The organism is Arthrobacter sp. ok362, from assembly GCF_900102785.1.
GTDB lineage: Bacteria > Actinomycetota > Actinomycetes > Actinomycetales > Micrococcaceae > Arthrobacter.
This window is the reverse complement of sequence record NZ_FNGC01000002.1, coordinates 55,642-111,420: the sequence shown is the minus strand read 5'-3', so window position 1 is coordinate 111,420 and position 55,779 is coordinate 55,642. Positions and strand designations below refer to the sequence as shown.

Below are 55,779 nucleotides of genomic sequence, written 5' to 3'. Positions count from 1 at the left end.
GCGTAGAACACCTCTTTGCGGTACTCCGCGCCGTGCATCCAGGCCTCGCCCTGCAGCGCGTTGGAGTACAGGTTGAAATGGGTCAGCATGGCGCCCTTGGGCCGGCCGGTGGTGCCCGAGGTGTATTGGATCGCCGCGAGGTCGCCCACGGAGGGCCGCGGGTGCGCGGGGTCGATCCGGCCATGGCCCAGCAGATCCTTCCACGGCGTGGTGCCCGGTGCCGGTGCGGTGAGCGAGGCACGAGTTTCGCGCAGCTTCTTCACTGGCAGGTGCAGCGCCAGGCGCTTGACGGCGGGAAACGCCTCGAGCAGGTTGACGGAGACGACGTGGTCGATCTCGACGTCGTCCGGGAACTCCCGCACTGCCGCCGCCGCTTTGTCCCACGCGATCACTATCCGCGCCTGGTGGTCCTCGAACTGGTGGCGCAGTTCCCGGGAGGTGTACAGCGGGTTGTGTTCGACGACGACGGCGCCCAGGCGCAGCACCGCGTAGAACGCGACGACGTGCTGCGGGCAGTTGGGCAGGATCAGGGCAACCCGGTCCCCGGCGCGGACACCGAGCCGGCGCAGTCCCTCGGCGGCCCGGTCCACCTGTTCGCCGAGGTCGGCGTAGCTGGTGCGCCGGCCGAAGAACTCCAGCGCCGGAGCGCCCCCGGCCTCGGCTACGGACCGCTCCAGCATGTCCACGAGCGAGTCCGTGGGCAGGTCGATCTCCGCCGGGACACCCGGCTGGTAGTTCTGCACCCAGGGCTGCGCGTCAGTATTCTCCATGGCCCCATCATTTCTTGAAAGTTGAGGCCGGGGCCAATACGGATGCAATTCACGGCGTCGTGTAACGGCGCGTCCCGCCGAGCGCCTTGGTCCGCAGACCTAAAACGGGCCGCGTAATTTAGGAGCTTTTCCATACTTTCGGCGATGGCCGCTGGATAGCATGAGATGTCCGGACAGAGCAGTCCGGGCGGGTGCCAATGTCAGAAGGAAACCCATGGCCGCAGCTACAGTGGACGACATCCTCGCGGATCTCCCCCTCGGTTTCGCCAGCCTGATGCTTCGGCCGTCCCGCACGGATGCGGCAATCGAACGCTTTGTGATCGTTGACGCCGACGACGAGACCTCCGACGGCGGGACTGCGTTCGTCCTGCTGATCGGCGTTCGTGGACGCTCCGCGTTGCCGGCGGTGCGGCGCCTCTTGAAAAGCCCTCCCCTGGTCCTGGCCGTCAAGGGCAGCCCGGAGGAGCTGGCGGAAGCGGAAGAGCTGCTGCGCGCCGCCGGCACCGGCCTGCTGCTGGTGGACCCGGCGGCGGATTGGGACCGCCTGCTGTCCATCGCCAAGGACCGGATCCAGCCGCGCAGCTATCAGAGCGAAGTCCTGACCCTGCTCGAAGAAGACCTCTTCGCGATCGCCCAGACCACGGCCCGCCTGACCTCCAGCCACGTGGTGATCGAGGACGCCGCCAACAAGGTCCTGGCGTACTCCACGGTCACCAATGCCATTGACGAGCTGCGCAAGGCCTCGATCCTGGCCCGGCGCGGCCCGCGCAAGTACGAACTTCTCCTTAAGGACCTCGGAGCCTACCGTGAGCTGCACCGGACGCGCCTGCCGGTCCGGGTTCCCGCCCGGCCCCAGGACGGTCTGCGGGAGCGGGTCGCCATCAGCCTGTTCGCCGGCGACCGCATCATGGGCTACATCTGGCTCCAGGAGACCGGTGGCGGCTTCGGCGACGACGTCGACTACGTGCTGACCGGCTCGGCCGCGCGGGCTTCCGCCGAGCTGATCCGGTACCGCAACCAGCAGTCCGTGCACATGCGCGAGGACCGGATCGTGCGCCTCCTTTCGGGGCCGGCGGAGGCTGCTGCGAGCGCGCACAGCGAGAAGATTCCTGCGGACCGTCCCTCCGCCCTGATCCTGCTGGGCCTGTCGGCGTCCCAAGCCCAGGAGGACGACGCCGCGCTCAAACACGGGGAGCTGGCCAACCTCGCGTCAATCCATGCGGCCGCCTACAAGCCCTCAGCGATCGTGGGACAGTTTCACGGCGACACCGCCGTGATCCTTCCCGGACTCCAGTCTGCCAACGCCGGGGCCGGGCTGCGGAGCCTGGCCGAGGCAATCGTCAGGGACGCCACCAAGCACCTCGGCATCAGCCCCTTTGCCGCCGTCGGGCCCACTGTCCCCGATCTGCTCTCGATCCATTCCGTGACCGGAATATGCGAAGCACTGCTGGGCTGCATGCGCCGGTCCGGCGACGTCTCGGTGGCCACGGTGGACGACTTCGAAGCCGAGATCCTCCTCCACGACGCCGTAGAGAACTTTACGACGGCGACCTTCCGGCACCGCAGCCTCTGGGCCATGCTCCGCGAGGACGCGGAACTGGCCGAAACCCTGCGGGCCTTCTTCGACGCGTCTCTGGACGTGGCCGAGTGTGCGAAGCGGATGCGGCTGCATAAGAACACCGTCTACTACCGGATCGGCAAGGTCGGCCGGATCACCGGTCTGGATCTCGGCAATCCCCGCCATTCACTGGTCGCGCTGCTGCATGTGCAGGAATGGGCCGGCACGCAGAAGGAGCTCCTGGGCAAGAAATGATGACAGTACTTAATTCGCCCCCGCTTGGTCTGGTACTGGATGACATTGTCCGCGGCCACCGGCCCCGGACGGAAGTGGGGTCAGTTCCCGCAAATATTCCGCATCTGCAGTCCCCGCCTTTCGACCGTTTCGGCATCGCGGTTGCCACGACGTCCGGGGAAGTATTCTGTTCCGGCGACGCCGATCTGCCGTTCTCAATCCAGAGCATATCCAAGGTCTTCACCTTGGCGATGGCGCTCAGCGCCGATGACTCCGGCTCGTTGTGGACCAGGGTCCTTCGCGAGCCGGCAGGGACGTCCTTCAACTCCTTGGTCCAGCTCGAAGTCGAGCACGGGATCCCACGGAACCCCTTCATCAACTCGGGCGCCCTGGTGGTCACCGACCATCTGATGGATAGATCTCCGGACGCCGCCGCCCAGGTCCTGCGCTTCCTCACTGGGCAGGTGGGTCAACCGGGTCCTTTCATCGACGAGATGGCCGCAAGGAGTGAACTCTCCAGCAGCAGCCGCAACCTGGCCCTCGCCCACTTCCTGAAGGAATTCGGCAACCTGCGACGGCCCGCACAGGCAGTGGTCGAGAACTACGTCAGGCAGTGCTCAATCATGATGACCTGCGTGGAGGTGGCCAAGGCGGGGCTTTTCCTCGCGCAGGACGGTCGGGGAGTACAAGGCGCGGTGATCTCCAGGAGCCAGGCCAAACGCATCGGCTCCATCATGCTGACCTGCGGCATGTATGACGCAGCCGGCGAGTTCGCCTATCGCGTGGGACTTCCGGGGAAAAGCGGTGTGGGCGGCGGCATCCTGGCGATCGTCCCCCGCGAGTGCGCCATCTGCGTCTGGAGCCCGCGGCTGGATTCCAAAGGAAATTCCTTGGCAGGCACGGCGGCTCTCGCCGACCTGTCCGACCGCACCGGGTGGTCGATCTTCTGATCTGACGGCCGGCTGTCCCCACAATCTCCCCCCAAAACCCATTTAGATCTCTGACAGATCGAAAGGAACACCCATGTCAAACAACCCCAATGACGAGGTTGACTTGCACCAGGCCGATGGTGGCCACGCCCACGCTTCGGATGCCTTGATCCACGCGGAGGACTCGGGCTACCACAAGAGCCTGTTGCCCCGACAGATCCAGATGATCGCGATCGGCGGTGCCATCGGAACCGGCCTGTTCCTGGGCGCCGGCGGTCGGCTCAACGCGGCCGGCCCGTCACTGGTCATCGCCTACGCCGTCTGCGGCTTCTTCGCCTTCCTGATCCTGCGCGCCCTGGGAGAACTGGTCCTGCACCGCCCCTCGTCCGGATCGTTCGTGTCCTACGCCCGCGAATTCTTCGGAGAGAAAGCCGCGTTCGTCTCCGGCTGGTTCTATTGGATCAACTGGGCCACCACCACGATCGTGGACATCACCGCAGCGGCCCTCTACATGAACTTCTTCGGCAAATACATCCCCTGGATGGCGGCCATACCGCAGTGGACCTGGGCGCTGATCGCCCTTGTCGTGGTCCTCTGCCTAAATCTCGCCTCCGTCAAGGTGTTCGGCGAACTGGAGTTCTGGTTCGCCCTGATCAAGGTCGCAGCCCTCGTCGCGTTCCTGCTGGTCGGCACCTACTTCGTCGTGTTCGGCACCCCCGTGGAAGGCCAGGAAGTCGGCTTCAGCCTCATCACCGACAACGGCGGCATCTTCCCCAACGGCCTGCTGCCCATGATCATCCTCATGCAGGGCGTGCTGTTCGCCTACGCCTCGATTGAACTGATCGGCACCGCCGCCGGCGAAACCGAAAACCCCGAAAAGATCATGCCCAAGGCCATCAACTCCGTGGTCCTCCGCATCGCCGTCTTCTACGTCGGCTCCGTCATCCTGCTCGTCCTGCTGCTGCCCTGCACCTCTTACGAAGAGGGCGTCAGCCCGTTTGTGACGTTCTTCGGATCCATCGGCATCCAAGGTGTGGACGTCATCATGAACCTCGTGGTCCTCACGGCCGCACTGTCCTCGCTGAACGCCGGTCTGTACTCCACCGGCCGCATCCTGCGCTCCATGTCAGTGGCCGGATCGGCCCCGAAGTTCGCCCAGCGGATGAACAAGGCCGGCGTCCCCTACGGCGGCATCGCCATCACCGCCGGCGTCTCCCTCCTCGGCGTCCCGCTGAACTACCTGGTTCCTGGCCAGGCGTTCGAGATCGTCCTGAACGTCGCCTCTGTGGGCATCGTCGTCACCTGGGCCACCATCGTGCTCTGCCAGATCCAGCTCAAACGGTGGGCAGACAAAGGCTGGCTCGAGCGCCCCTCCTTCCGGATGTTCGGCGCCCCCTACACCGGGTATCTCTCCCTGGTATTCCTGCTCGGCGTGCTCGTCATGGTCTTCATCGACTCCCCGCTCACGCTGCTGGTGACCCTGGTCGCCTGCGCCCTGATGGTCGGCGGCTGGTACGCCTGCCGGAAACAGATCCACGACATCGCAGCAACCCGCGACGGCTTCACGGGCGCCGTGCCCGTGCTGGCCAACCGGACTCCAATCCGCTAATCGAACATTCTGATGCCGACCGGTCCACAACCCGACATACAACCTGAAAGCCTCCATGAAGCCACGAATCCCGCTGAGTCCCCGCCGCCCTAGCACTCTGCAGGAGCGCCACCAGCCAACCGCACACAAAGGCAAGCCGCCGGCGTCCAACGACAGCTGCGAAGACGGCTGCTTCTTCTGTACCGGACCGGAAACAGATTAGGCAGCGCCAACCGCTCCGCTGAATTCAGCGGACATCCCATGCCAGCCAACCCAGCCAAGAAGGCAAGTAGTGACGAATACGGAGTCTGCATCCACCATGACCGCAACCGACATGCACCCATTTGAAGGCGACACCATCAAACCCCTACAGACGGTCCCGGGGGTTATCCAGGGCAACCTCATCGGCAACAGGACCCTCAAGTCCGCAGGCCACGTGATTGTTGATTCTCTCGTGGCGCACGGGGTTGAACGCACCTTTGTTGTCCCGGGGGAAAGCTTCCTGGACGTCCTCGACGGGCTGCACGGCTCGGAGATCGAGACCGTGGTGTGCCGGCACGAGGGCGGCGCCGCTTACATGGCGGAGGCCGACGGCAAGATGAACCAGCGTCCCGGCGTCGCCATGGTCACCCGTGGACCCGGGGCGGCGAACGCCCACGTGGGCCTGCACACCGCCTGGCAGGATTCCACCCCGATGCTGCTCTTCGTGGGGCTGATTCCGTTCGCGCACCGGGACCGGGAGGCGTTCCAGGAGTTCGACATCAAGGCGTGGTTCGACACCGGAGCCAAACGCGTGATGGTCCTTGACCACCCCGAGCGGGCCTCTGAGATTGTCGCGGAGGCAATGTTCGCGGCCATGAGCGGCCGGCCCGGGCCAGTGGTGGTGGGCCTGCCGGAGGACATCATCCGCGCACAGATTGATCCGGCCCTGCACCCGCCCATCCCGGTGGCCGCGGGCGGGATGAGCAGCACGGATGCCGGCGCCCTCGCCGAAGCCCTGGCACAGGCTAAGAAGCCGCTTTTTGTCACCGGCGGGAACGACTGGACCCAGGAAGCAGCCGGGGAGCTCACCCGGTGGCTTGAGAAGCACCATATTCCGGCCGCGGCAGAATGGCGCACGCAGGGAACCGTCTCCTTCGACTCCCCCAGCTATGTGGGGCCGATCGGCTACGGGCGGCCACGTCCCACGTACGACCTCCTGGAGGAAACCGATCTGCTCGTTTTCGTCGGGACGGTCCCGGGAGACGTGATCACGGACGGCTTTGTCTGCGGGCAGGACTGGAACAAGCAGAACTTCCTGGTCACCATCGATCCCTCTCTGCGCGGCCGCTCCGGCCCGGTCTCCCGCCAGATCCTGGCCAAGCCGGAGGCGTTCGTCCGGGACTTGGCCAACATCGACTTGCCCGTCAAGGAGGAATGGAAGGCGTGGACGGCCCGGATGCGCGCCGAGCAGCAGTCATTCGCCAGCCTGCCGCCGTCGACCCCCGGCGATGGGCCCGCGAAGATGGACACCCTGATGGCGAACCTCGTCCCGCTGCTGGCGGAGGACGCCCTGGTGACGTTCGGGGCGGGCGAGCACACCAACTGGGCGCACCGGTACTTCCCCACCCGGCGCTATGCCTCGATGATCAGCGCCCGGAACGGCTCCATGGGCTACTCGGTGCCCTCGGCCATCGCCGCCTCGCTGGCCAGCCCGGAGCGGCGGGTAGTCACCATCGCCGGGGACGGGGAATTCCTCATGAACGGGCAGGAGCTGGCCACGGCCGCGCAGTACGGAGCCACGCCGCTGATCATCGTGATGGACAACCAGGAGTACGGCACCATCCGCACGCACCAGGAGCGGCACTACCCGTCCCGGGTGTCGGGCACGCAGCTGAAGAACCCCGATTTCGGCATGATGGCCCGGGCGTTCGGCGGTTTCGGCATCACGGTCACCGAGGACCAGGACGTCCCGGCGGCCCTGGAGGCTGCGTTGGCCGCCATCGACCAGGACGGCGTGTTCGCCTTGGTCCACCTCGTCGTCGAACAGCGGGTGAAGGCCTACTAGATTGCGCCCTGACGAGACTGCGCCCTAACTAGATGGCCCGGTGGACGACGACGACGGCGGGAGCCTACCCGTCGTCTTCCGCCGGGCAATCCCGCCGCGTCTACTCCCCGCCTACTCCCCCGTCTCGCCGTCCAAGGCCTCGCGGAGGAGGTCGGCGTGGCCGTTGTGCCGGGCATACTCCTCGATCATGTGGCACAGGATCCAGCGCAGGCTCGGTGCCGAACCGTCTGGCCACTGGCGCCGGGCCAATTGGTCCAGGCCGCCGACGGCCAGGGCTTCCGCGACGCGGATCCGGGACCGTTCCACGGCATCCTGCCACAGCGTGCGCAGCTGGTCCGGAGTGTCCCCGGCGGCGGAATGCCACTCCCAGTCGGGGTCGGACTTCCAATCCACGGTGTCGAACGGGGCCTCCCGGTCCTGCGCGTGCAGGGAATGGGCAAACCATGCGCTCTCCACGTAGGCCATGTGCTTGAGCAGCCCGCCCAGTGTCATCGACGAGGCGGCGGTGGTGGCCCCGAAACCGGCGGCGTCCAGTCCGGCGCACTTCCACGCCAGCGTGGCCCGCTGAAAGTCCAGGAAACCCAGGAGGGTCGCGGTTTCGTCGCCTGCAAGGGGAGGCTCGGGGCGGCCCCGATCGTCAACAATTGTCATGCGCGTGAGTCTAGCGGCGCGGCATCCGGCGGCTTCGTGCCGCGGCGCTGCAATCCGCCCGCCCGCTCAGCCTCGAACTCGCTGGAAACTCGCCGCTACGCCGGAAGCGTACGGCGAGCCGGCACGCTTCCGGCGACTTCGGCGGCGGTGGTGACCTCGACGACGGCGGCGCCGATCGCGTAGCCCTTAGCCGCTGTCTACTCGTCCAGGAACCGCAGCAAGTACGGGATGGTGGTCCGCATGGCCCTCAGGTCGCCGCCGCTCGCGGCCAGCTCACCGAGGTAGTCGCCGTGGGTGCCTGGAACGATCATCAGGCGCGCCCCGGGAATGACGCGGGACATCCGCACCGCGTGTTCGGGGCTCATGACGTCGCGGTCGGCGCTCAGCACCAGGGTGCGGGCCGTGATGCGGTGCAATTCCTCGTCCGTCCATCCGGGGAAGGTCAGGATTCGCTGGCGGTCCAGCTCGAACATCCGCTCGAGGTGTCCGGGCTCCGGATTGAGCCGGCTGTCCGCGTCTTTGTACGCCTCCGGCATGTCGCTGAGTGTCGCGTTCGCCATTCCGTCCCAGAATTCATCGCCGACCGCGTCCCGGCTGACGAAGCTGGAGGCAGTGATCAGGCACCGCACGGAGGCCGGATACCGCATGGCCAGCGCCAGCGCAGTGTGGCCGCCAGCGCTGAATCCGAGCACATCCACGGAGTCCACCTTGAGCTCGTCCATCACGGCCTTGACGTCGTCGGCCGAGTTTTCGGCGGTGAGCGGACGGCCGGTCGCCGCGGTCCGCCCGTGCCCTTCCTCGTCGACGGCGATCACCTGGAGGCTCTCGGCCAGCAAGGCCGGGATGAGGCCGGCGAAGTTGGTCTCGATGCTCGAGCCTCCGCCGGGAATCAGCAGCAGCGGGGGCTTGTCGGCCCGCGGGTGGCCGTGGACCTCGTAGTACATGCGGAGGTCGCCGCTGGCTGCGTATCCGTGGGTGAAAGTCACATGGCATCCTAACGCCGCACGCAGCGGGCTGAACAGGGCCAAAGGGGACGACGGCGGGAGGTTCCCGCCGTCGTCCGCTTGCGTTGCAGGTCAGGCGTTGACGGGCTCGGCGAGGATCGCGTCGACCTGGCCCACCGCTTCCCTCATGCCCTCCTCCATGCCCATGGCGACAATCTTCTCCATCTGCTCCTCCGCCTCGAACGTGGACAAGATGGTCATTCGGGTGCGGTCGCCGATTGGCTCCAGCGTCACCAGGCCGTGAATGGTGCCCATGTCGGCCACGGGGTCGCCGTTGTCGTCCGCGAATCCGTCATCAAACTCCAGGCGGTGCGGGGCGTCGATGGTCACGAACCGCCACCAGCCGCGGGCCTTCTCCCCCTCGGGTCCCGTCATGAAGTAGCTGGCGTCGCCGCCGGGGACAAACTCGTGCTTCTCGAAGGTGGCCGGCCATGTGGGAGGCCCCCACCAGCGCTCGAGCAGACGCGGGTCTTCCCAGATTTGCCAGACGCGGCCAACTTCGGCGTCGAACTCGGCGACCACGGTGAGGCTCAGCGCCTCAAGATTCTTGACTGAACTGATAACCGTCATGACGAACCCTTCCTATCCTTCAGTTTTCCTTCAGTTATGTTGCTTTGCGCGTTTTTGGTTTGCGTGTTGCCTGTCCCTGTCTTGTCAGGTTCTGTGATGGCTGTTTCGGCGAGAAGGTCCGCGATCCGATCGGCCCGCTGCCGCCAGATGACCTCGTATTCGTCGAGCAGCCGGCGGGCCCTCTGCAGTCCGTCATGATTGGCCCGCACAATCTGCTCCCTTCCCCGCTTCTCCTTGGAGACAAGGGAAGCGCGTTCCAGCACCGCCACATGCTTCTGGACGGCCGCGAAACTCATGGCGTAGAGGGCAGCGAGCCCGGAGACCGAGTACTCGCCCACCGTCACGCGCCGCACGATGTCCCGGCGGGTCGTGTCGGCGAACGCCTGGAACAGGCGGTCAAGTTCTTCTTCACTGAGCTGGGCTCGGAGCTGATCTACAACCATTTGGTTGTAGAATAGTCCGGCCGTTCGGGGGTGTCAAGGGGTCGCGAAACTGTCCCGAAAGGCCCTGACACTGCGCGGCATGGAGCCGATGTGCCGACTTTGCGGCGAGCGTAGAGTGAGCCCATGAAGCGTGTGGTTATCGACCGCTTCGGCGGCCCCGAGGTCTTGAACGTGGTGGAGGTCGACGATCCACGGCCAGGTCCGGGCGAAGTCCGCGTCAGGGTCCTGGCTTCGGGTGTCTCGTTCACCGACACACAGCTGCGCGCAGGCACATATCTCGGCGGACCCAAGCCACCTTTCACGCCCGGGTACGAGCTCGTCGGCATCGTTGATGAGATCGGGCCCGGTTGCTCGCGGGTACGGGTGGGGGACCGCATCGGCGCGCTGACGGTGTGGGGCGCCAACGCCGAGCGCGTCTGTGTGCCGGAGGTATACGCGGTGGAGGTGCCTGAGGACGTCGACCCGGCCGAGGTGGTGAGCCTCGTCTTCCCCTACATGACCGCGTACCAGCTGCTTCACCGCACGGCCAAGGCGAAGCCCGGGGAGAGCGTTCTGGTTCACGGCGCGGCCGGCCGGGTAGGCACCGCGGTCCTCGAGCTCGGAGCGCTAGCCGGCCTTCGTCTCTACGGGACCGCTTCCGGTCGGGACTGCGCCGCGGTGGAGCGGCTGGGCGCGGTGGCGATCGACTATCACAACGACGACTTCCTGGCCCGAGTGCACGGGCTCACGGGCGACGGCGTGGACATTGCCCTCGACGGGATCGGTGGGCCGTTGTCGCTGCGCTCCTTCCGCGCACTGCGGCCCGGCGGACGGCTCGTCGTGTTCGGCCGTTACGGCACCACCGCGCAGGGGCGCAAGAACTGGCCGGGGGTGATCGCGTGGTACGCGGCAACCGGGGGCGTCGCGCTCTGGGGTGTGCTGTCGCCCCGCCGAAAGGTGCTGTCCTACCGCATTCAGCAGTTGCGCATCCACCACCAGGACTGGTTCCAGGCGGACTTCCTCGCGCTGCTCGAGATGCTCCACCGCGGCGAGATTCACCCCGTGGTGGCCGAGCGTCTGGCGCTTTCCGAGGTTCGTCGCGCCCATGAGCTGCTGGGGAGCACCGCGGCGAAAGGGAAGATCGTGCTCGTACCCTAAGCCGGCATGGTCGCCGCCGCGGCACTACGTCCACGCACCCGGCCGAGTTCGCCGGAAACCCGCGAAGTCGCCGGAAGTGTTCGGCGAGCCCGCAGGCATCCGGCGACTTCGCGCGCCTATGTCCGCTCGGCGATGGCCTTCACGCTCTTCACGAGGCTGTCCCACATGCCCTTCGAGTGCTCGGCTTCCTCGGCACTTGCGTTGTTGTCCTGCGAGAGCGTGAATTCCGTCGTGCCGGACTGGTCCTCAAGCGTCCACGTGAGCGTGTGGTAGTTCTCGGGCGCATCCTCCTGGCCGCTCAGCGGGCTGAAATGCGTGACGACGAGCCGCCGTCCGGGTTCGAACTCCAGGACGGTGCCCGTGTCCTCGTACGCCTTGCCGTCCCAAACGCCGCGCCACACGATGGGTCCGCCGACCGTCCAGTCGGTCACGACATCAGTGCCGAACATGAACTCCTTGATGGCGCCGGGGTCGGTGAGCACGGACCATACGCGGCTTGCAGGCGCATCGATGGTGATGGTCGACGTCGACACATACTTTCCAGTCATAGCTTTCCCTTTTCTCCCAGAATCGGTCAGCGCCGGCAGCGCCCGGCACCGAGACTACTCCGCCGATCGGAACGTCCGTAAGCCCGTCCGGCCACCGCGACCCCTTTCGGGCCACAGCCCCGCTAACTGCCCTGGCCGCTACCTAGGCCGGGTAGATGGCGACGGCGGCGGCCTTGATGACGAAGTAGACGGTCATGCCGGGGGCGAGGCCGAGGTCGGCTGACGCGGCCGGGGTGATATCCGCGGAGAGGCCTCCGGCATGGACGCGGATCTGATCGCCGTGTGGCTCAAGGTCCGTGATTCTCACTGGGAATGAGTTGCGCGGGCTGCCGTGCTCTTCGGTGAGGAACACGGACACGGCCGAGGGCGGAAAGACCGCCACACCGTCCTGCCCGGGGCCCAGGGTGCCGTCGTGGTGGCCCGCGACGACCATGCCTTCGGCGGTGGTGACGCCGGCGTCGCTGACCGTGCCGGCCACTAGGTTCAGCCCGGCCAGGCCGGCGGCGAACCGGCTGCGCGGTTTTTCGAGGACGTCGCGGGTAGGCCCTGCCTCGCTGATCCGGCCGTCCTCGAGGACGATCACCCGGTCTGCCAGCATGAGGGCGTCCAGGATGTCGTGGGTGATGATGATGGCTCTGCGGCCGGCGAGGACACGCTTGAGTAGCCGGCGGAGCAGCGGGGCCGCATGGACGTCGAGGGCGGCCATGGGTTCGTCCAGCAGCAGCAGCTCGGGGTCGGCTGCGAGGGCGCGGGCCACGGCCACGCGCTGGGCCTGCCCGCCGGAGAGCTGCCCGGGACGCCGCGCGGCGAGGTCCCCGGCGTCGACTTCGGTGAGCCAGTGCATGGCCGTTTCCCGGGCCGCGGCGCCCGACGCGCCGGCGCTGCGGGGCCCGAACGCGACGTTGTCCAGGGCGCTGAGATGGGGAAAGAGGAGGGCCTCCTGGGCCAGGAGCGCCGTGCCCCTGGTATGCGGCGCCCTCCAAATATTCTTGTCGGCCGCCAGGTCGAACAGGACCCTGCCGCCGAGCACGGCCTTGCCCGAATCGGGGCGCAGCAGCCCGGAGATGATCGCGAGAAGGGTCGATTTCCCGGCACCGTTCGGGCCGAGGATGGCGATGGTCTCGGCCGGCCCAAGGCTGAGGGAGACCTCGAAGCCCCGTGCTGCGAGCGTTGCGTCCAGCTGAAAGGTCACCGGAATACCCCTTCCGGTGCTACGCCGACGCGCGGGCGCCGGTAGGAGAGCCCGACGACGGCCACCGCCACGGCGACCAGCAGGAGGGAGAGCGCGACGGCGGCGTCGGCGTCGGTTTCGCGTTGCAAATAAATCTCCAGCGGGAGGGTGCGGGTGACGCCTTGCAGGCTGCCGGCGAAGGTCAGGGTGGCACCGAATTCGCCCAGGCTGCGGGCGAAGGACAGGACGGCGCCGGAGGCCAGGCCGGGCAGCACGAGCGGGATGGTCACCCGGCGCAGCACGGTGCTCGGGCGTGCCCCGAGCGTGGCGGCGACCGCCTCGTATTTGTTGCCGGCGGTGCGCAGCGCGCCTTCGAGGCTGACCACCAGGAACGGCAGGGCGACGAAGGTCTGGGCGAGGACAACGGCGGTGGTGGAGAAGGCGATCTGGATGCCGGCCAGTTCAAGGCTTCTGCCCAGGAGTCCCTGGCGTCCGAAGGTGTAGAGCAGGGCGATGCCGCCCACCACGGGAGGCAGGACCAGGGGCAGCAGGACGAAGGCCCTAAGCAGCCGCTGGCCCGGGAACGGGCTCCGGGCAAGGACGAGGGCCAGGGGCACTCCGAGGACGATGCAGGCGGCGGTGCTCGCCGCCGACGTGCGCAGGCTCAGGCCGAGCGCAGTCAGTGAAGATTCGGAGGTGATCAGCGGGATGAACTGCGGCCAGTTGACCTTGGCCACCATGGCCACCAGCGGCAGCAGGACGAAGACTGCCCCTGCCGCCGCGATGGCGTAGATCCATGGCGGGATGCCGGTGTACCCGGTGCCGCTGCGTCGGTTCATGCTGTCCTTTACGGGGTGCCGAATCCGGCGGCGCTCAGGACTTTTTTGCCCTCGCTGCCGGTGACCGTCGCGATGAAGGCAGCGGCCAGCTCCTTGTTCTTGCCCGTGCCGACGGTGGCGATCGGGTAGGTGTTCACGGCCTGGTCCGACTCGGCGAAGGGGATGCCTTTGACCTTGTCGCCGGCGTTCTTGATGTCCGTGACATAGACCAGCCCGGCGTCGGCTTCACCGGCGCTGACCTTGCCCAGGACATCGGTGACGGACGATTCCTCGCTGACCGGAGCCAGGGTGGTGCCGGCGGCTTTTTCGACGGTGACGGTCGCGGCGCCGCAGGGAACCTGGGGTGCGCAGACCACCACCTTCACGCCCGGTCTGGCGAGGTCCGCGAAAGAACTGATCGACGCCGGGTTGGACGGCGGGACCGCGATCTCCAGAACGTTCGTGGCGAAGTTGGCCGGGGCGCCGTCGACAAGCTTCGCGTCGGTCAGCTTGGTCATGTTCTTGGTGTCGGCAGAGGCGAAGACATCTGCCGGGGCGCCCTGGGTGATCTGCGTGACCAGGTCCGAGGAGCCTGCAAAGTTCAGCGTGATTTTGGTGCCGGGGTTCTTCGCCTCGAAGTCGCTGGCCAGCCGGGTGAAGGTCGGCTTCAGCGAGGCCGCGGCGAAGACGGTGATCGTTCCGGACGGTTTGGGCGTCTCGCTGGCACCGGGGCTGGAGGCGGTTCCGGTTGCAACGGGCGGGCCGGAGGCGCAGCCGGCCAGGCCCGCGGTCAGGGCGCCGGCGACCAGCAGCGCGGCGAAGTGCTTGCGGGGGATGCTCATATGATGCTCTTCCCATGGGGCGTTTCGATGATGACGGTGGTGGCCTTGACGACGGCGGTGGCGACAGATCCGAGCTCCAGGCCCAGCTCCCGGACGGCTTCGCTGCTCATCAGGGACACGACGCGGAAGGGGCCGCACTGCAGTTCAACCTGGGCCATGACTTTGTCCGCGGTGATGCCCGTGACCAGGCCGACGAACCGGTTGCGGGCCGAGCTGCCCACCCGGGTGGGGTCCTCGGGAAGCTGGGCCTGGTCGCGGGCGAGGTGGGCAAGTTCCAGACCGTCCACGGCCAGCCGGCCGGAGTCATCCTTGACCGGGGTCAGCATCCCGTTCTCGGTCCAGCGCCGGACGGTGTCGTCACTGACCCCGAGAAAACGTGCTGCTTCTGATACGCGAATTTTCGGCATAGCTCCATAATCTCCTATTTGCGGAAAATATGGGCACTCTGAGCCGCAAATCAGTAACCACGCCCTCCTCTGGGTATCAGCCGCGGCCGGATGGAAGCCCCCCGGCTCTCGCTGAGGCGCTGCGTCTAGGCCAGAAGCTTGTCCAGCTTGGTGAACGAGGCGCCCCAACTCTCTCGCGCGTCATGTCCACCCATTCGGCGCTGCTGAACGGGCCTTGGGTGAGGTATGCACGCACTCTCTCGATTTCGGCGCCAGCCCGGATCATAATCGGGGTAACCAGACAACGTTCTGCCGAGAGGAGCCGGCCGTGGCAACAACCTTGGCGGCAGGGATACGATATGCGGCCGCCGCTCTCACGCTGGGGGTGGTCCTTCTGACCGGGACCGGGTGCTCCTACGACAATCCAGCGGAAACCGCGAAAATCACACCGGCGACCAACGGGATCAACACCGTGGTCGGCCCGATGAAGCTGGCGGACATGCTCGTCCTCTCCCACGGAGCGGACCAGCCCGGACGGATCATCGGAACCATATTCAACACCTCCTCAACGGACGCGATCGTCACCATTTCCGGCGCTTCGGGGTCGAAGGTATCCATTCCGGTCAAGGCCAACGGCCACACCTCCCTGGCCCAACCACCGGCCATGATGCTGGAGCCCACGGCGGGATCGCCCGGCTCCATGGTCACGGTCCGTGTGAACGAGGACTCCGCAGGCACGTCTGCCGATGTGCAACTCCCGGTCCTTGACTCCACGCTGAGCGAATATCAGTCCTACATGCCCCCGGCGCCCGCATCCGGCGCACCATCAACCACACAACCCGGGAGCACGGCCTCGCCGGGCACACCTGCGACCGGTCCATCCTCCTCCAGCCCCTCCCCCTCCCCCAGTCCCAGCCCCACTCCGTAATCCCGGTCCCGGCCCGCTGAATGCGCGCAAACGCCGGGAGTTACCGGGTGGGGCGCCTGGCCAAGGACTTTGATCTCGACCTGGACGACCCGCAGCAGCGGCTCTGGCTCTGGCTGCGCGAGACAACCATGGACCTGGCTCCTAAGTCGACACCGACGGTGCCGGAGTAGGGGCAGCCAGACACCTGATCCGCCCGCTGCCGTTCCCGGCCCCTAGGGACTTTGGACAGGGGCACCGACGGGCCCACCCCGCCTAAAATTGAGCATGGCCGGTTCCGACGCGCTGGACCGCGAATAATCGTCGTGTCCGATGCAGAGATCGAAGAACTGCGCGCATTGCTTGAAGAAGTCATCAGGCTCCGGCGCAACATCAAGCACGCCGAAACACTCAGCGCCGGCAGGATCGGGTCCGTCCGGCCCCGCCACCGCGAGAGCGCCCTCAACCTCGTTCACTACACCGAGCTGCGCCGGCATGACATCAGGGATCTCCAATCCCGGCTGTCGACGTACGGACTGTCTTCCTTGGGACGCGCAGAATCACATGTGCTGGCCAGTATCGAAGCGCTGATCTGGATCCTGACTCGGCTGGTCACCCCTGATGGGGAGCACACAGCAACGCCTCCTGGTTTCCCGGACGGCGGCGAGCTGCTCGCCCGGAATGCTGCCAACCTCCTCGGGCCTAAGCCGGAAGACCGCTCCACGCGCATCATGGTCACGCTGCCGGGCGAAGCGGCAACAGACGCGCCACTCGTCCGCGGCATGCTCGAGCGAGGGATGGACCTGGCCCGCATCAACTGCGCCCACGACGGACCCGAGGCCTGGCGGCACATGGTGGAGCATATCCGCTCCGCAGAAGAGGCCACCGGAAAACGCTGCCTGATCGCCATGGATCTCGCCGGTCCCAAGCTGCGCACCGGCCCGGTCAGTCCTGGCCCCCGGGTCCTGCGGGTCAAACCGCTCCGCAGCAACACGGGCACGGTACAAGAACCGGGGCGTGTATGGCTCGGCACCGTACCCGAAACGGCGCCGCCCGGCCCGGCATTGCCGGTGATTCCCCTGGATGACAACGCGTGGGCCGGCTCCCGAAGGCGAGGGCAGAAGATCAGGCTGGATGATGCCCGCGGGGCCCGCCGCACCCTCGTGGTCGAGCAGACGTCCCCGGACGGGTGCCTGGTGGCGCTGGACAAGACGACCTACTTCACGCCCGGAACCAGACTCACTGCGGTCCTCGACCCGGTTACCGGCAAGAAAGGCCACGATCAGGGGCACTCCTCCGTGAAGGTTGGTGAACTCCCGGCCGTGGAGGAGAGCCTGCTCCTCCATCGAGGTGACAGCCTTGTCCTTAGCAGCAGCCTCGCTCCCGCAGACAGCACGTCGGTGGGCAAACACCGCATCGGGTGCACCCTCGCCAGTGTCCTTGCAGACGCCCGCACCGGGGAACGAATCTGGTTCGACGACGGCAAGATCGGAGGTGTGATCACCGCCGTCGGGCCGGGAGAGATCACGGCCAGGATCACTTCCGCCGCGCCGCGGGGTACGCGGCTCCGGGCAGAGAAAGGCATCAACCTCCCAGACTCGCAGCTCTCTGTCTCAGCCCTGACCGAGCAGGACGTCGCCGATCTGGAGCACGTCCGGGAGCTGGCCGACATCGCCAGCATGTCCTTCGTCCGCAGCGCAACAGATGTGCAGGAACTCCTCGCCCACCTCGATCCGGGGCGGGACCGGAACCTGGACATTTTACTCAAGATCGAGACAGTCACGGCCTTCGAAGCGCTGCCCGACCTCCTCCTGGAACTCATGAAGTGGGCCGACGTCGGCGTCATGATCGCGCGCGGCGACCTCGCCGTGGAAGCCGGCTTCGAAAGACTCGCAGAGGTCCAGGAGGAAATCCTTTGGGTCTGCGAAGCCGCTCACGTGCCCGTGATCTGGGCCACCCAGGTGCTCGACACCCTCACCCGGACGGGCATGCCGTCCCGGGCCGAAGTGACGGACGCCGCCATGGCCCAGCGCGCCGAGTGCGTCATGCTCAACAAGGGACCTTTCATCAACGAGGCCATCAGCATGCTCGCGGACATCCTCGGCCGGATGCAGGACCACGCCCGGAAGAAAAGCAGCCTGCTCAGACGCCTTCACGCCTGGGACCATGACGGCACCGGCGCCTGATGACGCCGCCGGCCTCCCTCAGTCACAGAACAGGGCTTAATTCTCTGGCACGGTGCCGGGTTCAGGGATTCACTGAACTGCAGGAACGTTTGGTGCAGTATGCGGCGGAGGGAGTGTGGTCCCTGTGGGCGGACCGATCCGGCTGCTGGAATCGGGCAACACTCACGCGGGGCCCACGGAAGCGAGCACAGATCCGTCATGGAGCTGACGGTCGTCGTCCTCATCACCGCCGCCCTGGTCGCGTGGGCGCTGGTTTCCGTGCGGCTGGAGCAGGCGGATCTGACCGCTCCTATTGTGTTCACCGCTCTCGGCGCGGCACTGGCCTGGTTCGGGCTGGTCGACGGCTCCTCGCCCCCGGCGGGTATCACCCCGGTTGTCGAGGTCACTCTGGTGTGGGTGCTCTTCTCCGATGCCGCCCGCCTGCCGCTCCAGCAGTTGCGCCGGGACGTGGGCCGCTATGCGCGGCTGCTGGGAGTCGGCCTGCCCCTGACGATTGTGTTCGGGTGGGTCCTGGCCGCCTGGTTCTTCCCCCACTTCGGGCTGTGGCTGGCTCTCCTCGTCGGTGCGGCGCTGGCCCCCACCGACGCCGCGCTCGGGGTCCCCGTGGTGACGAATCCGGCAGTGCCGTCGCGGATCCGCCAGCTGATCACGGTCGAGAGCGGCCTCAACGACGGCATCGCCACCCCGGTCGTCATGGTCGCGATCGCCGGCGCGGCTGCCGCGGCAGGCCTGGAGAGTGCCGCCGCTCCCGGCAGCGCGGCCGTCGAGCTGCTCATCGGCGCCGGTGTCGGCGCAGCGGCCGGAGCCGTGGGCGGGTGGCTGCTGCAGCTGGCCCGCCAGCGCGGGACGGCCGCTGAGGACTTTGCCGGCATCGGAGTCCTTGCCCTTAGCCTGCTCGCCTACAGCGCCGCTCTCGCCGTGGGCGGCAACGGATTTGTCGCCGCGTTCTGTGCCGGGCTGGCGTTCGGCACCTGCGCCGGTCAACGGGGTCCGGCCGAACTGGTCTTCGTCGAGCAGATGAGCGGGCTGGTCTCACTGCTTGTCTGGCTGGCCTTCGGAGCCATCACGGTGCCGATCATGCTGGCGCACTCCGTCCCCCTGACCATCGCGTATGCCGTGCTCAGCCTCACGGTGGTGCGTATGCTGCCGGTGGCGCTGGCCTCGATTGGTGCCGGCCTCGACCGGGCCACCATCCTCTTCGTGGGGTGGTTCGGTCCGCGCGGCCTGGCTTCCCTCGTGTTCGCGCTGCTGGCGCTGGAAGCCCTTGGACCAGTGTCCGATCAGGCTGTGGCCGTCATCGCGGCCACCGTACTGCTCAGCGTCCTGGCCCACGGTTTCAGCGCCGCGCCGTTGGCCGCCCGGTACGGACGGGCTGCTGCCGCAGCTGGACCGGAGCCCGGCGGGCCGGTGACCGTCACGCCCGCCCCCGCCCGGGGCCTGAGCCGCAAGCACACGCTCACTCCGCGTCTTCGGCAGAAGCGGGCCCGACCCTAGGCACTGGACCCGGGCGTCGGCGTCGCCCTTCGCATCAGGCAGGAGGCTGTGATGAGTCTCACGCGCAATTTTCGTTATCTGGCTTGAGCCGCCCGCACGGCGCTGTGCACTATGGAAAGGCAAGGCGGGGAACGCGTTTTCCCGCCGACGCAGCCCTGACGTTCCCTTCGACGCTACGCGTCCGCAGTGAACTTAGGGCACCCATCCTGGTGGACGCGATGAGGCCAAACCGGTGAGCTCAAAGAGCTGCCCAAGGTCTCAGGCGTTCCTGGTTTGGCCCACGGCGGCTCCGCATCGGTGCGGCAGCCGGACCTCCGGATTCATGAATGGAAGCACTGAACAATGACGTTTGAAACTGCCACCTCTGTAACCCACAAGCTCTGGGACCGCTCCACCATGCACCACGAGCTGGATGCCCTGATCCACGAGCACTCGGAGCGTCACAACACCTCCAAGAGCAACATCGCGGTCCACGCCAGCGGCCCGAACACCTTCACGCTCAGCCTGAACCAGGGCGCCTAAAGCCCGGGTTCCAGGCACCTAGCACTGCCAAACGACGACGACGGCGGGAGCCACCTCCCGCCGTCGTCGTCGTGTATCAGTCCCCGGCCGATCAACCGGCAGTCAAGGCTCCGCGTATTTCACTCTTGACCCGGTACATATCCTGGTCGGCGGCCAATAGCAGAGCCTTGGCCAGTTCCTTGTGTTCTGCCGGATCAGCGTCCGCCCGAACCGCGTCAGTTGGAATCAGTGCGTCGTCTGCGCATCCAATGCGGGACCACAGTTCCGGTGTTGTTGCGAGCGACCACGCTTCTTATTCCGAAGGTTGCTGTGTAGTCTCTGTCGTAGTAGACAGACTTGTTTGGTCTGGTGGTCCTCAGAGGCCTTATTCCGCTCAGCGACCGGGAGCATTGCTTCAACTCTTAGAAGGCAGCCCCCGTGGAACCGCTCATCGATTCAATCACTCCTCCTTTGTCTATCGCCCAGGTCGATTCGACCGTCTACGTAGAATCCGAGCCGCAGTCTCCCGGGTCTGACAGGGCGGCGGCTGACCTGTTGGCCCTGCGCGAGACGCTGCTAGCCGCGGTGATCACCCGTGTCGGCGAGGTCGAGGCCGCTGAGTGGGCCCTTGATCAGGCCAAAGCCGCGTGCGACGTGCAAATTGTTGCCGCCCTGTCGGCCGGAGTGCCGGCTGAGAAGGTCGTGGCGGCGGCAGGAGAACTGGCGTCGGCGGCCTTGACCGGGTTCGACGGAGACCGGGAACCGGTGCAGACGGAGGGGTAATCCACGCGGGAGCAACACGGCACCAAGCGAGGTCACATCTGGTACGTCCCCCTCTCTTGCTGGCACACTGAGCCGATGAGTGATCCTCTCCCCCAGTCCAAACGGCCGGGCATCCGCGCCGCGATGTTCGTGGACTTCGACAACGTCTACACGGGCCTGATGGCCTTGGACCCGGCGGCCGCCAAGAGGTTCGCGGAGGACCCTAAGCACTGGACGGAAGCGCTGGCCGCTGGCGGCGCGGGTGAGGAATCCCGGCGCTTCCTGATCCGCAACTGCTATCTCAACCCGGTGATCTACTCCAAGTACAGGCCGTACTGGACGCGCGCGGGCTTCCGCGTGATCGACTGCCCCTCCCTGACCCAGCGCGGCAAGTCCAGCACCGACATCAACCTGGTGCTGGACGCGATGGATGCCCTGTCCGGCGCGGCACATGTTGAGGAATTCTTCGTCGCCTCGGCGGACGCGGACTTCACGTCGCTGGTCCAGCGGTTCCGGGCGGCCGACCGCATGACGACGGTGATCGCTGCCGGCGCCGTGGCGTTTGCGTACCGGGAGATGGCCGACAGCGTGGTGGAATCCCATGACTTCGTGGCAATCCTCAACGGGACCTCGGCCGGCGTCCCGCGCATGGTGCCCTCCGCCGGACTTGGCCTCCCGCTCCGCACCGCACCAGGCGCTCCAGGATCCGCGACGACGGCCGCCGACGAAGTCCGGTCCCTGGTGCAGGCTGCACCGGGCCCGGTCACCGGAGCGGTTGCAGCGCACCGGGCCCTGACCGCGGACCCGACGCTGAAGACCGATTGGGGCGGCCACGGCAAGTTCGGGGCCTGGATCGCCCAGATCGGCCAGGGCATTGAATACTCGTCCACGCCGTCGCCTGGCTGGGTGTGGGACGCCAAGCGGTTTTCGCCGGAGCCCTCCTCGCTGGCATCGGAGGACCGTCCTGCCATCGAGGAGCAGGTTACCCGGGTCACGGACGTGCCTGCACTGTCCTCCGAACAGTTCCGGCAGGTGTTCCTGGCGCTCGAGGCGAAGCTGCGCGAGCACCTGGGCAACCGCGGCGAACTGGCACGGTCCGTCCGGGACGACTGCGTTGCGGCCGGGCAGCCGGTCTCCCGCTCGGCCGTCAACTTCGTGATCCAAGGCGTGGTGTACGCCGGCGGTTCCCTCTCCGATGAGTTGACGGCCGCGGAACTCGCGGCCGCGTGGACCAGAAATGTGGAAGAGCTGTGCCGGCTTGCCCTCATGGAGTTCGACGACGCCGAGAAGCTCGCGCTCAGGCGCTGGGCCGGGGGCGGGCTGCTGGAGTCCGGGCAGGACGGCGGTTCAGCGTCATCGGTTAGCTAGCCGCGCTGCCCCGCAGTGTGGCCGCCTGCCGGACCCCGCACGCCAGATGACCTCAACGAGTCCCCCCTCTTACGGTCGCAGCGAGGATCTGGACGAGGACGCCTGGGTCGCCCCGCCAATCCGCAATGGTCGGAGTTGGCCTCAATGAACGGCGTGAACAGACACCGTGTGACAACGGTGTCCCCTCGTCGTGCCCGGCCTGGAAGTAGAAAAAAGATTCGAAAACCGGCCATTGACTTGTCCGAAGGACATCCAATAGCGTTCCAGACCGACAACGTTGTCTAACTGTGACGACGCGCGCGACGAAGGGCGAACGAATCATGGGCACCATCGGAACCACCCGCAGCCGGCACGCAGTCTCCGCGCTGACGCTTGCCGGGCTCACCCTGGCGGCAGCACTGGCCGGCACCGCTCCGGCTTCTGGCGCCGTTGATCCGGGCGGCGAGCAGTACCGGCCGGCCATCCACTACACACCGAAACAGAACTGGATGAACGATCCCAACGGAATGGTCTTCTACAAGGGCGTCTACCACCTGTTCTACCAGCACAATCCCTCGGGAAACACCTGGGGAAACATGTCCTGGGGCCACGCAACGTCCAAAGACCTGATGCACTGGACCGAGCAGCCGCTCGCGATCTCCACCGATGCCCAGGAGGATGTCTTCTCCGGAAGCGTCGTGGTGGACAAGGACAACACCTCCGGCCTCGGCACCAGCAAGAATCCTCCGCTCATCGCCATCTACACCAGCGCCTACAAGGAGGCCTCCCCGCACAAGGGACTCCAGGCGCAATCCCTGGCCTACAGCGTGGACGAGGGCCAGACCTGGACCAAGTACACGGGCAACCCGGTGCTGAACCGCAACTCAGCCAATTTCCGCGACCCCAAGGTCTTCTGGTACGACCAGCCCGTCGGGGGCGGCTACTGGGTCATGACCGCCGTCGAGGCAACCGAACACAAAGTTGTGCTGTACAAGTCGGGCAACCTCAAGGACTGGACCGCCCTCAGCGAATTCGGCCCGGCCAACGCCACCGGCGGCCAGTGGGAATGCCCGGACCTGTTCCCCCTGGCCGTGGACGGCGACAAGAACAACATCAAGTGGGTCATGGTGGTCAACATCAACCCCGGCGGCGTCGCAGGCGGCTCCGCCGGACAGTACTTCGTGGGCAACTTCGACGGGACCACCTTCACCTCCGAGACCACGAAGCCGGCGTCCGCGCTTCCCGCCGGAACGGTCCTGGCCGGCTTCAACGACGGCACCTACAACGGCTGGGCGGTCAACAACGAACCCGGCAACGCGAGAAACGGACCCTTCACCACAGCTCCGGCCGCCGGCACCGTGCCCGGCCAGCAGGCTGTCTCCGGCTTCAGCGGCGCCGGCCTGATCAACTCCTTCAACGACGGGGACTGGCCCGTGGGCACGATGAAATCCCCGGCCTTCACCATCTCCCAGGAATACCTCAACTTCCTGATCGGCGGCGGCAACCACCCCCGCACCTCCGACAAGCTGGACAACACCCCGCCCGCCGGTGACCTGCTCTTCGACGGCTTCGAGGTGCCCGCCGGAAAGACGCTGAGAGACTTCGGCTGGGCCGGCACCGGGGACCTTGCCCCGCAGTACCAGCCGTTCGCCGGCGGCGGCGACCAGGCGATCGGCACGCACCTGATCAACACATTTGAAACCAACGGTGGCGGAGACGAGAAACAGGGAACGCTGACCTCTCCGGAGTTCACCATCACGAAGAACAACCTCAGCATGCTGGTCGGAGGCGGAAACCGGAACGGCAACCCGGACCAGGTCCTCGCAGTCCAGCTGCTGGTCGACGGCGCCGTGGTCCGGTCCGTCGCCGGAGAAAACGCCGGCGCCCTGAACTGGGAGTCCTGGGACCTCGCCGAGTTCCAGGGCAGGAAGGCGCAAGTGCGGGTCGTGGACCAGGCCACCGGAGGGTGGGGCCACATTACGCTGGACCACGTCATGCAGACTGACGCGCCGGCCGTCCCGCGTTCGGACGAGACCACAGTAAACCTTGAGGTCGGCGGCAAGGTCGTGCGCACGGCAACAGGGTCCAACAGCGAATCCCTGGACCTGGCGTCGTGGAACGTCAAGGAATTCGCGGGCCAGCAGGCGAACCTCAGCGTCGTCGACAACAACCGGGGCGGTTGGGGCCACATCCTCGCCGACGAATTCATGCTCTCGGCACAGCCGGCAGTGCCGGCGCTGGAGACATACGACTGGCTCGACTACGGCCGGGACTACTACGCGGCCGTTTCCGTCGGCAACATGCCCGAGAACAAGCGCGTCATGCTCGGCTGGATGAACAACTGGGACTACGCCAACGACATCCCGACGTCCCCGTGGCGGAGCGCCATGTCCCTGCCCCGTGAGGTTTCGCTGACGCAGACTGCCGACGGTCCCCGGCTGGTTCAGGACGCCGTGAAAGAGATGGACAGGCTCGCCGGGAAAGTGTCGTACACCGACAAGAAGGGCGGGACGATTAACGCCGGAACGCAGCCGCTGCCCGCCGCCGCCTCAGGCCAGGTCCAGCAGGTTGACATCACCTTCGCCCCCGGGACCGCGGCGAAGTCCGGAATCACCGTCCTCGGGGACGGAACGTCCTCCACCGCCATCGGTTACGACGCCGGGACAGGGAAAATCTTCGTCGACCGGACAAACTCCGGCAACACCGGCTTCCATCCGGCGTTTTCCTCCCTGGACGACGCGCCGGTGACGGTCGATGAGCGGGGCAACGTGACGCTGAAGATCTACCTCGACCGTTCCTCCGTAGAGGTCTTTGGCCAAGGCGGCCTGCGCACCATCACGGACCAGGTGTTCCCGAAGGCAGGGGCCGACAAGATGGCGCTGTTCGCCGAGGGCGGCACGGCCCAGCTGAAGTCGATCAAGGTCACGCCGCTGGCGCAGTCCATGTTCGCCGTCCGGAAATAGACCGGCGACTGAGGCCCGGAAAAGGGGCCGGATCCGGGCATCATTGGCGCCCGGACCCGGCCCTTTATTTGGCCCGGCCTCAATTCACTGGCTGCAGCCAGGTCAGGACGGAACCGTCCTCCACGATGTGGTCCGCGAGCTTCGCGTTAAAGCGGGCGCCGTAATCCGCGGAGATGTGCTCTTCGAATGCGGCCTCGTCGTCGTAGACCTCGAACACGAAGTACTCCCGGGGACTGGACTGCCGGGTATACGGCAGGAACAGCCGGTTTCCCGGCTCCCGCCGCACCTGCTCGCTCAGTTCGCGCATCATCTCCGCGACCACGGGTTCACTGCCGGGCTTGACGGTGAATTCTGCATACAGCGTTTTGGTCATGGTTTCTCCTGTTGAGCGGTCGGTGGGTGGTCGGATCGGGCGGCGGCAAGGGCCGGGGGCTCAGCGCGGCGGACGGAGTTCGCCGGATCCCCGGACGATCAGATCGGGAAATGGACAGCCGCGCAGCTGGCCGGCAAGAAAGCGACCATCGCGATGCTGGACCTGTTCGATGACAAGGTCGTCTCGGTTGACTACAACCGGGACCAGGGCTTCCTCACCGGCCTCGGCATCGACACCGCGGACAAGAAAAAGAACGGCGACGAGGCCAAGACCGGCAAGTACACCGGCGGCAAGGGCGGCGACTACGAGATCGTGGGCAGCCAGGCCACCCAAGGCGCCGAAGATGGCGGCCGCACCGCCATGGAGACCCTCCTGTCCAAGAACCCGAACATCAACGTTGTCTACACGATCAACGAACCCGCGGCCGCCGGCGCCTACGAGGCACTGAAGTCCGCCGGCAAGGAAAAGGACGTGCTCGTAGTCTCCATTGACGGTGGCTGCGCGGGCGTCAACAACGTCAAGTCCGGCGTCATCGGTGCCACAGCCCAGCAGTACCCGGTCAAGATGGCCGAACTGGGCGTCAAGGCCATCGTTGAGATCGCGAAGACCGGCAAGAAGCCGGCCAACTCCGAAGGCCTGGACTTCTTCAACACCGGCGTAGCGCTCGTCACGGACAAGGCCGCCGACGGCGTCACGAGCATCACCACCGCCGAGGCCTCCCAGATGTGCTGGGGCAAGTAACCAGACCGGACGGCCGCCGCGGAAAGTGTTGAAGATGCAGTCCAGCACCTCCCGCGGCCCACAGCAACAGAACCCTAAGCCGCCGAAGCAGCAGCCGAACATCGAAGTTCAGGAGCACCCGTGACCCAGCAACAGACCGCCGGCCCGCCCACCGGGGTCGCCGACCTCGCCGAGGAATTCCTCGACCGCCAAACCCCGCTCAGCCGCATCCGCAACATCCTCCACCGTTATCCGGCCCTCAGCCCCGCGATCGTCCTGCTCGTCTCAGTCATCGTGTTCGGGTTACTCAATGACCGCTTCCTGCGGGTCGAGAACCTCTCCCTCATTACCCAGCAGGTCGCAGTCGTCGGAACCCTTGCCATCGCCCAGACCCTCATCATCCTGACGGCCGGAATCGATCTGTCCGTGGGCGCCGTCATGATCCTCTCCTCCATGGTCGTCGCGCAGCTCGCCGTCAACAACGGCGTCCCCGCCCCGCTGGCACTTCTGGCCGGCCTGCTGGTCGGACTCGGCGCCGGGGCGCTGAACGGCTTCCTGGTCACCAGGTTCCGGCTCCCCCCGTTCATCGTCACCCTCGGAACGCTGAACATCTTCATCGCGCTGACCCTGCTCTACTCCAACGGCGCAACTGTCCGCGGCTCGGCCATGCCCGGAATGCTCACCTGGACCGGGAGCACCTTCCTGCTGGGCCCCGTGCGGATCTCCACCGGCGTGGTCCTGATGCTCCTGCTCTACATCGCCGTCGCGTTCATCCTCGGCAAGACCGCGTGGGGCAGGCACGTCTACGCCGTTGGCGATGACAAAGAAGCCGCCCGCCTGGCCGGCATCGCCGTCAACCGCGTCCTCATGAGCGTCTACCTCGCCGCGGGCGCTGTGCTCGCCGTCGGCGCCTGGATCCAGATCGGCCGCACCAACGCCGCCAGCCCCAACACGGGCGTGGACCTGAACCTGGACTCCATCACCGCCGTCGTGATCGGCGGGACCAGCCTCTTCGGCGGCCGTGGGTCCATCTGGGGCACTCTGCTGGGAGCCCTCATCGTCGGGGTGTTCCGCAACGGCCTGTCGCTGGCCGGCCTGGACGTGCTTTACCAGACCCTGGCCGTGGGCATTCTCATCATCCTCGCTGTGTCCATCGACCAGTGGATCCGAAAGGTGAAGTCATGACCGCCACAGAATTCCAGCCGGCCGACACTAAGGTCCGCCAGCCGATCCTTCAAGCCAGGAGCCTGGTCAAGACCTTCGGCCGGGTGGTGGGCCTGGACGGCGTCAGCCTTGACCTTTATCCCGGGGAAGTCCTGGCCGTCATCGGCGACAACGGCGCCGGTAAATCCACGCTGATCAAGTGCCTCACGGGCGCCGAGGTCCCGGACTCGGGCGAGCTGACCGTCTCCGGCCAGCCGGTCCACTTCAAACGCCCCCAGGACGCCCGCGCCCACGGCATCGAAACCGTCTACCAGAACCTGGCGGTCTCCCCCGCCCTCGACGTCGCCTCCAACCTCTTCCTGGGCCGTGAAGAGAGGCTCCCCGGGCCACTGGGCAAGCTCTTCCGCGTCCTCGATACCAAGGGCATGCGCCGTAAGGCCAAAGAAGAACTCGCCCGGCTCGGCATCTCCACGCTCCAGGACGTGACCGTACCGGTGGAGAACCTCTCCGGCGGCCAGCGCCAGGCCGTCGCCGTGGCCAGGGCCGCAGCCTTCGGCTCCAAAGTCGTGGTCCTGGACGAGCCGACGGCTGCCCTTGGCGTCCGGGAATCGAACCAGGTCCTGCAGCTCGTCCGGGACCTGCGGGACAGGGGTCTTCCGGTCATCCTGATCAGCCACAACATGCCGCACGTGTTCGATGTCGCGGACCGGATCCACATCCAGCGCCTCGGCAAGTGCGCGGCCACCATTACACCTCAGTCGCACAGCATGACCGACGCCGTCGCCATCATGACCGGCGCCGCCACCGCCTAGCCTGCACGGCTGCACCGCATCTCCCCGAACTCCGTCCGCGGGCCTGCAACAGGCCCGCGGACGGCTCCACGAAAGGCCCCCATGCCCGACACCCAGTACACCGGTAACCGCGCGCCAGACCCTGACGTCATCGTCATCGGCGAAGCACTGGTCGATGTCGTTACCTCTGCTCAAGGCACCGTCGAGCATCCGGGAGGATCCCCGACCAACGTCGCCTACGGACTCGGACGGCTCGGCATCAGAACAACCCTCCTGACCTCAATCGGCGACGACGACCGCGGCGCCGCGATTGAAGCGCACCTCAGCAACGCCGGCGTCCAGCTCCTGCCAGGCTCAAACACCTCCGGCCGCACGGCATCTGCCACGGCCACCATCGCCACGGACGGCTCGGCCACATACGACTTCGACATCCGCTGGGAAGTCCCGTCCGTGACCCCGCCATTCCTTCCCCGGGTGCTCCACACCGGCTCCATCGCGACCTTCCTGGCCCCCGGCGCCGCCGCGGTCAAGGCACTCCTCGAGCACTCCCACCGCGAATGCACGGTCACCTACGATCCCAACATCCGGCCGGCCCTTCTGGGCAGCCAGGCCGAGGCCCGCTCCACCTTCGAGGATCTCGTGCCGCTGACCGACGTGGTCAAACTCAGCGACGAGGACGCCCGATGGCTCTACCCCGGACTGCAGACCGAGGAAGCCGCCGCAAGGATCCTCGGCCTCGGCGCAAGGCTGGCCATCGTCACCCACGGATCCAGGGGATCCCTACTCACCACGCCGGCGGCCCAACTTCACATTCCAGCCGTCAGCTCGATCGTGGCCGACACCATCGGCGCCGGGGACTCCTATATGGCAGCCCTGATCTACGGGCTGCTTACGCGCACGACCGACGGCCTCGCCCCCGCCGTGCTGGAGACCCTCGGACGCATGGCGTCAAAGGCCGCTGCCATCACCGTGCGCAGGCCAGGCGCCAACCCGCCCACAACTGAAGAACTGCTCACGGAACTTCAGGACCACCGCCCTCCGGCCACTGCCGCCTAAACCCCGGCACCCTGAGAGACCTGTGGCCATGGTTCCACCCTTATACGGACACTCCCCGTCACCGCAGATGCTCTTCGGGTGGAAGCCTGGGTGTGAGGCAGCTCCACGGTCATCCAAAACAATCAAACCTCTTTGATCGATCTGTCTGAATTGATAGAATTGTCGTGTGAGCCACACCGCATCTCCAGCGGCTCAGGCGGCGGCGTCAGGATTCCTCCGCCTGGCTGGACACCCCGTGCGGTGGCAGCTGCTGGGCGAGCTGGCACGCAGCGACCGGCGCGTCCGCGAGCTAACGGCACTGGTGGGCCAGAGACAGAGCCTGACGTCCTATCATCTGGGCCAACTGCGCGACGGCGGGCTGGTGACCATGCGGCGCAGCTCCGCCGACGGACGCGACACGTACTGCAGCCTCAACCTCGCGGCGTATCGCGAACGGCTTGCCGAATCCGGTGCGGCACTCCACGCTGGCCTGCGGCTGGCACCGGCTGAGCTGAGACCGCCGGCCGAGGGGCTTGGCGGACCGCCGGGCCAGCCGCCCGCGCAGTCCCCCGTACGGGTGCTGTTCCTCTGCACGGGCAACAGCGCCCGGTCCCAGATGGCCGAGGCGATTTTGGGGCGCCTGGGCGGTTCCCGGATTGAAGCCGCCAGTGCCGGCAGTCACCCCAAAGGCCTGCACCCCAACGCCGTGCGGGTGATGCGTGAGCGTGGCATGGACATCAGCGGCGCCCGCCCCAAGCATCTGAGCGAGTTCGCTGAGCAGCGGTTCGACTATGTGATCAGCCTTTGTGACCGCGTACGGGAAGTGTGCCCGGACTTCCCGGGGGCACCTGCGATGGTGCATTGGAGCATCCCTGATCCGGCGGCCGAGGCGGCCCAAGCAGCCAATCAGGACGGCCACCCGGCGTTTGTTCGCACAGCAGAGGAACTGAACACGCGGATCCAGTTCCTGCTTTACGCAATCGAATACTCCCAAACGAGTTCGGAAAGGAGCTAGAAATGCCCAACGACCTTACGGAGCTGGTCAGCGTCCGATACATGGTGGCCGACGTCGATGCGGCGATGGACTTCTATACAAAGCACCTCGGATTCACCCTCAGAATGAGCGCCGCACCGGCGTTCGCCGACGTCACCCGCGGCCGGCTGCGGCTCCTCCTGAGCGGGCCGAGCAGCTCGGCAGGCCGGCCCATGCCGGACGGCACGGTGCCCGCACCGGGAGGATGGAACCGTATCCACCTCATCGTGAGCGATATCGCGGCCGAAGTGCACCGACTGCGCGCCGCCGGCGTCACGTTCCGAAACGACATCGTCACAGGTCCAGGCGGACAGCAGATCTTGCTGGAGGATCCGTCCGGCAACGTGGTCGAGTTGTTCCAACCCGCCGGCCAATAGCGCGCAGGGCGCGTTATGGCCTCCGCTGGACCTGACGATGTCTACCCCGGCGGAGGAGTGGCGCCATAGGAATTTGGCAGCGCATAAGGATTGCCCGGCCGGTCCCCGTCGGCTGAGGAGGGCTCCCTTGTGTCGTAGCTGCGGGCCGTTCGCAGGTTCCGCGATCGTTTGTGCCGCCCCACCGCGACAAGAGCCAGACCGCCCGCCAGAAGACCGAGCCCGAGGACGAACGGCGCTACCGCGCCCTGCCCTGCGATGCCCGAGAACACCTCAAACAGCGGCATCGGCAGGACGAAAACCGTGACCGCCAGGAATATTGAGCCCACTGCAATTTGCCAGGTCCCTTTGAACTGCATGGTTCCCCTTCCATGTCTTGCGTGTCACATGTGCGCACCAGTCAACCCGACACGTGCTCATTTAGAAAGTGCAGTGTGCCCGGCTAGAACGGGGCTCGGCCGCGCGTAATCTCGGTGCACCACTCAGAGAGAGAGTTTGAAGCCTACGTGCGAGGGTTCGAAGCCAAGACGCTCATAGAACCGGTGCGCTGCGACCCTGGACCCGTCAGACGTGAGCTGGACCAGTTTTGCACCCCGTCGACGCCCTTCGGCGATCGCCCATGTGATCATCGCCCCGCCAAGGCCGTTGCTACGAAGATTGGAACGGACGCGGACCGCTTCAATCTGCATTCGTGTAGCTCCGGCCCGGGCGAGTCCGGGAATGAATGTCAGTTGCATGGTCGCAACCACCTCATTTTCGGTCGTGACGACAGCGACAAGTAGCTGGGCTGGATCGGCGTCAATTGCCTGGAAGGCAATTTCGTAGGGATGCCGGTCCTCGATCGCAATCGACTCGACAGAGGCTCTGAGCTGGTCGGCCGCCAGAAGCCCAACGATCGGCCCCACATCAGATGCTTCAGCTTGCCTTATGGTGAATGGGCCGCCACGCAATTCCAGTTCAGCGAGAGTCATTTCCCCAGTATTCCATCCAGCGGAAATACATCCAGTCAGCGTCGGTCACGTTGTCCCAAGCGCCCGTCTCCCGCCGCGCCACCCTCCATCCGCGCCCCGTTATTGTCTGTCGGCCAGCCGCTGAGGCGTCGGTTGAGCTGAACTGGACAGAGTGGTCTCCCTGGCATAAATTCGACTTTGGCAGCGGGCGGTGGCGCGCTGCCAAAAGCTTCCGCAGCGAAGCATCTTGGATATGCAAAACGGTACAAAGGAACAGATATGAGCGCGCATTTTGACCGGTTCCTTGCAGAGGCATTGACCACCGACCGGGAAACCGACGGCGGGTTGGCCAAGGAAGAGCTGTACGGCCTCTACACGAGCTGGTGCCTGATAAACCAGAGCCAGCCGGAGCCTGCCGAGGCCCTCTGGGCGGCCCTCGAATCCCACCGAATCAAGCCTGACAACAACACCCTCGCCATGTCCGGTCCCGCCGCGTTGGATTACATCGTGTGCAGTTCCCCCGACCTGGCGTAGACGGCACGACGAAGAGTTGGTAGCGCCTGTGTTTACCGCCTGACGACCCGGATGGTGTGCAGCGATGGGTCGGCCGGGTCGGGGAGCACCATGCCGGCCTGCAGGCCCGATTCGAGGTAGTCGATGATGGCGGAGTTGATCCTTTCGCCCGGGACGACGACGGGGATCCCGGGCGGGTAGGGGGTGATCTGCTCGGCGGCCACGCGTCCTACCGCATCCCGCCTCGGGACATCCTCTGCCGGGCCGAAGAAGGCGTCCCGCGGCAGGGCCACTGTTTCAAGTTCCAGCTCGGATGGTGAGGGCAGTGCCACCTGCGGTGGAGCGGGCATTGACGGGGCCGCCTCGACGAGGGCCTCCAGCCCATCCAGCAGACGCCGGGTTGATGCGTCGTCGTCGGCCATGGACAGCGTCGCCAGGATCCTGCGGTGGTCGCTGAGGCCGACGTCGATCCGGCGGTGTTCCCGCAGCCAGTCGGCGGCCTGGTAGCCGCTGATGCCCAGTGCTGACAGGTCCATGAGGATCTGCAGGCGGTCCAGGTCGTGGAGGACTCGGCGGCGAGGAGTTCATCTTCAAGCACCTGGATGCCCGGCAGCTGGTCGATGTCACGGCGCAGCTTTCGGGCTCGGTGAAGAGCGTTGCCGAGCAGTTCGGTTCCGTGCTGGACCATCTGCCGGCGCCAGCCATCGATCGCCGAATAGAGGATGGCGTTGGGGCTGGTGGTCATCAGCAGGTCTGCGCAGGCGGACAGGTGTGCGGGGTCCACCAAGTCGCCCTGCAGGTGGTAGACGGAGCCCTGTTCGAAGCCGGCACCCATCTTGTGCACACTGACGACGCAGATGTCTGCTCCGGCGTTCATTGCCCAGGTGGGGAGTTCTTTGTGGAAGGGCAGATGCGCGCCCCAGGCCTCGTCGACGATGAGTGGTTTGCCCCGGTCGTGGCAGATTTTCGCGATCGCGGCGATGTCTGCGCACGTTCCGTAGGGTGTGGGGCTGACGATCAGGACTCCGGCGGCGTCAGGGTAGCGTTCCCACATGGCTTCGACGTCGGCCGGCGACGGCGGGTGCGCCAGGTGGAGCTTGGGATCCCAGCGGGGTCTGATCCAGCGCGGCTGGATACCGGAAAAGACCAGTCCGGCGACGATCGATTTGTGGGCGTCCCGGCTGACGAGAAGATCTCCCTTGCCCGCCGCCACAGCCAGTACGGCGGCTTTGACCGAAAGGGAACTCCCGCAGGTTGAGAAGAACGCCTGCTCAGCCCCGACAGCCTCTGCCATGAGCTGTTCAGCCTTTTTCAGGTAACCGCCCGAGGAGGTGCGGTCATCCAGGCCGCCGGATACCAAGACGTCAGAGCGGAAGGTCGACGCTCCGAGGACTTCCCGGACCCGGGGATCCGCTCCGCGGCCTTGCCGGTGCCCCGGAGGGGTGAACCCGTAGCGGTCCAGGCGGTGATATTCGGCCAGTGCCTCGATCAGGGGCGCTTCGTTCTGGTCCATCAGGCTCTCTCCTGGTTGTCGGTGGGAACCGTTGTGCAGGCTCCGGCCGGTCGACTCCCGCCTCTAACTGATAAGCAGGCTTACCAATCCCAAGTAAGACCATCCTAGGGCACAGTTGCCTCCGGCAAGGACGACTGAAGCGGCAGGAGCGCCCCGTCGCATGAAAGGATCAGTTGCTAGTGGACGACAGTACCGGTGGAACGTACAACGGTTCCGGTGCTTTGGCTTCGACCGCTGATCTCGATCTGCAGACGGCTGCGCTGCAGGGGCGCCTCCAGGGCGCCGGAAAGCTCCGGCAGGGCGGATGTTTGGATTCGGTGGATGAGGTCCCGGACGTCAGCCCTGTCATTGACCGTCACCTTCAGGGTCAGGTCGGGGGCTCTGGCTGTTCCTCGCAGCAGGGCCGCGGAAGTGACGACACCCGGCAGCGTGTTGATCCGGTTTTCGACGGCGGCGGCGAGGACGGACGGGTCGCAGACGGTGAATTCTTTACTGCCATCGTCATGGAGGCGATAGGCGCCTGCCCTGTTTTTCCTTGGGATCTGGGCGATGATCCAAAGCAGCCCCAGCGCCCCGATGATGACTCCGATGATGACTATTATGGCCGGCACCCACTGCGGGGCGAAGAGCGCGGACAGATCACCTGCGACGACGGACTTCCAAGCGGGGGCAGTGTTAAAAAGAGCCTGCAGGGCCCCGTTGGCCTGCAGAAGCAGTGCGGTGCCGGCGGCCAGGACAAGGATGCCGAGAACTGACAGCCAGATCCGGTTCAGGGTTCCTGCGGTCTGTCTCATCGAAAACCATCCTTCAAATAGTCGCTGCGGGCGGGCGCGCGAATGGTCTTAGTCTCTGGACCGGACCGTGGCGGTAACCTGCGGAACCGGGGAGAGCCCGGTTTCTTCCAGGCGGGCCCGGACAGCGTCGGTGATCCTGGTGCCCAGGTCCCCTGGCTCGTGCAGGTAAGTCTTCACGCTCAGGCGTACGCGCCGGGTGGTGGCTGTCGCTGCGGCCGTGTCTACGCCGTCGATCTGCAGGCACCGGGCTTTCGCCAGGCGGGCTACGGCACGGCGGGTCATCACAGTTTCTTGCTCCTGCACCGGCGGCACCTCATCTCCGGCGCCGGTAGTGCCGGAATCATCGATCGTGAGGGCGCTGAACCCTCCGGGAAGGATGGCGCACAGTAACAGGATCCCCCCTGCCACGATGGCGGCTATCCCGATCTGCTGTACGGCGGGGTCGTTCCACGCCAGCGCGGCGAGCCAGTCGCGTGGTCCCTGCCGCAGGGCGGGCCACGTGCCGTTGACCAGCCGGCTGATGGCCAGCCAGACCAGGGCGACGCCGACGGCCAGGAGCAGGATACCGGCGATGAGTGCCGGGACGGCGCGGCTGGGCCGGTGCCGCAGTCGTGGGGACCGTCGCTCGTGCCGGCTCACAGCAACTTCCTTCGTCCGTTGGTATCGGCGCCGGTGCTCAGCCACGAAATCCTGATGTCGATCTGTCGGACGTCAACTCCGGTCAACTCCATCACCCTGGTCCTGATCCGGCGGCGCAGGGCCTCGGTGGCCTGGCGTAACGGCACCGGATACAGCATCCCGACCTCCACGCTTAGGGTCGCAATGTTCCCGGAGAGTTCCACGGATGCCTTCGGCCGGGCGGAGAAACCAGCACGGGGTCCGATGCCCAGAAATCCACCGGCGGATGATTCGTCGCTGACCACCTGGGCGGCGATTTTCTCGATCACCCTGGTCGCCATGACGGTCTGCCCCCGGGCGCCTGTCTCGCCGAAGTCCTCGCCGGCGTCCCCGGCCCCGGATAAGGGCAGGGCGTGGGCTCCTTGCCGGTTCATCGGCTCGATGCTCTACCGAACAGGGCCTGCAAATCGAGTTTTCCTTCCGCGACCCGGCCGACCAGCAGGCCCACGAATCCGAGGATCACGGCGGCCAGCAGCGCCAGCCAACCGCCAAAGCCCAGAACGATTCCCAGAACCAGACCTATCGTCAGGCACCAACGTGTAGTAGACATAGCCATCCTTTTCCTCATCGTCCCGTTCCCCTCGGCGAAGGATTCTGGGACGGGTGGTTACTGCAGTTGGGTCTTCTGGACCGGCTGGTCGTCGTGGTCGTCGTCGGGCAGGTGGACATCGGTGACATTGATGTTCACTTCGAGCACTTCCAGTCCGGTGGCGCGCTCAACGGACTGAATGATGTTGCGGCGGATGGCCTGGCTGACCTCCACCACGGAGAACCCGTAATCGATGACGATGGACACGTCGACGGCTGCCTGGCGTTCGCCCTTTTCCACGCTGACGCCGCCGCTGACATTGGTCTGGGACCCGGGAATGCGTTCGGTCAAGGCGCTGAACGCGCGCCGGCCGGCACTGCCCATGGCGAACACGCCTGGAACCTCGCGGGTGGCCATTCCGGCCAGCTTCTGCACTACGGTTTCCTCGATCGTGGTGTCGCCGCGATCGGTGTGCAGTGCGTCCCTCGCCTTCAGATGTTCCAGCGTGCTGCCGTGCTTCTGCTCCTCGGGTGTGGTCATGACGGTGCTGGAAGCTCCGGGGGTCCTGGGTGTCTCTGTCATGGAAAACATCTCCTCGTGGAACTGGTGATCGTGCTTACACCGATAAAGACGAAGCCCGACAGGAATCGTCACGTGATGGCGCGGAATATTTTCCTCACGAGGCAACAGACCGCGGTTCGGTTCCCGGCATTGCCAGGCTGTGGCATATTGGGGCCAAGAACGGGCATGTAACCGGACGGGATGGACAGCGCATGGGTGATCATGGCCCCGGCTTCGAACCGGACCTGGACGAGGGGAGCATCGTCGCCCGTGCCCAGGACGGCGACCTGGCAGCATTCGAACACCTGGTGCTCACCTATCAGTACAGACTCTTTCGGCTGGCGTATCGGATGCTCAACGACCGCGGTGAAGCCGAAGACATCGTGCAGGAGACTCTGACAACGAGCTGGCGCGGTCTTCCCATGCTCGCTGATGTCGATGCTTTCGGTGGCTGGATCTACCGGCTGGCAACGAACAAATGCCTGGACCTGCTGCGCAAGCGGTCCTCCCATGCCGAGAACATCATCGATTTGGAGGACATGGACACCATTGCCGAAGCCGGCTGCCGCGCGGTGTCGGCCGCATTGGATCCAGCCCAAGAGGCTGAATGGTCCGCCGAACAGGATGGCCTGACCGCACTCCTGAACGCGCTCCCCCCGGCACAGCGGGCATGCTGGCTGCTGCGGGAAATGCACGGACGCAGTTACGCCGAGATTGGTGTAACACTGAAGATAACCCCGGCGGCAGTTCGGGGCACACTCGCCCGGGCACGGCACCAGATAGCAGAAGGGATGAGCCAATGGCGCTAGAGGACATCCCCCGGCTCGGCTGCGGCCGTAGCATCGACCGCATCTGGGGCACGATCGACCGGCCACCGACCGCACACGAAGAACAGTGCGACCAATGCCAAACTGCCAGAACCCGGCTGCGAAGACTCAGCAAAGCAACCCGTTCGCTACGCGAAAGCGACCTTCACAACCCCACGATGGAACCCCGTCCCGGGATCAAAAACGCCATCATGGACGTGGTCCGCGCGAAAGTCCGCCGCGGCAGCAGAATCCTTCTGCGCAGCGCCGACAACGGCACCACGGAGATCAGCGAACAGGCCCTGAGCTCCCTCATCCGGTCCGCGGCAGCAGCCATCCCCGGTGTCCACTCACGACGCTGCCGCATCGAAATACGCTCAGCCGCCGCCAGCGTCGCCGATGAAGACCACCCGACCGGAACCACCGGTACCTCCACCAATGCCGGTCCTCGCCTCATCATCAATCTTCGGGTTGCCGCCGCCCCGGGCATCGTCATCCCCCGAACGGTGGAGGCGCTGCGACACGAGATCAGCAACGCGATTCCGGCCAGCGTCGGTATTGGCGCCGGAACCGTCAACATCACCGTGGAGGACCTTTACGATGTCTGACCAGTCCCTCCAAGGCGCCATCATCACCAGCCAGCTCATCGCCTCCATCGCCACCCGCACCACACTGGAAACACCCGGAGTCCTCAGACTTGAACCCACCAACCAAAGCTTCCTTCCCCGGCTCGGTCCCGCCGCCTTGCAAAACCTTCGCCATCCCGGCAGCCAAAACGGCACCTACCAGCACGACGGCGTCACCGCGACAATCAGCGACGGCACCGCACGCGTCCACCTCTATATCGCTACCGACATCGCCTACACCGCCCTCCACGTCGCCGAGAAAGTACAACAACGCGTGCGTGAAAGCATCAGCCACACCGGCCTCACCCCAGGCGCGATCGACGTCACCATCCTCGCCATAGAACGCCACCACCGCACAACAATCATGTAACCCGGGTGCAATCAAAGGCGGCACACCACCTATGCAATACCGCATGGTCGGTCTTTTGTCGGCCCGTCCAGCTACACTGAAAGTATCGAACATATATTCGAATAAAGGTGTGTTGTGGGCGTTGTTGTCGGTCCCCGCGTGATAGATGCGGGCATGTCGTTGTTATCCGTGCTGATCTCTCCGGTCCCTGTCGCGGCCGGGTATCCCTCGCCGGCGCAGGACTACTTCGATGGCCGGATTGACCTGAATGAGCACCTGATCAAGGACATCACCAGCACCTACGTCGTGCGGGTTTCCGGGGACTCGATGCAAGGCGCCGGCATCAGCGACGGCGATGAACTGATCGTGAACCGCGCCCTGGAACCCAAGGACGGGTCCGTGGTCATCGCCGTCCTGGACGGGGAACTGACCATCAAGCGGCTGCGAATCACGGCCACCGGGGTCGTGCTGCAGGCGGAGAATCCGGCGTACCCGGATATCCGGGTCCCGTCGGTCTCGGATCTGGTCATCTGGGGCGTAGCGACCCGGTGCCTGCACCATGTGTAGGGCCAGCCATGTCTAAACCGGCCACGATGCGGCGGATGCCGCTGATCGCGCACGTGGATGTGAACTGCTTCTATGCCTCGGCCGAGCGGTCGTTCGACCCGTCCCTCGAAGGCAAGCCCGTCGTCGTCCTGTCCAACAACGACGGCTGCGCCGTCACCCGGTCCCCGGAAGCCAAGGCCCTCGGCATCCCCCTGGGCGAGCCCTGGTTCAAACTCGCCCCGCGGGCCAAGGAATGGGGACTCGTTGCCCTCTCCAGCAACTACGAGCTCTACGGGGACATCAGCGCCCGGGTGATGGAACTGCTGGGCCGGTACTCGGCCTGGCTGGAGGTCTACAGCATTGACGAGGCCTTCCTCGGCGTCAAAGGCACCCCGGACGAACTCCTGGCCCTGGGCCGGACCATGAAGACAGCCGTGCGGCGCAACGTCGGGGTACCGGTCTGCGTCGGGATCGCCGCGACCAAAACCTTGGCGAAACTGGCCAACAAGTGGGCCAAGAACAACCCGGCCTTCGACGGGGTCTGCCACTGGGACTCCGTGGCCCCTGCCGACCGGGAATCACTGATGGGCCGCCTGTCTGTGATCGAGATCTGGGGTGTCGCCACGCGGCTGACCAAGCGGCTCAACGTCCTGGGCATCCATTCCATCCTTGACCTGTCCAGGGCCGATCCAGTCATGATCCGGGACCGCTTCTCCGTGGTCATGATGCGCACCGTCCTGGAACTGCAAGGCACCCCGTGCATCCCGATGGAGGAAGAACGGATCGGCCGGGACCAGCTCATCTTCTCCCGTTCCTTCGCCACCTCCATCACCACCGCGGCGGGGATGCGGCAGGTTCTGAGCGTTTACGGCCAGCAGGCCTCGGCGCGGCTCGCCAAACACGGACTGCAGGCCAAGGTGCTCACCGCATTCGCCGGCACCTCACACTTCAACCCGAAAGACACCTCCTACCCCTCGGTATGCGTGCCGCTTCCGATGCCCACCGCGGACCCGGTGCTGCTGACCAGGGCTGCCCACACGCTCCTCCCCCACATCAGCGAGGGCGTCCGGTACGCCAGGGCCGGCATCATGGTCACCGACCTGCGGCCCACCGGTAACCAGGCACCCCTGGCCCTGTTCGAAAACCCGCACGAGGAACGCCGCGTCGGCACCCTCCTGGATGATGTGACACGCCGGTACGGTCGCGGCTCCATCGGCCTCGGCCACGCCGGAATACGGGGCGGGCCGGACTGGACCATGAAACGGGACATGCTCTCCCCCCGCTACACCACCCACTGGGACGAACTCCCCCTCGTTAAAGCCGCCTAACCGACCCACCGCACGACCGCACCACGAAAGAACACCCCCATGACCCTTGCACCCGAAGCCCCCACACAGCCCCACGACCTGCAGGTCCGGACCGACCCGGCAGGCAAACCCCTCGCCATCCGGCACGACGGCCGCATCTGGGTTGTCGACCCGGATACGGAATCCCAGCACTGGTACGGACGGGACGTCTTGCGGGACACCCGACGCACAGCAGCCGTCGGCAGCGGCGACCTGGCAAGCATCGAATACTGGCAGGTTCACGTACGCCTCGGGACCTCTGACTCCGCGCTGAGGACTTTCACACTGCGCCGGAACCCGCTCTCCACCCAGTGGGTCCTCGAAAACATCAGCGACTAGGTCGCGGCGACATTGAACGTCCAGCCGATCCGTGACCAGACGTGGGAAGGCATCCAGGCAGAATTTGGTCTGCCGGTCGTGGAACTGGTACGCCGCCGGCTCTCCGAGCTCATGGACGACCCCGAACCCGTCATGCGGCGACTCGTCCGCGTCTTCTTATCCGGACTACGGGGGCTGGAGACCCCCGACCTCCTCCGGCCTGCCAGGCGGTCCCGCGTTCAGAGGTGTCTACTTAGGTGGTCCCTGGGCTAATCCATCTTCGCTAGCCCCCTCCGTGTCGAACTCGAACATCGAGGGGGCAGCTCGAGCCTGTCCCTTGCGTGTTCAATCGGGCCTGACGGCGACGCGGCTGGAGTCGGTGACGGTTTCCATGACTGTGCCGTTGAAAGTCAGCCGGTTCACGATCGCGCCGCACAGGCGCTGCCCGCACCTTGGCTGCCCGAGAACTATGTGCATTGAAGAGCCCCACTGGCCCGATCAAGGACCAAGCTGACCGCCCATTGCCGTGACATGACTGATCGACGCGCTTCAGGATTTCGATCCTTCGGTCTCTGCCTTGGACCACCATCTCGACGTCTCTCGCCACACGGAAGGGACCGGTGCTCTCGCGGACGGAATGGCAAAGTGGGCTTCGTTGCCGATTTACTGAATCCATCGTTAACCTTTGGCGTTGACAGCCGACACCCGTCAAACCCTCAATCTGCCGTCGTGGATCTGGACGACGTTGTCCGCTCGTTGGATGAGCGCAGGGTCATGGGTGGATACGATGGCGGCGACACCCTGCGTTTGAACAAGCTCGCCTATCAGGTCCATCATTGCCGATGCTGTTCCGCTGTCGAGCTGCCCGGTGGGTTCGTCGGCGATCAGCACTTGGGGCCTGTTGGCCAACGCGCGCGCCAATCCGACACGCTGCTGCTGGCCCCCGGAGAGTTCGGCCGGCCGCTGGCTCCCGTGCTTTGCCAATCCCACCATTTCGAGCAGCTCGCGGACGCGCGCATCGCGGCGGTCTGGTTCCATCCTCTGGATCCGCAGGGGAATTTCCACATTTTCCGCTGCAGAGAGGATCGGAATTAGCCCAAAAGACTGGAACACGAACCCGAGTTGCGTCCTTCGAAGTTCGACGAGTTCGTCTTCGGGCATCGATGTCATTTCTACGTCGCCGAGCCAGACACGGCCGTTGTCAGGGCGACTCAGGCCGCCGAGAATATTTAGAAGTGTCGTCTTACCGGCTCCGGAGCGCCCTTGGATGACAAGGAGCTGACCGGGAAAGGCTTCGACACTGACATTCTGACAAGCGTGCACGAGGGCATGCGCGCTGCCATAAGTCCGACTGACTTCTTCTGCGCGTAGGACTGCCCGGTGAGGTTCCAGGCTAGTTATGTTGTCTTGATTGCTCATGCCTCATCCTCAACGGTCGGGGAGATCCGGATGTAGCCCGCTTCCAAGCCCACCCGTACCTTGTCCTGAAGGCCCAGTGCCCTGACGAAATCGTGAGGCAACTGCATGCGACCGACCTTGTCCAGCACTGCATACTCCTCGGCAACGCGACGCTCGTGGCCACGTTCATTCATCTCGGTCCGCCGGAGGACTTCCATTGAAAGACGCCCGTCGCGAATTTGAACAGCCCTGCGCACGTGTTCAGACACGGACGGGTCGTGGGTCACGATCAAGATAGTGACACCGAGCTGTTCGTTGACTGCTCGTAGCGATTCCAACACACTCTCCGAGGTTAATTCGTCAAGTTCGCCAGTTGGTTCGTCAGCCAGAAGTACTTTTGGCTCGTTGGCTATCCCTACCGCAATTGCAACGCGTTGCTGTTCGCCGCCGGACATTTGGTGAGGCAGACGGTCTCCGCAGTGACCGACTCCCACCAAGTGAAGCAGATCCAGAGACCTCTGGACTCTGTCCTTTCTGCGGGTGATAGCCATTGGGAGAAGAACATTTTCCCGGGCGGTGAGGTAAGGGAGGAGATTGCGCGTCGTTTGCTGCCAGATGAAGCCGACGACGTGTCGTTGGTATTCCACGCGCCGTTTGCCTTTCAGACTCATCAGGTCCACACCGGCAACTTTGGCTACCCCCGCCGTCGGTCGGTCCAAGCCAGAGAGGATGGTCAGCAGCGTCGACTTACCAGAGCCCGATGCCCCGACCAGGGCGACAATTTCACCAGCCGCAACGCGCAGGTTCATGCCTTGCAAAGCCTGGACTTCGATCTCATCCGCGGAGAATATTCGTACGAGATCCTCGCAAATAATGTGGTCTTCGGATTTCTCCGAGCCGTGCCCGGTAGACGTGCTCATTCGTTTCCTTCCACTCCGATCTCCGTTTCCGATGTTCGGACTCTGCCACCCCAGGAAGCAACCGAGAATGCCCCTGCCACTGTCAGGAGGAACCCGGACATGAGGACTGCCAGCACCGGCCAGTCAATACTTACCGGGGGTTGGGTAAGTCCTCCGGTGAATACGCGCAGGTCTACAGCGTTGGAAATGACCCATGAGAGCAGCAACCCCAGTACCGTCCCTCCTGCGCATGCCGCAACAGTAACGGGGAGAAATTCCCAGACGAGCAGGTACTTGTCTGTAGATTTCGGTGCGCCCAAGGCTCGCAGCACAACAATCAGTCGATTCCGCGGAGGCGCGTTAGCAACGGAAGTCATTACCACGGTCAGGGCGCAAAGCAACCAGACGAAAACCACGATCATGACCAGCCCCAGTTGCAGACCGCCGATTATGGGGCGGGACCGTATTTCGGCACTGCGTTCCTGTATTGATTCGACGGATACTGCCCGCCACCCAAACTTCCTAATCGCGTCTGCTACAGCCGCCGAGTCAGCTCCTGGAGTTAGCTTCATAAGGAGCTGGTTGGGGAGGAGATCCTGGGGCGCGACCTTCTTGAATGTATCGGCGTCAGCCACGACCCATTTCGGATCGGAGGTCAAGACATTCGCCGCCGGCCCCAGCGCGATGACGTTCACAGGGACACCTGTGCCCAGAGTGATGGTTCCGGTTGCGCCTGTATTCGTATTCAAACTGGCTGAAGCTGCAATGGGAATGGTGCCGTGAGCGGCCGTGGTGAGCTCGCCCATCTGTTCTGGCGAAAGGACAGCGGGAATGCCTGCAGTCACGGTGGCGAATTTGCGGGCATCGATCAAGATCAGGCGTGCATCAATCACACGGTCGCCGACAGTCACCGATACCGACGAAAAATCCGTTACTTGAGAAACCGCGGCGACGCCGGCCAAGGTCGCGGTGCGCCGGACCTGTTCGGGAGTAAAGCCGGGTCCGTGCAGGCTCACTTGCGCACCGACCTGGATCTCTGCGACTTCTTGGACACCGTCGCGAAGGGTTCCATACAGAACACCGGAAAACAGGATGATTCCCGCCCCCAAGACCACAGCAAGTATCGGAGTGAGGCCGCCAGCGGGGCTACGCAGCGTGCGTGCCGACCCAAGAAAAGCGGCGAGCCCGATGGACCGCTTTCCTCGTCGTTCGAGTACAGCGATGGGAAGCGGATACAGGCGCAGGACGATGACACTGACAGCGCCAGAGAGCAGCAACGGTGTGAGGATCGCTAAGGGATTTATCTCGTTGCCCGCCTGTGGCTGAAGAAGCTCATAGACTGCCAAGATCGCTAGAATCATCACCGCGCATTCGGCGGCCAGACGCCAGCGGTTCGGGCTCCGTTTGAGGTGCCTGCGGTCTCCGTCAACCTTCATTGCCGCCGTTAACAGGGCGGGTGCAACAACGAGGCAGGCGGGTAGGAGGAGGTGCTGCCACTGCAACGTTGCCGGAGTGAAATAAATCGCCAGGGCCATGCCTCCGGCGGCGGCGGGAACGCCAAGACTCAGGCTTTCGATAGCCATCGCTCCACGGAGTTGCAATGAGGATGCGCCGCGGGCGGCCGCCAACACAAGAATTCGGCGACGGCGTTCCAACAGAAGGCGTATCGAGAGGGCCATTGCGGCCGCACAAACCCCCAGAGGGCCGGTGGCGAGCATGGCTAGGACGGCATTGGTTGAGCTGGCCCGGATGAGGGATGAGTTCAGAATGTCGGGGGCCGTTCCGTCGAATCGGACTCGTTGAATGAAGTAGGCGTTGGCATCTGGCCCTGCGTCGAATGTCTGATCCGTGTTCTCGAATGCCTTTAGCTGGGACAGGAGCGCAATGCCGTTGTTAGCACTGACGTTATCGATCAACAGGGGAAACCACACCTGGGTGCTGAACTGAGTTGTTTGGAACCCGGCGTAATCCATAAAGGACACAGACGCTGGATTTGCATAGACCCTGCCCGTGATCGCATCTCCAGATTCTGGATCGTTTGTCACCCGCGGCTGAAGAGCGAAGCCATTCACTGCCCAAAAATCCTCATCCGGGTTCTTCGGCACGAAGATCCCGGTAAGTCTGATGGCCTGATACATCCCGGGCAAGCCGACGGGCATCTTGTATTCCTGGCCAACGGCCCAATGCATACGCTCGGCTGTCTCCGGGGCGGCCATGACCTCCATAGGGGCTGTCGGCACTGCCGGGTGAGCTCTATCTTGGGGCTCGGGGACCGCCAAGGCGTGGGGGGTCCGTCCTTGGCTGATCGTGACGTTGTCTTGTATCCGTGGATCGAAGGCGATGTTCGCCGTCAATGATTTGATTCCAGGGATGGTAATCGCCGACTCTGGGCTGCCAATCAACTTGGATACGGAAAAAAGATACTGGCCACGTCCAAGGGCACTCCTGAGCGGCTCGGGCGCCCTCTGACGCACTGCTTCGGTGGCCTCGTCCATCGCCCCCCAGAGTGGAATCAGCGAAGAATCCAAGGCACCCGCCCCGGAGTTAAATCCTGCCGAAGTTCCGCCTTGGCCGGGGCCCAGCAACGGGAGTCGCGACGAATTCGTCGACGGATTCCGAAGTGAGGGCGAGGCTTGGGATAAGCCTTTCTGGATGTCTGCTGTCAACATCCCTTCGACCGCCCGAGGCCACACCGAAAGCAGAAACGACATCACCAGGATCAGTACCGCTACGAGAACAGAAGCGCCCCTGCTTGCACTGAACTGGCGTCCGAGCAAGGCCCGCAAGCTTGTTCCCCGGGTCATGCCGCCTCCACCACTGGCAATGCGGTCTTCGCCTGCCGTCGGACCCTTGCACCGTAGAACGATGCCGTTCCGATTACCAAGGCGACCTCGGCCGAAAGGAGGATGAGCAAAGGAAGAAAGGCAACAGCCAAATCCACAGGTGCGATGCCGGCTAGATCGGCCAGCGCGGTGCGCACCAGTATCGGCACTGTCATCACCGACACCAGAATCCCGGAAAGGATCCCTAAACCGATTGCGGCAAAGCCGGTTGTCAGCAATTCACGGCGGCGGCCGCGTCCTTGGTCCCTCGCGGACATGCCCAGGGCACGCAATATACCGACCTCGCTGCGTCGTTCTGCCGACAGTGTGAGGACGCTGGCCCACAATGCCACCACGGTCAAAAGGAGGGAAGCCGCGGCTCCTATCCACAGGGCCACAGTGGCAGGCCCGGTGAAGACTCCCGTCAGGTTATCGTCGACCGCTGTGACGACCGCTTCCGTGTACGTGTGATTTAGAGTGCTTTGTTTAACGGCGGCCAGAATCAGCGGTGCCGCGGCATGTGGGTCAGACGCCGAGATCCACAAATGGTTCGACTTCATGACCGTGGTGCTGCGTGCCCACGCGAACCTCTGCAAGCTGGGCAAGTCGGCCATTACTGCCAGATTTGCCGTCGTCCCAGGAAGCGTGTCCGTGGCTGCCACGATTTTAGTTGGAATGATCCGTCCAGGGGGTCGCAGCGTGATTGGATCCCCTACACGCAGATTCAAGACCCGCAGGGTGTTCTTCGTGACGACCACGGGCAACTCGTCTGTACTGTCCATGCCGGAGGGAACCAGCCTGAACTGCCCCTGTCCTCCCGGGGTCGGAACGGTCACGGTGTTTCCGCCGGTAACGGGTTGCAGGGGCGTGGCCGCCGGCGCGAGACCGAGGGATTGCTGGTCAACCGACTTCCAGTTCGATGGCAGGCGCTCCCGCGTTCCCCCGATCGCGTCGAGGGCGGTCAGCCGGACCGTTATCGTTTGTTGCCCTCCGAATACCTTAGGCGCGTCCGAACTGACGAGCAGATCCACGGCGGCAAGATATGCAGCATGAATACCTGAAGGCAATGGAACATTAAGGGTCGTCGTCATGGCCTTGCCCGCTGGGATGGGCTGTTGCGCAACATTTATGGGGACCAGCCCTGCAGGCCCGTCGAGCCAGAACTTGAGGTCAATCGCACGGGCAGATATCGAGTTCCGGGCATCAATTTCCAGGGTCAGTTTCAAAGCGTTCGTTTCGGCCGGCAACGCGGTCTCACCGTGGCTGCCCGCCTCCGGAGTTAGCGCCCGCCCAAGGCTTTGAACGTCGTATGAGCCGGAAACTCCTGCGAGCAGACCGGGCAGATCGTATGTATTAACAGCCACCAATTCGAGCGAATCCATGCCAAGATCGATCGGTGCCGTATACACATCACTGACGGCACGCACGCCGGGCTGCTGGTCCAGAAGCCCTGGGACCAAAACATCGTCGGGCCCAGCGATCGTGCCGCTGGCCAGTCGCACGTTCAGGTCGCTGCCGTTGGCAAGAAGGGCCCTTGTGTGGAGGGCATCATTGTAGGTTTGCGAATAATATCCGGCGAAGGTCGTCGCCGCCGCGGTCGCCGCCAACAAGGCCACGGGCACGGCAAAGGTTCTGATCCGACGCGAGATCTGGCGGATGGAGAAAACTAGAGGCACGTTCCGCGAGGCGGAAACTTCATGATCCACGAGTTTGGCCAGGAAAGCACAGAGAACCAGTACGAGGCTAGTAAGCGCCATCAAAACGAGCGCTGGTGCGCCGACGGCTAGCGGATTGACGGTGAAGGAACCTCCGGCTTCCCGTGACAGCGGAGAACCGAAATAGTAGAACTGCCACAGGGACAGGGTCGCCGCTGACATCACGAGGACGAGGATGCCAAATGACGCTACAGTGCGGCGGCGCCCTGAGCCGGAGGACCGGAAGAATGCCGTGGTGCCGAGAAATTCCGACAGCCCGGCAGACACCAGAAGAACGCAGCTAATCACAAAGACCGCGACCGGCACACCCCGTGTGATGCCAAAGATCTCTTGGGCCTCGGACCACCACGATGCCCTGGATTCAGCTGCGGAGCTCATCAGCAGGGAAGTACACCCTAGCGCCGCTAAATAGCCAATTATGGAACCCACCAGGGCGATCGGGGCAGCCTCGGCCGCGATGAGACCCGCAGCCGAGGCGGTGGAGAGTCCCCTCGAGCGCAAGAGGCCGCTCTCAAACGTACGACTGGAGGCCAGCAGACGGCCTGTCTGGGTAACCGCGATTGAACTCAACAACACGACGAAAATCAAAGCCACGGGAATAATCCCTGACACCGCTTCGGTGGAGGTAACAGCCTGTTGCAGCGTCGGCGTAAGCGAATCCGTGAGGACTGCTCCTCCGGATCCTAGCTGCGGGTCGTTGATGAAGTCTGCTTGCAGCTGCCCCAGCCCAGCGATGATTTTCGGAAGATCCGCGAAAGATATTGAAGCGGGGTCTGGGAGTATCGTCCAAGAAACTTTAACCGAAGAGTTGCCTGCGTCGAACGCCGCAGGGGTAGCAAGCCCTTCTAATGCCGGCCGCGCCTGTGCGGCCGAGAAAGTGGTGGCGGAGATTGGCTCCAGCACTAATTTGGCTACCTGATCCGGTTCGAAGGTTCCGACCAACGTCAGAGTGAAGTTGCCCTTGTCTGACCGCACCGAAATTTTCTGCCCTAGGCGCAAACTCAGTTGTGTCGAGGAGTCCACGCTCAGGGCGGCTTCCCGGTCGGTCTGCGGGAGCCGGCCCTCCCTCATTTGGACGTGATCGCCGGCGACATCCCAGCTCGACAAGGCGAGCGATGCGGATTGGTTATTTGGTGGCTGAAGGAGGGTGAGAGGGGCGGTTTGTACAGTCCTGAAGACGCGGGTGCCCTGATCAAGCCCCAATCCCTTAAGGGCTGCCCGCGCTTTGTTGAGCTGCAGTGTTCCGTCATCAATAAGGGAAGTGTGAATGCGTGCCGAGACTCCCCGGCCGGCGGGCGAATCCGAAAATTCACGCAGGGCCATCGACGCGGCAATGCTGGCGAAACCAATTACGACGGAAACGACCACCGTGATGGCGGCGATGATGCCGACAACGAGCGACACGAGCCCACGCCTCGTGCGCACACGCGCACCCAGCAGAAAACTCAATCGCATAGAACATCCCCAATTGTTCTCTCGGGTCTCGGAAAGGAAGATCCTTGCCCTCGAACTATTCGCCATCCTAACCACGTTGTGAAGAACCGCTATGAAGCACCTTGTTAGTTGAAGCGTGGCGGTAGCTGCGACTGCACTCTCAGTCTTCATATGACCGGCTGATGAACATCCTTGACGGGAGCGCGATTACGGGCTATTGGGTTTCTCATCGTTCCTCACTTGTGGGATCCCGAGCCCGATGACTTCCCGGTCGTTGCGGCTTTGAAGCTTATACATCTGTGCGAGTTTCAGTTCAGCGCTGTTAAGAGTGACGCGCAGGCCTTCGGCGTCGCTGAGCCAGCCGTGTTGTTCGGCTTCAGTGATGCGTTCTTCGAGATTGTCGATGATGTCCTGAAGTCGGTCAATCTGGGCTGGATCAGGGCGAAGAAGGGCGCAGCGCAGACAGGCATGTTCGTGTTGGCAGCCAGTGCCGTAGGCGCGTCCGCAGCTGCCCAGGCTGAGTTTGCGTTGCACGAAATGGGCTTCGAATTCGTCCCATTCGGCGGCGGTTGGTTCGCGGTATTCTTCGGTGGGCCGAATGACCCGCCGCTTTTCTATGAAGGTGCGGTGGTGCCGAATGACGTCCCGGGGATAAATAGCTGCGTATCCCTGAGTCGTCGCCAGACTGGCGTGCCCCATCAGCACCTGCACGATATGTGGAGGCAGACCGCTTGCGAGGGCCTCGGTCGCGAAGATGCGACGGAAATCGTGCGGGGTGAACCTCACCTCGGCACCGCTGACCTTGATATGTGCGCGTCGCGCCAAGTCATTGAGCAGCGTGGAGACGGTGGCCGTCGTCATCACGTTCGGGGGTCCGGCGCCACGGCGGCGGACGAACAGATGCGGAAGGGGTGAGCTCAGCACTTTCTCGGCTGAGTCCCATCGCTGTGTCAGCGGTGCACCACCAGTGTCCTTGGTGATACGAGAAAGCACTCGGTAGAGCACGTGCACGAGCTCGGGGCCTGCCACCATCAGTCGCTCGGTATCGGTCTTGCTCGGAGCGAAGTGCAGCAGCGGTATGGTCTCCCCGGTCGTTGGAACCTTGTAGGGCTGGATGCTCATGTGCACCAGCTCGAGGACTTCCTCGATCCGTGCACCGGTGTGTCGAAGTGTCTCAACAAGCGCCCAAGTCCAGAAGGCGTTGTCCTCTTCAAAGGACAGGTCCCGGTCCTTTCCATTGCGCCGAATCCGCACATGCGCATGTTCACTGCTCTGGAAGACTTCCCAAGCCTCGCCGTCCATGTCGATGGTTTGGCCGGCGCCGGCCGTCTTGGCATCCGCCAAGGTTGCTTCTGCTGCGCGGAGGGCCTGTTCCGCGGCCTCCACCAGACGGGGCAACACGGGAGCCAGTTCCCGGGTGCGCTGTTGCATCGTTGCGATGGTCGCGCGCCGGTGCTTCACGTAACCGCGGGTTTCCGCGGAGGTTACGGGGCTTGGGGCCGCCCATTGCGCCCAGAAGGCATCTTCGAGTGCCCATTGGCTGATGTCGAGATAGAACGCCCGGACGGAGAAGAAGACGCTATAAACTTCCCGGCGCGGCGAGCCGTCGGCTTTGAGTTTAACCCTGGCTTTCCAGCCAGCAGCCTGCTTCGGAGTCAGTGCGAAGCTGTGTTGGTCAGGGTAGTGCTTGACGATGTCGGCGAAGAAGAGCCCGGCCAGATACCTGCCCAAAGCACAGAGCGAGGCGTAGTCGAGGCCAGCCGACCGGACCTGCAGATAGCGGATGAGTGATTCCCGGCACGGGCCGGTGATGTCGTAGTAGTCGACCATCTCATCCACCGTTTTCGGTCCGACGCGGAGCCGTGTGGGCAGGGTCCCGGAATCGTGTCTGATCCATCCCAGGCCGTGCAGCACGGGCCATACGGCGGTCAGCCCGCTGCGGCTGACGTCGATCAGCTTCCCGGGAAGCTGGGTAGTCAGGTCGAGGATGTCTTCGGCTGTGAGCTGGCGGATCGATTTGCCTGTATGGGCCTGAATGCGACCTAAGGTGAGGATCCCGCTAGTGGCCTGGGCCGGTGAAGCCTTCGCATGGAGGAGGGCGTTTTCGAGTTCAGCTGTGTGGGCGGGATCCCGGAACCGGCTGAGTGCTTTCCAGAAGGCAAAGCGCTGACCCGCGATCCACCGGTGGGACGGGCGCATGACGTCCAGAGCCAGCAGCGGTCCCATCGCCGCGTTGAGTCCTTCGATCTCGTTGCGATTCTTCGTGTTCTTGCTTGAACCGCCAGCTATTCTGAGCCGCCACGTCAGAGCATCATGCCCGACCTGGCCCTCGAACAGCGCCCAGCGGTCCTGCCAGGTTTCACCCGGCAACTGCCTCAAATGACCGAGCAAGCGCCGAATGCGCGCCCTGTGCTCATGCACCTGTGGCCAGTACGGGCTGCAGTCCTCAAGACGGTTGATGATGTCCTCAATGCTGGCGCTGGTCAGCGGTCCAGAAGGGATGGGCGGCAGTGCAGGCGGTTGTTGTTCCTGTGGTGGCGGCGTGTGGTCATTCCAGCTTCGTCGTGCGGTCTGGATCTTATTGATGGGTGGAGTTGTCACTGGTTCCCCCAAAGCACGCGCAACTCATCGGGGTTATAGGGCTGACCGGCCGGTGAACTGTCAGCGGCAGGGGAAGTCCTGCTGCTCAGATGGGCCCGGTAATGCTCGATGACTTCCTCCATATGCGGAACTGCATAGACCGTGGTCGTAGTCAGCGACTGGTGCCCCAGCAACTCCTGGACTTCGTGAAGACCCATCCCACCCTCGAGCGCTCGGATCGCGAACGTGTGCCGCAGATCGTGCAGCGTCCAGTTCGACCCGAGCAGGTCGTTGCAGCGCCTCAGTACGGCGCGCATGGCTTCGTAGGTCAGAGGACGGGGCTCGCCCCGCAGCGTGAGCCAAACCGGTTCATCCGGACCGGCGACGCCTCCTTCGAGCTGATAGAGCCGAAGCCATACGAAAGCATCAGGCGCCGCGGGCAACCATTGCAGCTGGCCGCCTTTGCGGTAAACGCCGATCAGCTGGTCACCCACGTTGACCCTGTCACCCGTGATCCCGAGCAGCTCGCTCGCCCGCGCACCGCTGCTGACATAAAACGCCACCAATGCCCGGTCCCTGTTCGACCGCAAACGCCGGAACAGATCGTTGAACTTCCCATCCGGGATTGATCTTGGCACCCGGTGCGCCTCGCGCTGACGCAAGGGCTGGCGCCGCACCGGGGCAAACTCCCGCTGAGGATCATGATGCGCATGGGATCGCCCACGGCGCAGCTCGAAAGGATTCACGATGGGCCCCTCTCCCATCCGAAGCTGGAAAGCGTAAAACTCCTTACACACCGTCGTCGTGTGGTTGATCGTCGAGGGTGAATAACGCATTCCGAGATGCTTCTTTCCCGTGACAAGGTTCCGGCTCCCCCGCCGCTGCGGGACGTTGCGATTCCCGACGAACTTCTCGGCCTGGCGCGCCCACAACACGAAGTCGCGCGCTTCAAGGGACGTTGCCTGCTCCCAGCTGACTCCGATGGCCCACAAAAATCGAAGGAACCGAAGCAACGACAAGGCATAGGTTCGTACCGTTTGAGGCGAACGGTCTGACGCTGCCAGTTCAAGCAGATACTCCGTGGCAGGAGCGAACTCCTCACCCATCGCGTCGAGGACAACGAACCCAAGAACACCGGAGCGAGGAATCACCCGCCCGACCTTCGCGACAGTCAGTCCCTCCGCCCGATGCCGATCCGAACTGTGATCCGAGAGATCCATGACCAAAGCATGACTCTGACGGGGCTCGTCCAGGCAGGCGACACGCGCCGTGAACCGTCAACTTAGTCCGGTAAACAGATCATCGACGACGGCACCTTCTGCCCGGGATTCCAGTTCCTCCCCGGCGGACAACTCCACCCCACCGTCCTTGAGCTCTTTGAACGGGCGATGGAACTGCAGATCCCGCACAACTACTTCGCCCTCTGGATGGTCACCCCCTCCAGGGACCTTGCCGGCACCCGCCCCGTCGACCACCTGAAAAGCCGCCCCGCTCCCCTGCTCCGCGCGCTGGAATCCTACCGCTGGCGCTAGCACTGGCTCTTGACCGCCCTGGCTGGGAGTGAATCTCCTTGGCTGTTGGCAGCTCAAATGCGATGGGCCGGCCTGTCGCTGATCGTGTGCGCGTTGCGGTAGCTGCTGGGCTGGTTGCCTGTCAGTACTACTAGTCCAAGCCCTAGCTAGCGACGTCCGGACCCGTCGGGCCTAGACTGAAGCCCAGAGGGAGCACAAGAAATGTCGAGCCGGTATGACGTGGTCGTGGTGGGCGCAGGTAGTGCGGGCTGCGTGCTGGCTTCCCGGCTTAGCGAGGACGCCGACCGCGAGGTGGCGCTGTTCGAAGCGGGGCCGGACTACCCGTCGGCGCGGCTACCGGCCGACCTCGCAGACGGCATTCATGGCACCAGCACGGCCTCGCATGACTGGGGGCTGCGGGGGACAGGTTTTGCCGGTGGTCCTTCGTTGGACCTTCCGCAGGGGCGGGTGACCGGCGGCTCGTCGGCCGTCAATGCTACCTTCGCCCTGCGCGGGCATCCGGCCGATTACGACGGCTGGGCATTGCCCGGGTGGACGTTCGCGGACGTGCTGCCGTCTTTCCTGCGCCTTGAGCACGACCTGGACTTCGGTTCGGCGCCTTATCACGGGACGGACGGCCCGGTGGCGATCCGCCGGTATCGGGAGGGCGAGCGGTCCGAGCTCACGCTCGCAATGGAGGACGCCATCGCCGGGGTGGGAATCCCGCGAATTCCGGACCACAACGCCCCCGGGGCCGTCGGCCTCTCGGCCCTACCGGTCAACTGCGTGCAAGGCGTCCGTGTCAGCACCGCGCGGGCCTATCTGGATCCCGTCCGGTCCCGCCCCAACCTGACGATCCGCGCGAACTGCGTGATCGCCGAGGTCGTGGTAAGCCGGGGGCATGCGACAGGTGTTCGGTCGTCCGACGGTGAGATCATCGCCGCCGACGAGGTGATCATATGCGCCGGCGCCTACCACTCCCCCGGGCTGCTCATCCGCTCTGGCATCGGCCCCGCCGCGGACGTAGCCGCCTTGGGCAGACCCCTCATGGCGGACCTGCCCGGTGTGGGGACGAACCTCGCAGACCACCCCTGGGTAGCGATCGATCTGCCCTGCCCCCAACCGCCGGGAGACCCTCCGATCTTCCAACTGCTGGCGACGGCCCGGAGCAGCCGGAGTTCCGCTGCCGGCCCCCTGATCTGCAGCTTATGGTGTGCGGACCGTACCGCCTCGGTGACGGGTACCGATGCTTGCTCGCCGCCGCGTTGCTGAAACCTGCCTCACGCGGTGAGGTGCGGCTGCGCACACTCGACCCGACAGCCGCGCCGGCTATCGACCTCGGATACTTCCGCAATTCTACGGACATCGATCGGCTGGAGGAGGGCCTGCAGCTTGCGGACGCTGCCGCGACCCACCCTGAACTGACCCGAATCACCCACGGATCCCGGCTCGCGCCCGGACAAGACGTGATCGCTGACCCCGTCGCCGTTCGCGCTTGGATCAAGGCCACGGCCACGACCTACCACCACCCTGTAGGCACCTGCGCCATGGGCACGGACCCCCGGGCCGGCGCCGTCGTCGATACCTCGGCACGGGTGTACGGAGTGCCGGGCCTCTCGGTAGTCGACGCCTCGATCCTGCCTGAACCCCTATCGGCTAACACCAACATCCCCACCATCATGATCGCCGAGCACCTCGCGGCCCGGCTTCGCGGGGTGAGGCCGGACCCCTCAGGCATGTAGCAGCTATGCCAATAGCTCATCGACGAGAGGTCTTCGCCGGAACCTGCCACGACATCCACTACACGCCGAACGAGGTGCAGCCGAAGAAGGTGCAGCGATGACCAAAGCCAAGAGGTTGCACCGCGCCTGAACGGCTGATTCAGCGCTTCGTCGTTTTTTGCGTCGCGATCCACGCGAGCACTATCACCGCGACTTGCATGGGAATCCGGAGCGCGACGGTCACGGGTGGGATCCCGAGGGCCCTGGTCTGCTCCGGCTAGCGGACCTGGTCGATGGCGGCCGGCAGAGTGGCGCCCAGAAATGGTGGACGCTCCTTGGATGGGCGGCCCTTGGCGTGGTGCTCACCCTCTTGGGCCACTTCCGCAGCCGCCCCACCATGCACGTCCCGGAGTCCACCATTGAAGAATCACCTGAACAGTCACCGGCCGTGAGCGGTGCGGCCGTCTGCAGTTTCTTGCCAACCAGCACCAACCCGACAAGGAGATGACACCATGAGACTCGACAACAAGGTGGCCCTGATCACCGGCGGCACCGGCGGGATGGGCAGCGCATCCGCCCGGCTGTTCGCCAAAGAAGGGGCCGCGGTAGTGATTGGGGCACGCCACGAAGAACCCGGGATCACCCTCGTCAAGGAGATCACCGACGCCGGCGGCCGTGCCCTGTTCGTCCAGATGGACACCACCAGCCAAGACGCCTGGGACAACGCCGTCCGCGTGGCAAAAGAGACCTACAGCGGGCTGCACATCCTGATGAACGTCGTCGGCTCCAACGACCTCAGTATGCTGCCCGACGTCGACATCGAGCAGTGGAACAAGATCTTCGAGGTCAACGTCACCGGCACTCTCCGCGGCATCCAGACCTGCGCCCCGCTGATCAAGAACTCCGGCGGCGGCTCCATTGTCAACATCGGCTCCGTCGCCGGCATCACCGGCAACTTCTCCACCGCCTACTCCTCCTCCAAGTGGGCCCTCGAAGGGCTTTCCCGGTCCGCGGCCTACGTCTACGCCGACTGGGGAATCCGGTGCAACACCATCCAGCCCGGATTCATCGAGACCAACATGACCAAGGGCATGACGGCCAACCCGCTCGCCAGGAAAACCTTCGAGAAGACCCTCGGCAACACCATCCTGCTCCGCCGGGCGGGCAAGTCCGAGGAGATCGCCACCACCGCACTGTTCCTGGCTAGCGACGACTCCTCCTACATCACCGGCACCGACATCGTGGTCGACGGCGGCTGGTTCAGCGCAGCCCCCTACCTCGGCAATGAACGCTCCCACCACATGCTCGACCTGCTGAAGAAAAAGGAGCAGGCCCAGGGCTTCCTCAAGCACTTCCACTGACAACACCAACGGCCGTGCAGGCAGGTCACGCAACCGGCCTCCCGCACAGAGCCCATCTGGATCGGCGGAACTCATTACCGTAGCCCTGTCCAAACGCTGCACTTGGGTCACAAATCGAGTTCCGAGAAGCCCCGGATGAGCGCGCACCGTAAGCCCCTCCGTCACGGCAACACCGGAACGAGGGTGTTCAGTCGGCGAAGATGTGATGCAACGCGTTGTCCTACTATTTGGCCCGGCTTTTCGGGTGGCCTTGAGAAGTGTGTTCCCGGCAGCTTCGGGTGGGACCTGCTGATGGACCGATCCAACCTGTTGACACTCTCATGTCCCGTGCTTGAGGATTTCAATCTTAGGGAGGAGCTGCCGATGATCACGCTGAGCGAGGCTGCGCCAGAAGTACTCCAGCGCTATTACCGGATCCTGGCCGCCGGCATAGATGCGTACGACCCCGACGGCGAGCTTCGCACTT

The 55,779-nt window shown here is 64.7% G+C and carries 56 protein-coding genes and 1 pseudogene (2 of these 57 cut by a window edge); 31 read left to right on the top strand and 26 right to left on the bottom strand.

The genetic code is table 11. The features are described 5' to 3' along the window. On the bottom strand, positions 1-770 hold the 5' portion of the coding sequence (locus BLQ10_RS02975; RefSeq protein ID WP_091558225.1) for a long-chain-fatty-acid--CoA ligase. It extends 919 nt beyond the left edge of the window; 770 of the gene's 1,689 nt are visible here — the first part of the coding sequence; the start codon lies at positions 768-770; its stop codon lies beyond the left edge, outside the window. Between the two features lie 214 nt (positions 771-984). On the opposite strand from BLQ10_RS02975, the gene BLQ10_RS02970 reads away from it, so the two are divergent. The 4 genes from BLQ10_RS02970 (at position 985) to BLQ10_RS02955 (ending at position 7,126) form a co-directional block, all read left to right on the top strand. After that, positions 985-2,583, top strand: coding sequence for a PucR family transcriptional regulator (locus BLQ10_RS02970; protein ID WP_091558222.1), 1,599 nt, complete (start codon positions 985-987; stop codon positions 2,581-2,583). Further along, complete coding sequence (locus tag BLQ10_RS02965) at positions 2,580-3,512, top strand: glutaminase (protein ID WP_091558221.1); 933 nt, start codon at positions 2,580-2,582, stop codon at positions 3,510-3,512. Before BLQ10_RS02970 ends, BLQ10_RS02965 begins: the two co-directional genes overlap by 4 nt. A 73-nt stretch (positions 3,513-3,585) precedes the next feature. Further along, a complete protein-coding gene (locus BLQ10_RS02960; protein ID WP_091558218.1) occupies positions 3,586-5,100 on the top strand; it encodes an amino acid permease in 1,515 nt (504 codons plus the stop codon). Between the two features lie 298 nt (positions 5,101-5,398). Continuing rightward, positions 5,399-7,126 carry a thiamine pyrophosphate-dependent enzyme gene (locus tag BLQ10_RS02955; protein WP_254785395.1) on the top strand — a complete coding sequence of 576 codons (1,728 nt, stop codon included), beginning with the start codon at positions 5,399-5,401 and terminating at the stop codon, positions 7,124-7,126. 111 nt (positions 7,127-7,237) lie between these two features. Here the strand turns inward: BLQ10_RS02955 and BLQ10_RS02950 are convergent, their stop codons facing one another. From BLQ10_RS02950 to BLQ10_RS02935, 4 genes are all read right to left on the bottom strand, one after another. Then, the gene (locus BLQ10_RS02950) at positions 7,238-7,777 is read right to left on the bottom strand and encodes a DinB family protein (protein ID WP_091558216.1); all 540 of its coding nucleotides are present in this window, start codon (positions 7,775-7,777) and stop codon (positions 7,238-7,240) included. Between the two features lie 197 nt (positions 7,778-7,974). Beyond that, complete coding sequence (locus tag BLQ10_RS02945) at positions 7,975-8,763, bottom strand: alpha/beta fold hydrolase (protein WP_217635772.1); 789 nt, start codon at positions 8,761-8,763, stop codon at positions 7,975-7,977. Between the two features lie 90 nt (positions 8,764-8,853). Then, complete coding sequence (locus BLQ10_RS02940) at positions 8,854-9,351, bottom strand: SRPBCC family protein (protein WP_091558214.1); 498 nt, start codon at positions 9,349-9,351, stop codon at positions 8,854-8,856. Continuing rightward, positions 9,348-9,794, bottom strand: a complete 447-nt coding sequence (locus tag BLQ10_RS02935) for an ArsR/SmtB family transcription factor (protein ID WP_254785374.1) — start codon at positions 9,792-9,794, stop codon at positions 9,348-9,350. The genes BLQ10_RS02940 and BLQ10_RS02935 overlap by 4 nt, the downstream gene beginning before the upstream one ends. Before the next feature lie 123 nt (positions 9,795-9,917). On the opposite strand from BLQ10_RS02935, the gene BLQ10_RS02930 reads away from it, so the two are divergent. Continuing rightward, entirely contained in the window at positions 9,918-10,931 is a 1,014-nt protein-coding gene (locus tag BLQ10_RS02930) for a medium chain dehydrogenase/reductase family protein (RefSeq protein ID WP_091558212.1), read from the top strand. A 116-nt stretch (positions 10,932-11,047) separates the two neighbouring features. Here the strand turns inward: BLQ10_RS02930 and BLQ10_RS02925 are convergent, their stop codons facing one another. The 5 genes from BLQ10_RS02925 to BLQ10_RS02905 all read right to left on the bottom strand — a co-directional run bounded on the left by BLQ10_RS02925 (position 11,048) and on the right by BLQ10_RS02905 (position 14,717). Continuing rightward, on the bottom strand, positions 11,048-11,479 hold the full coding sequence (locus tag BLQ10_RS02925) for an SRPBCC domain-containing protein (protein WP_091558209.1): 432 nt from the start codon (positions 11,477-11,479) through the stop codon (positions 11,048-11,050). Between the two features lie 142 nt (positions 11,480-11,621). Further along, positions 11,622-12,671: a sulfate/molybdate ABC transporter ATP-binding protein gene (locus BLQ10_RS02920; RefSeq protein WP_091558207.1), complete on the bottom strand. Its 1,050-nt coding sequence runs from the start codon at positions 12,669-12,671 to the stop codon at positions 11,622-11,624. Then, positions 12,668-13,489 (bottom strand): ABC transporter permease, encoded by an 822-nt coding sequence (locus BLQ10_RS02915; protein WP_091558205.1) that lies wholly within the window; start codon positions 13,487-13,489, stop codon positions 12,668-12,670. The genes BLQ10_RS02920 and BLQ10_RS02915 overlap by 4 nt, the downstream gene beginning before the upstream one ends. An 8-nt stretch (positions 13,490-13,497) precedes the next feature. Continuing rightward, positions 13,498-14,310, bottom strand: coding sequence for a molybdate ABC transporter substrate-binding protein (gene modA / locus BLQ10_RS02910; RefSeq protein ID WP_091558201.1), 813 nt, complete (start codon positions 14,308-14,310; stop codon positions 13,498-13,500). Beyond that, positions 14,307-14,717 (bottom strand): TOBE domain-containing protein, encoded by a 411-nt coding sequence (locus BLQ10_RS02905; protein ID WP_091558198.1) that lies wholly within the window; start codon positions 14,715-14,717, stop codon positions 14,307-14,309. The genes modA and BLQ10_RS02905 overlap by 4 nt, the downstream gene beginning before the upstream one ends. A gap of 307 nt (positions 14,718-15,024) precedes the next feature. Here BLQ10_RS02905 and BLQ10_RS02900 point away from each other — a divergent pair, with 307 nt between their 5' ends. The 8 genes from BLQ10_RS02900 (at position 15,025) to BLQ10_RS02870 (ending at position 24,853) form a co-directional block, all read left to right on the top strand. Further along, on the top strand, positions 15,025-15,624 hold the full coding sequence (locus tag BLQ10_RS02900) for a hypothetical protein (RefSeq protein WP_139164168.1): 600 nt from the start codon (positions 15,025-15,027) through the stop codon (positions 15,622-15,624). Positions 15,625-15,644: 20 nt separating this feature from the next. After that, entirely contained in the window at positions 15,645-15,794 is a 150-nt protein-coding gene (locus BLQ10_RS22255; protein WP_175558454.1) for a hypothetical protein, read from the top strand. Between the two features lie 132 nt (positions 15,795-15,926). Next, positions 15,927-17,786 (top strand): pyruvate kinase, encoded by a 1,860-nt coding sequence (locus BLQ10_RS02895; RefSeq protein ID WP_217635771.1) that lies wholly within the window; start codon positions 15,927-15,929, stop codon positions 17,784-17,786. Between the two features lie 198 nt (positions 17,787-17,984). After that, positions 17,985-19,280 carry a cation:proton antiporter domain-containing protein gene (locus BLQ10_RS02890; protein ID WP_091558193.1) on the top strand — a complete coding sequence of 432 codons (1,296 nt, stop codon included), beginning with the start codon at positions 17,985-17,987 and terminating at the stop codon, positions 19,278-19,280. 342 nt (positions 19,281-19,622) lie between these two features. Beyond that, complete coding sequence (locus tag BLQ10_RS02885; RefSeq protein WP_091558190.1) at positions 19,623-19,802, top strand: hypothetical protein; 180 nt, start codon at positions 19,623-19,625, stop codon at positions 19,800-19,802. 417 nt (positions 19,803-20,219) lie between these two features. Then, positions 20,220-20,564, top strand: coding sequence for a hypothetical protein (locus BLQ10_RS02880; RefSeq protein WP_091558188.1), 345 nt, complete (start codon positions 20,220-20,222; stop codon positions 20,562-20,564). Between the two features lie 75 nt (positions 20,565-20,639). Next, complete coding sequence (locus BLQ10_RS02875) at positions 20,640-21,911, top strand: NYN domain-containing protein (RefSeq protein ID WP_091558185.1); 1,272 nt, start codon at positions 20,640-20,642, stop codon at positions 21,909-21,911. Between the two features lie 320 nt (positions 21,912-22,231). Then, entirely contained in the window at positions 22,232-24,853 is a 2,622-nt protein-coding gene (locus tag BLQ10_RS02870) for a GH32 C-terminal domain-containing protein (RefSeq protein ID WP_091558182.1), read from the top strand. Between the two features lie 79 nt (positions 24,854-24,932). On the opposite strand, the gene BLQ10_RS02865 is transcribed toward BLQ10_RS02870, so the two are convergent. Next, positions 24,933-25,226, bottom strand: coding sequence for a putative quinol monooxygenase (locus BLQ10_RS02865; protein ID WP_091558181.1), 294 nt, complete (start codon positions 25,224-25,226; stop codon positions 24,933-24,935). Between the two features lie 102 nt (positions 25,227-25,328). On the opposite strand from BLQ10_RS02865, the pseudogene BLQ10_RS02860 reads away from it, so the two are divergent. From BLQ10_RS02860 to BLQ10_RS02835, 6 genes and pseudogenes are all read left to right on the top strand, one after another. Continuing rightward, positions 25,329-25,967 (top strand): annotated as a pseudogene (locus BLQ10_RS02860) (substrate-binding domain-containing protein); the annotation flags it as partial. 120 nt (positions 25,968-26,087) lie between these two features. Beyond that, positions 26,088-27,131 carry an ABC transporter permease gene (locus BLQ10_RS02855; RefSeq protein WP_091558179.1) on the top strand — a complete coding sequence of 348 codons (1,044 nt, stop codon included), beginning with the start codon at positions 26,088-26,090 and terminating at the stop codon, positions 27,129-27,131. Further along, complete coding sequence (locus BLQ10_RS02850) at positions 27,128-27,922, top strand: ATP-binding cassette domain-containing protein (protein ID WP_091558177.1); 795 nt, start codon at positions 27,128-27,130, stop codon at positions 27,920-27,922. Before BLQ10_RS02855 ends, BLQ10_RS02850 begins: the two co-directional genes overlap by 4 nt. 81 nt (positions 27,923-28,003) lie before the next feature. Continuing rightward, positions 28,004-28,957 (top strand): carbohydrate kinase family protein, encoded by a 954-nt coding sequence (locus BLQ10_RS02845; RefSeq protein WP_091558174.1) that lies wholly within the window; start codon positions 28,004-28,006, stop codon positions 28,955-28,957. A 166-nt stretch (positions 28,958-29,123) separates the two neighbouring features. Beyond that, positions 29,124-29,951 carry an arsenate reductase/protein-tyrosine-phosphatase family protein gene (locus tag BLQ10_RS02840; RefSeq protein ID WP_091558172.1) on the top strand — a complete coding sequence of 276 codons (828 nt, stop codon included), beginning with the start codon at positions 29,124-29,126 and terminating at the stop codon, positions 29,949-29,951. Between the two features lie 2 nt (positions 29,952-29,953). Next, on the top strand, positions 29,954-30,346 hold the full coding sequence (locus BLQ10_RS02835) for a VOC family protein (RefSeq protein ID WP_091558169.1): 393 nt from the start codon (positions 29,954-29,956) through the stop codon (positions 30,344-30,346). 41 nt (positions 30,347-30,387) lie between these two features. On the opposite strand, the gene BLQ10_RS02830 is transcribed toward BLQ10_RS02835, so the two are convergent. Next, on the bottom strand, positions 30,388-30,702 hold the full coding sequence (locus BLQ10_RS02830; RefSeq protein ID WP_091558168.1) for a hypothetical protein: 315 nt from the start codon (positions 30,700-30,702) through the stop codon (positions 30,388-30,390). Between the two features lie 123 nt (positions 30,703-30,825). Beyond that, entirely contained in the window at positions 30,826-31,314 is a 489-nt protein-coding gene (locus BLQ10_RS02825) for a GNAT family N-acetyltransferase (protein ID WP_091558165.1), read from the bottom strand. Between the two features lie 258 nt (positions 31,315-31,572). On the opposite strand from BLQ10_RS02825, the gene BLQ10_RS02820 reads away from it, so the two are divergent. Further along, the gene (locus tag BLQ10_RS02820) at positions 31,573-31,827 is read left to right on the top strand and encodes a hypothetical protein (protein ID WP_091558162.1); all 255 of its coding nucleotides are present in this window, start codon (positions 31,573-31,575) and stop codon (positions 31,825-31,827) included. 32 nt (positions 31,828-31,859) lie between these two features. On the opposite strand, the gene BLQ10_RS22925 is transcribed toward BLQ10_RS02820, so the two are convergent. The 7 genes from BLQ10_RS22925 to BLQ10_RS02790 all read right to left on the bottom strand — a co-directional run bounded on the left by BLQ10_RS22925 (position 31,860) and on the right by BLQ10_RS02790 (position 35,902). Further along, entirely contained in the window at positions 31,860-32,030 is a 171-nt protein-coding gene (locus tag BLQ10_RS22925; RefSeq protein ID WP_302847282.1) for an Orn/Lys/Arg family decarboxylase, read from the bottom strand. Positions 32,031-32,035: 5 nt separating this feature from the next. Beyond that, on the bottom strand, positions 32,036-33,319 hold the full coding sequence (locus BLQ10_RS22610; protein ID WP_254785373.1) for an aminotransferase class I/II-fold pyridoxal phosphate-dependent enzyme: 1,284 nt from the start codon (positions 33,317-33,319) through the stop codon (positions 32,036-32,038). A 176-nt stretch (positions 33,320-33,495) separates the two neighbouring features. Then, a complete protein-coding gene (locus tag BLQ10_RS02810; protein WP_091558160.1) occupies positions 33,496-34,113 on the bottom strand; it encodes an Asp23/Gls24 family envelope stress response protein in 618 nt (205 codons plus the stop codon). A gap of 48 nt (positions 34,114-34,161) precedes the next feature. Then, positions 34,162-34,752, bottom strand: coding sequence for a DUF6286 domain-containing protein (locus tag BLQ10_RS02805; protein WP_091558157.1), 591 nt, complete (start codon positions 34,750-34,752; stop codon positions 34,162-34,164). Then, positions 34,749-35,165 carry an Asp23/Gls24 family envelope stress response protein gene (locus BLQ10_RS02800; protein ID WP_091558155.1) on the bottom strand — a complete coding sequence of 139 codons (417 nt, stop codon included), beginning with the start codon at positions 35,163-35,165 and terminating at the stop codon, positions 34,749-34,751. The genes BLQ10_RS02805 and BLQ10_RS02800 overlap by 4 nt, the downstream gene beginning before the upstream one ends. Continuing rightward, complete coding sequence (locus BLQ10_RS02795) at positions 35,162-35,341, bottom strand: hypothetical protein (RefSeq protein WP_091558811.1); 180 nt, start codon at positions 35,339-35,341, stop codon at positions 35,162-35,164. The genes BLQ10_RS02800 and BLQ10_RS02795 overlap by 4 nt, the downstream gene beginning before the upstream one ends. A 57-nt stretch (positions 35,342-35,398) precedes the next feature. Then, positions 35,399-35,902: an Asp23/Gls24 family envelope stress response protein gene (locus tag BLQ10_RS02790; protein WP_254785372.1), complete on the bottom strand. Its 504-nt coding sequence runs from the start codon at positions 35,900-35,902 to the stop codon at positions 35,399-35,401. A 191-nt stretch (positions 35,903-36,093) separates the two neighbouring features. Between BLQ10_RS02790 and BLQ10_RS02785 the strand changes: the two genes are divergently transcribed. The 6 genes from BLQ10_RS02785 (at position 36,094) to BLQ10_RS02760 (ending at position 39,893) form a co-directional block, all read left to right on the top strand. Then, positions 36,094-36,690 carry an RNA polymerase sigma factor gene (locus tag BLQ10_RS02785; protein ID WP_091558150.1) on the top strand — a complete coding sequence of 199 codons (597 nt, stop codon included), beginning with the start codon at positions 36,094-36,096 and terminating at the stop codon, positions 36,688-36,690. 176 nt (positions 36,691-36,866) lie between these two features. Beyond that, positions 36,867-37,295, top strand: coding sequence for an Asp23/Gls24 family envelope stress response protein (locus BLQ10_RS02780; RefSeq protein WP_175558453.1), 429 nt, complete (start codon positions 36,867-36,869; stop codon positions 37,293-37,295). Then, positions 37,288-37,683: an Asp23/Gls24 family envelope stress response protein gene (locus BLQ10_RS02775; protein WP_091558145.1), complete on the top strand. Its 396-nt coding sequence runs from the start codon at positions 37,288-37,290 to the stop codon at positions 37,681-37,683. Before BLQ10_RS02780 ends, BLQ10_RS02775 begins: the two co-directional genes overlap by 8 nt. 114 nt (positions 37,684-37,797) lie before the next feature. After that, positions 37,798-38,229, top strand: coding sequence for a LexA family protein (locus tag BLQ10_RS02770; RefSeq protein WP_091558142.1), 432 nt, complete (start codon positions 37,798-37,800; stop codon positions 38,227-38,229). 8 nt (positions 38,230-38,237) lie between these two features. Then, complete coding sequence (locus BLQ10_RS02765) at positions 38,238-39,536, top strand: Y-family DNA polymerase (RefSeq protein ID WP_175558452.1); 1,299 nt, start codon at positions 38,238-38,240, stop codon at positions 39,534-39,536. 39 nt (positions 39,537-39,575) lie between these two features. Next, positions 39,576-39,893, top strand: coding sequence for a hypothetical protein (locus BLQ10_RS02760; RefSeq protein ID WP_091558139.1), 318 nt, complete (start codon positions 39,576-39,578; stop codon positions 39,891-39,893). A gap of 687 nt (positions 39,894-40,580) precedes the next feature. Here the strand turns inward: BLQ10_RS02760 and BLQ10_RS02750 are convergent. The 6 genes from BLQ10_RS02750 to BLQ10_RS02725 form a co-directional block, all read right to left on the bottom strand. Continuing rightward, a complete protein-coding gene (locus BLQ10_RS02750) occupies positions 40,581-41,291 on the bottom strand; it encodes an ABC transporter ATP-binding protein (RefSeq protein WP_091558134.1) in 711 nt (236 codons plus the stop codon). Then, positions 41,288-42,190, bottom strand: a complete 903-nt coding sequence (locus BLQ10_RS02745; RefSeq protein WP_091558129.1) for an ABC transporter ATP-binding protein — start codon at positions 42,188-42,190, stop codon at positions 41,288-41,290. Before BLQ10_RS02745 ends, BLQ10_RS02750 begins: the two co-directional genes overlap by 4 nt. After that, positions 42,187-44,973, bottom strand: coding sequence for an ABC transporter permease (locus BLQ10_RS02740; RefSeq protein WP_091558126.1), 2,787 nt, complete (start codon positions 44,971-44,973; stop codon positions 42,187-42,189). The genes BLQ10_RS02745 and BLQ10_RS02740 overlap by 4 nt, the downstream gene beginning before the upstream one ends. Then, positions 44,970-48,110: an ABC transporter permease gene (locus tag BLQ10_RS02735; RefSeq protein ID WP_175558451.1), complete on the bottom strand. Its 3,141-nt coding sequence runs from the start codon at positions 48,108-48,110 to the stop codon at positions 44,970-44,972. The genes BLQ10_RS02740 and BLQ10_RS02735 overlap by 4 nt, the downstream gene beginning before the upstream one ends. Positions 48,111-48,347: 237 nt before the next feature. Then, positions 48,348-50,741 carry a tyrosine-type recombinase/integrase gene (locus BLQ10_RS02730; RefSeq protein ID WP_091558122.1) on the bottom strand — a complete coding sequence of 798 codons (2,394 nt, stop codon included), beginning with the start codon at positions 50,739-50,741 and terminating at the stop codon, positions 48,348-48,350. After that, positions 50,738-51,940, bottom strand: coding sequence for a tyrosine-type recombinase/integrase (locus BLQ10_RS02725; protein WP_091558119.1), 1,203 nt, complete (start codon positions 51,938-51,940; stop codon positions 50,738-50,740). Before BLQ10_RS02725 ends, BLQ10_RS02730 begins: the two co-directional genes overlap by 4 nt. A 168-nt stretch (positions 51,941-52,108) precedes the next feature. On the opposite strand from BLQ10_RS02725, the gene BLQ10_RS22250 reads away from it, so the two are divergent. The 5 genes from BLQ10_RS22250 to BLQ10_RS02700 all read left to right on the top strand — a co-directional run. Next, a complete protein-coding gene (locus tag BLQ10_RS22250; protein WP_175558450.1) occupies positions 52,109-52,252 on the top strand; it encodes a hypothetical protein in 144 nt (47 codons plus the stop codon). A gap of 201 nt (positions 52,253-52,453) precedes the next feature. Further along, positions 52,454-53,503 (top strand): GMC family oxidoreductase, encoded by a 1,050-nt coding sequence (locus BLQ10_RS02715; protein WP_091558116.1) that lies wholly within the window; start codon positions 52,454-52,456, stop codon positions 53,501-53,503. Further along, positions 53,440-53,973, top strand: a complete 534-nt coding sequence (locus BLQ10_RS02710; protein WP_091558114.1) for a GMC oxidoreductase — start codon at positions 53,440-53,442, stop codon at positions 53,971-53,973. Before BLQ10_RS02715 ends, BLQ10_RS02710 begins: the two co-directional genes overlap by 64 nt. Positions 53,974-54,464: 491 nt before the next feature. Next, on the top strand, positions 54,465-55,313 hold the full coding sequence (locus BLQ10_RS02705; protein WP_091558112.1) for an SDR family NAD(P)-dependent oxidoreductase: 849 nt from the start codon (positions 54,465-54,467) through the stop codon (positions 55,311-55,313). Positions 55,314-55,676: 363 nt separating this feature from the next. After that, positions 55,677-55,779, top strand: the beginning of a protein-coding gene (locus BLQ10_RS02700; RefSeq protein ID WP_254785371.1) for a nuclear transport factor 2 family protein. Its footprint extends 278 nt past the window's final position; only the first 103 of its 381 coding nucleotides appear in the window; its start codon is at positions 55,677-55,679; its stop codon lies off the right edge, out of view.

What these genes read in the sequence shown, in the direction of transcription:
- BLQ10_RS02825 (WP_091558165.1), bottom strand. Translation starts at nt 31,314, where the DNA reads ATGACTCTCGCTGAACTGGAATTGCGTGGCGGCCCATTCACCATAAGG.
- BLQ10_RS02765 (WP_175558452.1), top strand. Translation starts at nt 38,238, where the DNA reads ATGTCTAAACCGGCCACGATGCGGCGGATGCCGCTGATCGCGCACGTG.
- BLQ10_RS02845 (WP_091558174.1), top strand. Translation starts at nt 28,004, where the DNA reads ATGCCCGACACCCAGTACACCGGTAACCGCGCGCCAGACCCTGACGTC.
- BLQ10_RS02940 (WP_091558214.1), bottom strand. Translation starts at nt 9,351, where the DNA reads ATGACGGTTATCAGTTCAGTCAAGAATCTTGAGGCGCTGAGCCTCACC.
- BLQ10_RS02725 (WP_091558119.1), bottom strand. Translation starts at nt 51,940, where the DNA reads ATGGATCTCTCGGATCACAGTTCGGATCGGCATCGGGCGGAGGGACTG.
- BLQ10_RS02710 (WP_091558114.1), top strand. Translation starts at nt 53,440, where the DNA reads ATGGTGTGCGGACCGTACCGCCTCGGTGACGGGTACCGATGCTTGCTC.
- BLQ10_RS02835 (WP_091558169.1), top strand. Translation starts at nt 29,954, where the DNA reads ATGCCCAACGACCTTACGGAGCTGGTCAGCGTCCGATACATGGTGGCC.
- BLQ10_RS02830 (WP_091558168.1), bottom strand. Translation starts at nt 30,702, where the DNA reads ATGCAGTTCAAAGGGACCTGGCAAATTGCAGTGGGCTCAATATTCCTG.
- BLQ10_RS02960 (WP_091558218.1), top strand. Translation starts at nt 3,586, where the DNA reads ATGTCAAACAACCCCAATGACGAGGTTGACTTGCACCAGGCCGATGGT.
- BLQ10_RS02705 (WP_091558112.1), top strand. Translation starts at nt 54,465, where the DNA reads ATGAGACTCGACAACAAGGTGGCCCTGATCACCGGCGGCACCGGCGGG.
- BLQ10_RS02780 (WP_175558453.1), top strand. Translation starts at nt 36,867, where the DNA reads ATGGAACCCCGTCCCGGGATCAAAAACGCCATCATGGACGTGGTCCGC.
- BLQ10_RS02935 (WP_254785374.1), bottom strand. Translation starts at nt 9,794, where the DNA reads ATGGTTGTAGATCAGCTCCGAGCCCAGCTCAGTGAAGAAGAACTTGAC.
- BLQ10_RS02965 (WP_091558221.1), top strand. Translation starts at nt 2,580, where the DNA reads ATGATGACAGTACTTAATTCGCCCCCGCTTGGTCTGGTACTGGATGAC.
- BLQ10_RS02750 (WP_091558134.1), bottom strand. Translation starts at nt 41,291, where the DNA reads ATGAGCAATCAAGACAACATAACTAGCCTGGAACCTCACCGGGCAGTC.
- BLQ10_RS02930 (WP_091558212.1), top strand. Translation starts at nt 9,918, where the DNA reads ATGAAGCGTGTGGTTATCGACCGCTTCGGCGGCCCCGAGGTCTTGAAC.
- BLQ10_RS02970 (WP_091558222.1), top strand. Translation starts at nt 985, where the DNA reads ATGGCCGCAGCTACAGTGGACGACATCCTCGCGGATCTCCCCCTCGGT.
- BLQ10_RS02850 (WP_091558177.1), top strand. Translation starts at nt 27,128, where the DNA reads ATGACCGCCACAGAATTCCAGCCGGCCGACACTAAGGTCCGCCAGCCG.
- BLQ10_RS02915 (WP_091558205.1), bottom strand. Translation starts at nt 13,489, where the DNA reads ATGAACCGACGCAGCGGCACCGGGTACACCGGCATCCCGCCATGGATC.
- BLQ10_RS02875 (WP_091558185.1), top strand. Translation starts at nt 20,640, where the DNA reads ATGAGTGATCCTCTCCCCCAGTCCAAACGGCCGGGCATCCGCGCCGCG.
- BLQ10_RS02740 (WP_091558126.1), bottom strand. Translation starts at nt 44,973, where the DNA reads ATGACCCGGGGAACAAGCTTGCGGGCCTTGCTCGGACGCCAGTTCAGT.
- BLQ10_RS02790 (WP_254785372.1), bottom strand. Translation starts at nt 35,902, where the DNA reads ATGACAGAGACACCCAGGACCCCCGGAGCTTCCAGCACCGTCATGACC.
- BLQ10_RS02950 (WP_091558216.1), bottom strand. Translation starts at nt 7,777, where the DNA reads ATGACAATTGTTGACGATCGGGGCCGCCCCGAGCCTCCCCTTGCAGGC.
- BLQ10_RS02800 (WP_091558155.1), bottom strand. Translation starts at nt 35,165, where the DNA reads ATGAACCGGCAAGGAGCCCACGCCCTGCCCTTATCCGGGGCCGGGGAC.
- BLQ10_RS02870 (WP_091558182.1), top strand. Translation starts at nt 22,232, where the DNA reads ATGGGCACCATCGGAACCACCCGCAGCCGGCACGCAGTCTCCGCGCTG.
- BLQ10_RS02890 (WP_091558193.1), top strand. Translation starts at nt 17,985, where the DNA reads ATGGAGCTGACGGTCGTCGTCCTCATCACCGCCGCCCTGGTCGCGTGG.
- BLQ10_RS02715 (WP_091558116.1), top strand. Translation starts at nt 52,454, where the DNA reads ATGTCGAGCCGGTATGACGTGGTCGTGGTGGGCGCAGGTAGTGCGGGC.
- BLQ10_RS02925 (WP_091558209.1), bottom strand. Translation starts at nt 11,479, where the DNA reads ATGACTGGAAAGTATGTGTCGACGTCGACCATCACCATCGATGCGCCT.
- BLQ10_RS02785 (WP_091558150.1), top strand. Translation starts at nt 36,094, where the DNA reads ATGGGTGATCATGGCCCCGGCTTCGAACCGGACCTGGACGAGGGGAGC.
- BLQ10_RS02745 (WP_091558129.1), bottom strand. Translation starts at nt 42,190, where the DNA reads ATGAGCACGTCTACCGGGCACGGCTCGGAGAAATCCGAAGACCACATT.
- BLQ10_RS22255 (WP_175558454.1), top strand. Translation starts at nt 15,645, where the DNA reads ATGCGCGCAAACGCCGGGAGTTACCGGGTGGGGCGCCTGGCCAAGGAC.
- BLQ10_RS02795 (WP_091558811.1), bottom strand. Translation starts at nt 35,341, where the DNA reads ATGTCTACTACACGTTGGTGCCTGACGATAGGTCTGGTTCTGGGAATC.
- BLQ10_RS02865 (WP_091558181.1), bottom strand. Translation starts at nt 25,226, where the DNA reads ATGACCAAAACGCTGTATGCAGAATTCACCGTCAAGCCCGGCAGTGAA.
- modA (WP_091558201.1), bottom strand. Translation starts at nt 14,310, where the DNA reads ATGAGCATCCCCCGCAAGCACTTCGCCGCGCTGCTGGTCGCCGGCGCC.
- BLQ10_RS02775 (WP_091558145.1), top strand. Translation starts at nt 37,288, where the DNA reads ATGTCTGACCAGTCCCTCCAAGGCGCCATCATCACCAGCCAGCTCATC.
- BLQ10_RS02810 (WP_091558160.1), bottom strand. Translation starts at nt 34,113, where the DNA reads ATGAGACAGACCGCAGGAACCCTGAACCGGATCTGGCTGTCAGTTCTC.
- BLQ10_RS02955 (WP_254785395.1), top strand. Translation starts at nt 5,399, where the DNA reads ATGACCGCAACCGACATGCACCCATTTGAAGGCGACACCATCAAACCC.
- BLQ10_RS02885 (WP_091558190.1), top strand. Translation starts at nt 19,623, where the DNA reads ATGACGTTTGAAACTGCCACCTCTGTAACCCACAAGCTCTGGGACCGC.
- BLQ10_RS02905 (WP_091558198.1), bottom strand. Translation starts at nt 14,717, where the DNA reads ATGCCGAAAATTCGCGTATCAGAAGCAGCACGTTTTCTCGGGGTCAGT.
- BLQ10_RS02760 (WP_091558139.1), top strand. Translation starts at nt 39,576, where the DNA reads ATGACCCTTGCACCCGAAGCCCCCACACAGCCCCACGACCTGCAGGTC.
- BLQ10_RS22250 (WP_175558450.1), top strand. Translation starts at nt 52,109, where the DNA reads ATGGAACTGCAGATCCCGCACAACTACTTCGCCCTCTGGATGGTCACC.
- BLQ10_RS22610 (WP_254785373.1), bottom strand. Translation starts at nt 33,319, where the DNA reads ATGGACCAGAACGAAGCGCCCCTGATCGAGGCACTGGCCGAATATCAC.
- BLQ10_RS02820 (WP_091558162.1), top strand. Translation starts at nt 31,573, where the DNA reads ATGAGCGCGCATTTTGACCGGTTCCTTGCAGAGGCATTGACCACCGAC.